The organism is Streptomyces albiaxialis (assembly GCF_039530985.1).
Lineage (GTDB): Bacteria > Actinomycetota > Actinomycetes > Streptomycetales > Streptomycetaceae > Streptomyces > Streptomyces albiaxialis.
Window position 1 is genome coordinate 1,016,686 of record NZ_BAAAPE010000013.1, and the last position, 52,775, is coordinate 1,069,460.

A 52,775-nucleotide genomic window follows, 5' to 3' on the forward strand; every position below is an offset into this window, starting at 1 on the left:
CGTCACGTTGCCGAGCTTGAGGGCGACGTGTGTGCCCCACGCCTTCTTCTCCAGGGAGACCGTGGCGCGGGCGTGCGTCGCCGGGTCGACGGCGCTGATCTTCTCGCCGTGCTCGTACATCTGGCGGGCGGCGCTGACCGGCCGGTCGTGGGCTTCGTCGCCGGTTCCGCCGGTGACCGCGACGGCGGCCAGCGGGCCGCCGACGATCAGCGCGAAGACGGCCGCGACGAGCCAGAGCCGCCGCGTACGGCGCGTACGCCGCTCCGCCGCCGTCTCCTCCAGCAGCCGGTCCAGCAGCCCGGCGGAGGGCTCGGGCGACGGTCCCTCGACCGCGTGCTCGGCGAGCAGCGGCGGGAGCGCTGTCAGGTCCTCCAGCTCGGCGGCGCACCGGTCGCACTCGGCGAGATGCGCCTCGAACCTCTCCGCGTCGGCGGCATCGAGGACCCCGAGCGCGTAGGCGCCGACATCGGTGTGCGCGGCGGCGGGCCGGTCGGGCGTGCTCATGACGTCACCCCCCTCTCCTCCAGCGAGAGCCTCAGCGAACGCAGTGCGTAGTACACGCGGGAACGGACCGTCCCCGGTGGTATACGCAGCACCTCCGCCGCCTCGTTCACCGTCCGGCCCTTGAAGTACGTCTCGATCAGCGCCTCGCGGTGGGGTGCCGTCAGATCCGCCAGCGCCTCGGAGATCGTCATCATGCGCAGCGCCCTGTCGATCTCGTCCGCCGCCGGCAGCGCCTCCAGCGGCGCGGGGTCCACCTCGCGCGGGCGCGCCTGACGGCTGCGGTGGCCGTCGATGACGATACGGCGCGCGACCGTCACGAGCCACGGCCGCACCGAACCGGTCGCCCGCTGCAACTGGTCGGCGTTGCGCCACGCCCGTAGCAGCGTCTCCTGCACGACGTCCTCGGCACGGTGCCGGTCGCCCGCGACCAGGCGCAGGACGAAGGCGAGGAGGGGCCCCGCGTGCTCGTCGTACAGCGCCCTCATGAGGGCGTCGTCCGGCGAGGTCCTGTCGGCGGCCACGACGGCATCGTTGCGCACGGTGCACCTCCGGTCGAGGGGCGCGGACGGCGGGCGTTTCCGTATTTCCCCTGCGCGATACGGACGCGTGCGCCCCCGCGTTCAACGGAGGCGAAGTGAGACAGCGCTCATTTCCGCGCTGAACGCCGGGTGGGTGCCGGGCCGTAACCCCTCGCACAGGCATTCGCCGACAGGCATTCGCCGACAGGTTTTCGCCAACAGGGGGAGAGATCATGAAGAACCGGACGCGTACGAAATCGCTCGTGCTCTCAGCGACGGCCGTGGCAGCGGCGGCGGGCATCGGAGCGGCGGTGCTGCCGACGGGCGACGGGGGCGGGGGGTCCCCTGAGCCGCGTACGGCCAAGGGGCATGCGGCACACGGCGGCTCGCCCGGTACGCACGGCACGCTCGGCGCGCTGAGCGGCGGCGACGTCAGCGGGCGGGGCGCGACCTTCTTCGCGGGGAGTCTCAACGGCGCGAACGAGGTGCCCACGCCCGGCGGTCCCGCCGTCGGCGACAAGGACGGCACGGCGCTCGCGCTGATGCGGCTCAAGGGCGACAAGGTCTCGTTCGCCTTCAGCTTCCGCGGCATCGCGGCGCCCACGGCGGCCCACGTCCACCAGGGCGTCAAGGGGAAGAACGGCGACATCAGGATCCCGTTCTTCGCGAAGAAGACCACCGACGGGAGGACCACCGTCACCGGCAAGGTCAGGGTCGAGGACAGGAAGCTCCTGGACGCGCTGCGCGCCGACCCGAACGGCTTCTACTTCAACCTGCACACCGGCGAATTCCCCGGCGGCGCCGTGCGCGGCCAGGTCCACAAGCTGTCCACGCGGGCCGACATGAACCGCATGCTGAGCAGCTCCCGGTCCGCCGTCGTCCGCGGCGCGCAGATCTACAAGTGCGTGAAGCAGGAGAACGGCACCTTCGCCTTCACGCAGGACAACGTGCGGGCGCGGCTGGAGGGCGGCATCTCCCACTTCTTCGCCAAGCCGGGCCCGGCCGGGCCGCCCGCCTGGGTCGCGCCCGACCGCTCGGCGGTGACCGGCAAGGCCCTGACGAAGATCCCGAACGGCGAGGGCAACATCCCCGAACTCGACCTGGCGGCCACCCAGGCGGGCAAGCGCGGCGGCAAGCTCTCCCGTACGGCCGAGATCCTCCGCCTCAACACCCGGGGCGGCGTGGCCCCCGCCGGGACGTGCGACCCGGAGAAGAAGCTCCGGACCGCCGTCCCGTACCGCGCGGACTACGTGTTCATCAACCGCTGACCGCGAGCGGCCCTATTTCGTGGGGAACAGGCGTGGCCGTCTCTTGGCGGCCACGTCCTCCGCCCAGCCGAACGCGGCGATGAGCAGCGCCAGCAGCGGCCAGACCAGGATGAACATGATCGTCGCGTCGCCCTTTTCGAGCACCTTCGACCAGGTGGGCGAGTCGCCGATCGCGTCGATGTTCCAGAGCCGGTCGATGAGCGGGACGGTCGCCATCAGCGCGATCTCGTGCCACAGGTAGATCGTCACGGCGCGGGCGTTGGCGAGGGTGATCACCTTGTCGAAGCGCCCGAGGGCCCCGGGCAGCTTCTCCCAGCTCGGGCTGAAGTGCAGGAGCAGCAGGCAGAAGCCGAAGGACCACAGGGCCTGGCCGAGCGGGATGTCGTTCAGGTCCCAGCCGTCCGGGCCCAGATGCCCGTGCGCCCACCACGCCCCGAGGCCCATCACGAACGGGGCCAGCGACGGGACGACGTACCCCGGAAGCCGCTTCAGCAGCCCCTCGCGGTGCGCGAAGCCCAGCACCCAGCACGAGCCGTAGACGGCGAAGTCCTTCACGGCCTCGCCGGTCTCGCCGGGGATGGTGAAGACTTTCGTGTCGATGAGCGCGGTGAGCACCAGCGGTGCGAAGAGCGTCAGCCACGGGACCCGGCGGAACGCCCACAGCAGCGCCGGCGAGAGCAGCACGAACCAGAGGTACGCGCGCAGGTACCAGAGCGGGCCCGCGGCCTGGAGCGCCCAGGTGTCCTCCAGCAGGCCGCCCTTCGAGCCGATCTCCCACGGGAACGGCGGCGCGCCGACCGGCACCAGCCACCGCACGACGTCGAGCCCGGGCCGCCAGCCCTGCACGACCATCACGGACAGCGCGAACGCGCCGAACACCCACAGCGGCGGCAGCAGCCGCCGCACCCTGCTCTTGATCACCTTGAGCGCGGGCCGGTTCAGCGAGCGCGCCATGAGCGAGCCCGCGAGCGCGAACATCACGCCCATGGACGGGAAGACGAGCGTCAGCCAGGCCCAGCCGAACGTGTGGTACACGACGACACGGAGCAGCGCGAGTGCACGCAGCAGGTCGAGGTACCGGTCGCGGCCGGAGACCTGCCGCTGCCGCTGCTCGGGGGGCGGCTCGCGGCGGGCGCGCGGGACGCCGCCGTTCGCCTGGATGTCGAGGTCGAGCGTCGAGGTGTTGGTGACGGGAGGATGCTGGGCGTACGGCTGCGTGACCTGCGGTTGCGAGGCCTGCTGCTGGGATTGCGGAGCCTGTTGCTGCGGGGCGGGCTTCTTCGTCCAGGGGTCCTGGCGGCCGCCCCGCTGCTGTGCGTGCCTGCTCACAGGGCGCCCGCCCGCTCACCGGGCGCGGAGGGCTGCGTGGGCGCGGAACCGACGGCTCCCGTTCTGCGGAGCTTCTGCCAGCGCAGCCGGCCGCCCGTGAGTGCTGTGATCCACGACTGGAGCAGCACCACGTACATCAACTGCCGGTACAGCACCTGCTGGAGCGGGAGCGAGATGAGCGGCGTCATCTTCTCCTTGTCCAGCCGGAACGCGTACGCCGCGCACACGGCCTGGATGCCCAGGACGGCGACCCACGCGGCCAGCGTCTTGCCGGTCGGCCCGAACACCAGCCCGTAGATGAGGAAGATGTCGATCAGCGGCGCCAGCAGCGGCGCGAAGACCATGAACAGCGAGACGAACGGCAGTCCGACCCGGCCGAACCGCCCCGACGGGCCGCTCTCGATGAGCGCCCTGCGGTGCTTCCAGATGGCCTGCATCGTCCCGTACGACCAGCGGTAGCGCTGCGACCAGAGCTGCTGGACGCTCTCGGGGGCCTCGGTCCAGGCGCGGGCGTTCTCCGCGTAGACGACCTTCCAGCCGCCGCGGTGCAGCGCCATCGTGACGTCGGTGTCCTCGGCGAGCGTGTCGTCGCTCATGCCGCCCGCCCGCCACAGCGCGGTGCGCCGGAAGGCGCCGACCGCGCCGGGGATGGTGGGCATGCAGCCGAGCAGGTCGTACATGCGGCGGTCGAGGTTGAAGCCCATGACGTACTCGATGTGCTGCCACGCGCCGATCAGCGAGTTGCGGTTGCCGACCTTGGCGTTGCCCGCGACGGCGCCGACGTACGGGTCGGCGAACGGCTGGACCAGCTCCCGCACCGTGGACGGCTCGAAGACGGTGTCGCCGTCCATCATCACGATCAGCTCGTACGAGGCGTGGCGCACGCCGTTGTTGAGCGCGGCGGGCTTGCCCGAGTTGAGCTGCCGCACGACGCGCACGCCGGGCAGCCGCAGCGACTCCACGATGTCGGCGGTGCCGTCGGTCGAGCCGTCGTCGATGACGATGACCTCGACCGGGTGATCGCTGGCGACCAGGGATCTGACGGTGTTCTCGATGCACTCGCGCTCGTTGTACGCGGGCACGAGCACGCTCACCGGTTCGGTGATCGGGATCCGGCCCCACTGGAAGGTCCGCTTCCGGACCTTGCGGGCGTGGAGCGCCGAGAGCAGCAGCATCAGCCCGAAGCGCGCGAAGACGAGGGTGCCGATGACCGCGAGGGCCACGACGAGGAAGCCCATCGCCTTCTCGGACAGGCTCACCGCGAAGACCCAGGCCTTGCCCTTCCACTGCTCGAAGCCGCCGACCGGGGTGTGGGCGCTGGGCGCCTTGAGGGCCTCGGTCAGGTTGTGGAACTTGTAACCCTTGTCGGCCATGTCCGGCAGGAACCGGTCGAGCGCCGCCACGGTCTGCGAACGGTCGCCGCCGGAGTCGTGCATGAGCACGACGGCGCCCTTGTCGTCCTTGGGCGTCGCGCGCCGGATGATCTCGTCGACGCCGGGCTTCTTCCAGTCCTCGCTGTCGGTGTCGATGAACGCGGTGATGTAGCCCCGCTTGCCGATGTACTGGGTGACGGGCCACGACTTGTTGTCGAGCGCGTCCGCCTTCGAGGAGTACGGCGGACGGAACAGCGACGTCCGTACGCCCGCCGCGCCCTCCAGCGCGAGCTGGTTCTGCGCCAGCTCCCAGTCGATGCGGTTCTTGGACTGGAAGGAGAGGTCCGGGTGGTTGAACGTGTGCAGGCCGACCTCGTGGCCCTCGTCCACCATCCGCTTGACCAGGTCCGGATAGCGCGAGGCCATGGTGCCGGTGACGAAGAAGACGCCGTGGGCCTTGTGTTCCTTGAGCTTGTCGAGGACCTTCGGCGTCCACTCCGGGTCGGGGCCGTCGTCGAACGTCAGCACCATCGTCTTGTCGGGCATCCGATGGCTGATCGACTTCTCGCCGCGCGCGTCGAGCACGGGGCCGCCCTTGAGGATCTTCTCGGGCACCTGGTCGACCGGGGCCGGCGGCCGGACCCGGTGGTCGGCGAGGAACTCGCTGTGCACGTAACCGCGCAGCAGCAGCATCGCCACGACGGCGACGAGCAGCAGCGTCGGCAGCAGATAGCGCAGCGGAAGCCGCGTACGCCGGGTGCGTGAGCTACGCGGGGTGCGCGAGGTACGTCCGGTGCGCTTCGGACGGTTGTTCTGTGGCGTACCGCCCGTACGACGCACGGGGGTACCCCGCCCACCGCGCTGTGCGTGCTGGGCGTGTTGGGCGCGTGCCATCAGCCTGCTGCTCCCCCTGCTAGACCGCCTGCTTGACCGGGCTTGTCGGGATCATCCGGCGAGGGGTCCGGGTCACCCGTGTCCGGCGGGTCCGGCTTGTCGGGGTCGCCGGTCTCCGTGTCGGTCGGGTCGGGCTTGCCGGTCGGCTTGCCGCCCGTACCGCCGTTGCCGCCGTTCCCGCCGCCGCTCGCGGTCGGCTTGGGCGACGTCGGCTTGACCGTGGGCTTGCCCGGATTCGTGGTCGGTGCGGTCGTGGTGGGGGTGTCGGCCGGTGCCGTGGGCGATGCCTCGGCGGGCGTGGTGGGGGTGGGGTCGTCGACGACCTCGGGCGACGGATCGACGGTCTTCGACGGCGAGGGGTCGACCTCGACCTTGTCCGACGCCTTCTTGTCCGGGCCGGGTATGAGCACGTCGGGCGCGCCCGCGTCCCCGCCGGCGAGGCTGATGCCCAGCACGACGGCGTACGCGAGGCTGGCGACCCCCAGCACCCAGCCCAGCTTGCGCAGCAGGCGACGGCGTCCCCCGCTGCTGTCGACGAACACCGGCTCCTCGACTGGTCCGTCGTCGGGTGCACCGGTGATGGCGGTCGGCAATTTGACCGTCATGTCGTGTTCGTTAGGTATGTGGCCCTTCGGGCCATGATCTCTACGCATCGCTCTGCGCGCCCCCCTCGTCTAGAACGCGCCCCCTCCTGCCGAACGGGCAATCTAGCGCATCAATCCACGCAAAGAGTCACAGCCCTGGTTCCCGTACTCGCGCTTTACCTGACCGGGGAGACGGAACTCACATTCCCACCCGCCCCCGCTCCACCTCCGAAGGCGGCACGCGGTCGAAGTGGAGGGACCGGCTCAGGGTGGTGCGCACCGGCGAACGCTCCACGCGGCGCTCGACCTCCTCCCGGTACCGCTCCAGCCCGGGCGGCAGCTCGACCGCGTACCGGAACCGGGTCTCCGCCTCACCCCGCTCCAGCCACACCCGCACCCGCACTCCGGCCCCGGTCTGCTGAGCCGCCCCCTCGCCCGCTCCTTCACCCGCCCCCTCACTCGCGGCGCACTCCGCGAGGGCCATCCGGGCGGTCATGGTGACGCATGTCGCAAAGGCGGCCTCCAGCAGCTCATGGGGGCGGAACCCCGCCGTCCCTCCGACCCCGTTCTTCACCGTGTCCGCGAGGGCCTCATTCCCCTCCGCACCGAACCCGACCTGCCAGGGCTCCTCCAGAGCACGCGCCTCGATCATGAATCGCACCCTACGCACGCCGCCCACATCATGGAACGCCGTGCCCGCATAACGAGACGCCACCTCAACTCCCCTCCTTTACCCGCGACTTACAAGCTCATGGAAACCTCAAGCAGCTTGAGTTCTCCCTGAGAGCGCTGTCACGCTTCATCGCGGACCGGCCGTCGCGACAGGCCTCCCCCGACTGTCGCGACGGCCTCCCCGTGCCTCCCGTTGTCACCGGCGGGAACGGGCCCGCTCCGCCCCCCACAGCAGCACCGCCCCCGCCCCGAGCCCGGCGCCCAGCAGGCAGACCCCGGACCAGCCGGCCATGCCCCAGACGACGGACGTGAGGGCCGAACCGACCGCGCCGCCGACGAAGAAGGTCGTCATGAAGGCCGAGTTGATCCGGTTCCGCGCCTCGGGGCGGAGCCCGTAGACCACCTTCTGGCTGCTGTTGAGCACGGCCTGCTGCGCGACGTTGAGCCCGATCACCCCGAGGACCAGCCACACCAACGACCGCTCCCCGGCGATGAGCACCAGCCACGACCCGGTGAGCAACAGCACCCCGCCCGCCGTGACGTGCTGCACGTACCCCCGGTCGTTGAGCCGCCCCGCGAACGTCATCGTCAGCACACCCACGACACCCACCAGCCCGAACAGCCCGATGGACGACTCCGACCACCCGAAGGGCTCCCGCGCGAGCAGGAACGTCAGCGCCGTGAGCTGCACGCTGTACGACGCGAGCGCGAACGCGGCGAGCGCGGCCCGCACCCGCAGCACGGGCTCCTCCCGCAACAGCGCGAGCGTGGAACGCAGCAGCGCCGGATACCCGATCCCCGCCTGCCCGCCCGACGACTCGCCCTCTTCCCTCACCCGGGGCAGAAAACGGGCCAGCAGCAGCGCCATCCCCGCCATCAGCACGGCGTTGACCACATAGATCGTGCGCCAGCCGCCCAGCGTGGACAGCAGCCCGGAGGCGGTACGCGCGAGCAGCCCGCCCAGCAGGATCCCGGACATCACGACACCCACGATCCGGCCCCGCTCGGCCTCGGGTGCCAACGTCGCCGCGTACGGCACGATCACCTGCGCGCCCACCGACGTCAACGCGACCAGCACCGTGCCCGCCAGCATCATCGCCCCGCCGGTCGAGGCCGCGGTGACCGCCAGGAGCGCCGCCGAGGCCAGGAACAGCCCCACCGCCAGCCGCCGCCGGTCCCTGACGTCCCCGAGCGGCACGAGCAGCATCAGCCCCAACGCGTAACCGGCCTGCGAAGCGGTCACGATGAGCCCCGCCAGCGTGGCGCTCAGATGCAGGTCGCGGCTGATCAGGTCGAGCAGCGGCTGCGCGAAGTAGTTGCTGGCGGCGGAGAGTCCCGTCGCGACGGTCATCAGCAGCAGCGGCCCACGGCCGATGCCGCTCCCCGGAAGCGCGCCCCGGGCTTCCCCCGCCGACGCCACAGAGTGCGTTGTCGTTGTCATGCTCCCTAGGCTCAGGCCCGGAGTATTGATGAGTCCAACACATAGTTGTCATCCCATCCATCTCGGAACACGATGGCTCCATGGAACTTCAGCAACTGCGCTACGTGATCGCCGTCGCGGACACCGGCGGCTTCACCCGCGCCGCCGAACGCTGCCTCGTCGTGCAGTCCGCCCTCAGCCACCAGATCGCCAAGCTGGAGAAGGAACTCGGCGCCCGCCTCTTCGAACGCACCAGCCGTCGAGTCCGCCTCACCCCCGCCGGCGAGGCCTTCCTCCCCGCCGCCCGCCAGGCCCTCGACGCCGCGGAACGCGCCAAGGCCGAAGTCGCCGCCACCACCGGCGAGATCCGTGGCCGCCTCTCCATCGGCACGATCTCCACCGTGACCACCGTCGATCTCCCCCGCGTGATGCGGGCCTACCACGACCGCTATCCCCAGGTCCGCGTCTCCCTCCAGGTGAACCGCAGCGAACGCATGGTCGTCGACGTCCGCGAAGGCACCCTCGACCTCGCCCTGATCGGCGCCCTCCGTTCCTTCGAGGCCAAGGGCGTCCGCGAACACGTCCTCATCCGCGACGAACACGTGGCGATCCTGGCGCCCGGCCATCCCCTGGCGGACGCCGAACAGGTCGACCTGCGCCGCCTCTCCGAAGAGGTCTTCGTCGACTTCGCCTCCGGCACCGCCGCCCGGGCCCAGACGGAAGAGGCGTTCAGTGCTGCCCGCCTCGAACGCGACGTCGCCTTCGAGGTCTCCGCGGTCGACCCCCTCGTCTCCTTCGTCCAGAACGGTCTCGGCATCGCCCTGCTCCCCAGCGCCTTCGTCCGCCAGCTCACGGGCGTACAGGTGGTTCCCGTACGCGACGCCCCCGCCCGCGAGGAACGCCTCATCTGGAGCCCCACCCGCCCCTCCCCCGCGGCAGCCGCCTTCCTGAGGGAACTGGGGGTGGGGGAGGCGGGCTTGACGGAAGCCGACGTGGGGGAATCCGGAGTGGGGGACGCGGGCTTGGCGGACCCGGGCTTGGGAGAAACCGGCGTGGGGGACGTGGGCTTGGCGGAAGCGGGCTTGGAGTTGGCGTCGAGGTCGAAGTCGAACGGCACGGGTTCGAAGGGGGCGAAGAGGGCGAAGGGGTAGGGCCTGTAGGGCCCACGGGGCTTCTAGGGGTCGGCCTCCTCGGGGCCGCTTCCTTGGGCTTGCGGTCTCTCCGCCGGGCTCGCCGGGTTCGCCGGGTTCGCCGGTCTCGTAGGGTTCGCCGGTCTCGTAGGGTTCGCCGGTCTCGTAGGGTTCGCCGGTCTCGTAGGGTTCGCCGGTCTCGCCGGGTTCGCCGGTCTCGTAGGGTTCGCTGTCTCGGAGGGCTCGCGGAGTCGGAGGGCTCGCGGAGTCGTAGGGCTCGCGGGGCCGTGGGGATCGCGGGGCCGGAGGGCTCGCCGGTCTTGGGGCTCACCGGGTTCGGTTTGATTCGTTTTGGTTCGGTTCGGTGGGTGGTCAGGGTCGGCCGGCGGGCTCTTGATTCGGCGCACCGGGTTGGTGTTCGGGGTGGGCCGTGCCGGGCTCGGAGGGTCGTCGAGTGGGTGTGGAATGCTCGGGCCTTCCGCCCCCTTTCGTGCTCGTGGATGGAGCTTCCTGTGCCGGTTCGCGGCGTACTTTTCGACGTCGACGACACACTGTTCGACTACGGCACCTCGGAGAGGGCCGGCCTGCTCACTCACCTCGGGGAGTTGGGGCTGATGGACCGGTTCGCCGGTCCCGATGAGGCGTTCGAGCTCTGGTCTCTGATCATGGAGGAGGAGTACACGCGCTTCCTCTCCGGTGAGCTCTCCTTCGAGGAGCAGCGGTGCAGCCGCACCCGACGGTTCCTGTCCCGTGCTGGTTGCCTTCCGGCCGAGGGGATGACTGACCAGGAGGCCGCCGCCTGGTTCGCCGGATACGCCGCGCACCGCGATGCGACCTGGTCCGCCTTTCCCGACGCGGGTCCGATGCTGGAATCGCTCACCTCCTCCTACCGGCTCGGTGTGGTCTCGAACTCCTCCCTGGAGCACCAGCGCCACAAGCTCGGGGCGATCGGTCTGCTGGCGTACTTCGGGGAGGCCCTGGTCTGCTCGGAGTCGCACGGGGCGGCCAAGCCCGAGCCGAGCATCTTCCACGCGGGGTGCACGCTTCTCGGCCTCCCGCCGCACGAGGTGGCGTACGTCGGCGACAAGCACACCGTCGACGCCGTGGGCGCCCGCGACGCCCGCCTTCGTGCCTACTGGCTGGACCGGACGGGTGCCGCGGCTCGGATGGAGGTCGAACCCGGCATCCGCGTGATCCGTTCCCTCGCCGAACTCCCGGCTTCGCTGGCCGACTGATCCAGCGGGGTGTCCGACCTGGCCCACCGATCCGGCGGGATGACCGACTTGGCCGCCTTGGCCGACCGGTCCGTCCCGCTGACCGGTCTACCGGCTTCCGGCTGGCCTGTCGCCGATCCGCCCCGTCGGCGGACGGGGGCACCGACGCTCAGGCCGTGCCTGTCGGTACCGCCTAGCGGGTCGCCGCGCGGGCGAAGTGGGTCGCCGCCGCGTGGAACGCCTCCTTCGGTTCCCAGTGCCAGCCGGCCGTGGGCTTGGTCGGTGTCTTCCATATCGGCTTCACCAGGGCGTAGCTCGCCATGTCCAAGTCGTAGCGCCGCACGGGGCGGTGCGGGGCGTCGGGGCTGACGAAGTTGAAGACCATGGCGGCGTGCAGCCCCATCTCCTCGAAGATGTCCAGCACATCGGAGAGATACGACGCCTGCTCACGCTCGCTGCGGACGAGGCCCTTCTTGATCTCCGGCGGATCCTTCTCGTAGTCCACAACGTCCCAGCCCATGCCGCCCTGCTGCGGGGCGCCCTTGAAGGTGCAGGTGCCGCACTCGGCTATCGCGACCGGCTTGCCCCAGCGGAGATATGTCTTCAGCTCCTTCACGTAGTCGGCGCGGCGGCGGTGATACGCGTAATAGTCCACGCTGACCACGTCGAACTGGTCCCAGTCCACCGTGTCGTCCTGCGCCGCCCCGTAGGTCAGCGGACCTCGGAAGACGGACCTGCCGGTCCTGGCCGCTCGCTCGATGAACGAGTCCAGTCGGCGCTGCATCTTCTCGGGGTCGAAATTCCCCTCCTGGAGATTCCGCACCCGCTCCACGGCGTCGGCGCCCGGGACGATGCCCGGCACGAAGAGATAGAACTCGCAGCCGACGCTGAGGTGCACATCGACGCCCTGGCGGCGGAGCCGCTCGGCGTGCTCGCCCGTCTCCGCGAGGTGGTCGAGGATCTCCTTGTGCGGGCGGTCCGCCAGTCGGGGCTGCAGCCAGACCTTCAGTCCGCGCTCGGCCGCCTCGGACGCGGTGGCCTTGAGGCGGTCCACACCGTCCCCGTACACCGACACCGCGTTCGCGTGCAGCTTCTCCTTGATCGCTTTCATGTCCGCGCGCATCCGCGTCGCGCTCCAGCCGGTGTGCGGCGTCTCCCCGTCCGTGAGTTCGTAACACACACCCCGGTGGGTCAGGCCGCGCCGCTCTCCGGTGGCGGGCGACGCGCCGGCGGCGGTCTCCCCCGCCGCGGCCCGGTCCGGCCTCAGGGCTGGGCCGGCCGCCACCGCGAGTCCCGCGGCTGCCACGCCCGCTCCCGCCAGGAACCGCTTCCTGCTGATGTCCCCGCCTCGTCCGCTCGGCATCACAAGCCCCCTCGACACGTATCCGTTCGCGTTCGCTCACGTTCGTTTCCGACGTGACAAGTCTTCCGGCCCGCCCCCGGCCGCGTCTTCTGCCAACTGGCCAGAACCGCCGTCCGATCGGCCAGGAACCGTGAGCCATTCGGCCGACGTCTTCGCGAGCCGAAGTGGGAGGATGCAGTCATGGACATGATGTTCGTGGTCGTACCAGCGGTCTTCATGGCCATTTCCGGCTACCTGATCTGCAGGCGGCTGGTCGAGCTGCGGCGGCTGATCGTGATCTGGCGCCGGGGTGACCATGCCGAGGGCCGCTGCCTGCACACGTACACGACACGTCGCAGCAAGAGCGACGGCCGTACCTTTACGACACGCCACCACGCCTTCGAATTCACGACCAGGAACGGTGAACGCGTCCGCTTCGAGGAGACCGACGGCCCGCGGACCGTCGGCCAGGGCGACTTCGTCCCCGTCACCTACCTCACGAACCGGCCCGATCGCGCGACGGCCCGGCCGCGCAAGGAGGTCCGCGAGTACCTGCTGGCGGCCGGGGAAATCGCCTTCCTGATGCTCTTCTTCGCCTTCGCCGTCTCTTTCCTCTGGTCGGCGCAGGAATTCGTCCCGCTCTGACGGGCACCGGGGAGGGACGGTCTACGCGAACACGCGCTCCACCAGGAGGAACACACCGATCGCGATCATCATGACGCCGGAGATCCGGGTGACGACCTGAGCGGCCTTCGGGCGGGATGCCAGCAGCGTGCGTGCCAGGAGGCCGACAGCGAGGTAGACGACCGCGCAGCACACCATGTGGAGCACGCCCAGCAGGCCGGTCTGTGCGGCCACGGGGAAGGCGGCGTCGGGGTGTATGAACTGCGGCAGCACCGCGAGGAAGAGCAGCATCCCCTTGGGGTTCAGGCCGCTGATTCCCACGCCCTTCAGGGCGGCCCGCCGAGGGGACACGCCCATGGCGTCCCGCGCGGCCGCCGTCCCACCGGCATCCACCGTCCCGCCGGGGTCCGCCGTACCGTCGGTATCCGCCGTACCGGCGGACGTACCGGCCGTCTCCGCAGTCGCGAGCGAGGTGGCGGGCTGCGACAGGACACCCCAGCCGAGCCAGACCAGGTAGGCGGCGCCCGCGACGGTCAGCGCGGTGAGCAGGCCCGCGGAGTGGGCGACGAGGACGACCAGTCCGGCTACGGCGAGCAGGGTGTGCCCCGCGTATCCGGCCACCAGGCCCGTGACCGCGGGAACCACCGATCTGCCGCGGACCCCGGCCGCGATCGCGTACGCCCAGTCCGCGCCCGGCGTGCACACCAGCAGTAGATCCACCGCCAGAAAAGCCGCCACCGTACCGACGTCCATACGGCGCTTCTCCTCGTTCTCCCCCGACTCACGTGCTTACCGAGAGGGAGAATATGCGCACTCTGCGCGAAAGTGTTCCCTTGTTTTGGCTGCTCAGAGGGCACGTGAGGGAGAATTTTCCTCATGGATCCCATGGACAGGAAAATTCTTGCCGAGCTCCAGAAGGACGGCCGTCTGACGGTCACCGAGCTGGCCGCGCGGGTGCGGCTCAGCGTCTCCCCATGCCATCGCCGGCTGCGCGAGCTGGAGCGCTCCGGCGCCATCCGCGGCTACCGCGCCGTGGTGGATCCGGCGGCACTGGGTCTGCACTTCGAGGCACTGGTCTTCATCTCACTGCACCAGGAGGACCGCGACACCGTGGCCGACTTCGAACGAGCGCTGGCCGCGGTACCGGAGGTGCTCCAGGCCCAGCGGCTGTTCGGCGACCCCGACTACCTCCTGCGCGTCGCGACGGCCGACCTGACGGCCTTCCAGGAGCTCTACGACCAGGAGTTGGCGACGCTTCCCGGGGTGCAGCGGCTGACGTCCACGCTCGTCATGAAGCACGTGGTGGTCGAGCGCCCGCTCGCGTGAGGCCGTCCCACGCCGCCATCGCGGAGTCGACGACGCCCATCAGCTCGTCGCACGAGGCGCCGTCCCGCGACTGGACGGAGAGGCCGAACAGCACTGTCGAGTAAAAGTCGGCCAGGCGTTCCGCGTCCGCGCCGGGGGCGACGTCCCCCTCCGCCACGCCCCGCTCCACGCGCTCGCGCAGGGCCCCGACGACGTGCCGCCGGTCGTCCGCGAGGAACTCCTGAATGCCCTCGTTCCCCGGCGCGCAGTTCGTCCCGGCGAGCACCACCATGCAGCCGGGCGGGGTGGCCGGGTCGGCGTACACCGCAGCGTTGTCCCGCAGCACCCGCTCTATGGCCTGGCACGCCGTCGTGCCCTCCTCGGCGAGCACGCGGTCGGTGACCGCGCCCTCCTCTTTGCCGTAGAGCGCGACGGCCTCCTTGAACAGCTCCTCCTTGGAGCCGAACGCGGCATACAGGCTCGGGGGCTTGATCCCCATCGCCGCGGTGAGGTCGGCCGTCGACGTCGCCTCGTACCCCCGCTCCCAGAACATCCGCATCGCCTGTCGCAGCACCGTCTCGCGGTCGAAGCTGCGCGGGCGGCCTCTGCCTGCCATCGGACCCGCCTCCCTCCGTGGCGAAATTTTTTAGCGATCGGTCATCAAAGCTCTTGACGTTCGAGGATACGCCGTGAGGAAATACATAGCGATCGATAAAGAAATCCTCGGCATCCGCGCCGGGGCAAGCGACGCATGAGGAGCACGGCATGAAGCTCAACGGCAAGGTGGCTCTCGTTACGGGTGGCAGCCGCGGCATCGGCGCTGCCACGGCGCTGCGCCTGGCGCGCGAGGGCGCCGACGTCGCGGTGACGTACGTCAGCGCCGAGGCCCAGGCCAAGAGCGTGGTCGCCGAGATCGAGGCGACCGGGCGGCGGGCTCTCGCGATCCGCGCCGACAGCGCCGACGCGGCGGAGGTCACCGACGCGGTGGAGCGTACGGCGCAGGAGTTCGGCCGCCTCGACATCCTCGTGAACAATGCGGGGATCTGGCACGACGCCCCTCTCGATTCCCTCACCGTCGAGGACATCGACCGCGTCTTCGCCGTCCATGTCCGGGGCTCCCTGCTCGCCACGCAGGCGGCCGCGCGCCATATGACCGCCGGAGGCCGCGTCATCAGCATCGGCAGCAACCTCGCGGAGCGCGTCCCGTTCGACGGCATCACGCTCTATTCGGCGAGCAAGTCCGCACTCATCGGCATGACGAAGGGCCTGGCCCGGGACCTCGGCCCCCGCGAGATCACGGCGAACCTGGTGAACCCGGGCCCGACCGACACGGACATGAACCCGGCGGACGGCGAGGGCGCCGACGTGCAGCGCGCCCAGATGGCGCTGGGGCGCTACGGCAAGCCCGAGGGCATAGCCGACACGGTGGCCTTCCTGGCGAGCCCCGAGGCCGACAGCATCACCGGCGCCTCCTTCCTGGTGGACGCGGGCGCCAACGCGTAGGGGCAGCGGGACCACACACCTCTACGGGGGCCGGGGGCCCACACACCCCGCGCCCGGAACGGACAAGCCTCACCCGGCACCCCCGCATCCCCGCACCTCCGAGCCCCCGCACCCCCGAGCCCAGAAGACACCAACTCACCCGGCACCCAGCAGCGTCGCGTCGGCCTCCGGTAGCCAGCCTGCCGGAGGCCGGGCCAGCCAGCCCCCGGCGGTGCCGAGCCGTCGGCCGGCGTCGCGCAGGGCATCCAGTCCGGCGTGCCGCAGGCCCTTCCGCCACACAAGGGAGACGGGCGCGAGTGGCACGGGCTCGCTCAGGGGACGCAGCACCATGCCCTCCACACCTACGAACACCTCGCTGGCCAGCACGGACCATCCCCTCTTCCGCACCACCCGGGCGAACTCCGCCTCGCCCTCGATCTTCGGGAAAGGAGGTTCCAACTCGACGCCGCACCCGGCGAAAAGGGCACGCGCGTAGGAGGTCCACTCGGTGGTGCCCTCGTTCCCCGCCCCCGCGTACAGGGTGTCGCCCTTCAGCGCTCCCACCGGCACCACAGGAAGGTCCGCCAGCCGATGCCCGGACGGCAGCAGCACCGCCACGCGCTCGTACCGCACGAGACAGTGCTCCAGACCGGCGAGCGCCTCGCCCGACAGCCCTGCCACCCGCCCGAAGGAGACGTCCAGCCGTCCCGCCAGGATCTCCGCCGCTGCCCCGGCGAGTCCGCTGTGGTAGCGCGCGACGAACTCGACGCCCGGGGCCGCTTCGCGGGCCGCGTCCAGCACGAGCTGCCCGGTGCTCACCGGTGCCGCCACGTCGACGAGCAGGGGCCGCGCCGCGGGGGCAAAGGCGGCGGCCAGTTCGTCGTGTGCGGTGAGGACGCGCCGGGCGTAGGGCAGCAGCCGTTCACCCTCCGCCGTCAACGCGACCTGGCGCGTGGTGCGTACGAAGAGGGCGGTGCCCATCTCGCGCTCCAGCGCGCGGATGTCGCGGCTGAGGGCCTGCTGGGCGATGTACAGGCGAGCGGCGGCCCGGGTGAAGTGCAGTTCGTCGGCGACGGCGACGAAGGCACGGAGCAGACGGGGCGAGATCTCGTTCGGGGCGCTCGGCATGCCGCGAGATTAACAACACGACTGCGTGAATGGCGGCTCAAGAGGTGTTGGACCCCGCCCGCCGCCCCCGACGAGGCTGAACGCATGCCCTACGCCCGCCTCTTCGCCCCGTCCGGCACGCTCGCGTTCACGCTCGGCAATCTGCTGGCCCGTCTGCCGATGGGCATGTTCACCGTCAGCGCGGTCATCATGATCGCGGGTGCGCGCGACTCGTACGCGCTCGCGGGCGCGGTCACCGCGACCGGGCTCGCGGCCACCGCGCTCGTCGCGCCGCTCACCGCCCGGCTGGTCGACCGGTACGGCCAGGCCCGTATCGCCCTGCCCGCCACCCTGATCGCCCTGTGCGGCTCGCTCGCACTCGTGCTGTGTGTGACGGCGGAAGCGCCGAACTGGACGCTGTTCGCGTCCTACGCGCTCACCGCGACGACGCCCAACACGGGCGGGATGTCCCGTGCGCGTTGGGCGTACCTCTTCCAGGACGACGCGGCCGCGCGCCACACCGCCAACTCGCTCGAACAGGCCCTGGACGAGCTGTGCTTCATGCTCGGCCCCGTGCTCGCCGCAGCCCTCTGCACGACCTTCTCCCCCGCCGCGGGGACGCTGACGGGGTGTGCGCTGCTGCTGACCGGAATGGTGCTGTTCACCGCGCAGCGCGGCACCGAACCGCCCCCGGCGGGCCGCCAGGCCACCGGCGGGCGGGCACCGCTGCGCCTGCCCGGCATGCCGCCGCTGCTGCTCACCTTCCTCGCCACCGGCGCCGTCTTCGGCTCCCTGGAGGTGGTGACCCTCGCGTACGCGGAGGGGCAGGGCCACCAGTCGGCGGGCGGCGCCGTGCTGGCGTGCCAGGCGGCAGGGTCGGCGACCGCGGGACTCGCGTTCGGCGCGTTGAGTCCGCGCGGTACGGCGGCCCGTCGTCTGCTGATATGCGTGGGCGCGATGGCCGCGTTGATGACGCTGCCGCTCCTCGCCTCCGCCAGCGACAGCCTGCTGGTGCTCGCGGGGGCGCTGCTGATCGCCGGTATGGCCACCGCGCCCACGATGGTGACGGGCATGACGCTCGTCCAGCACGTCACCCCGAGGGAGCGGCTCAACGAGGGGATGACGCTGGCCGTCACCGCGATCCTGGGCGGCATAGCCACCGGCTCGGCCCTGGGGGGCTGGGCGGTGGAGCATGCCGGCGCGGACGGCTGGGCGTACACGGTCCCGGCCTCCGCCGCGCTCCTGGCCGCCCTCGTCACGGCCGCGACCTCGGCCACGGCGTCGCGCGCCCGAACCGGTCGCGCCCCGCACGGATCCCCGGAGCCGGAGCCTGCCCGGCCCCGGGAGACCTCCGGGTCTTCCCCGATGTCCGAACCCGCCCGCACGCCCGAACCTGAAGGGAGCCCCTCACCGACCTCATCGGCCTCACCCCGGTCGCGATAAGAGCAGAGGTGGACCGGCCCCATGACCGACGCACGCGCCGCACACCCCGCACGCGCAGCACACCCCGCACGCGCCGTACACCCGGCGCGCCCCGCACACCCCTCACACCCCCGGCGTCTCCACGCGCCCGGCGCCGCCGCGCACCTGCGGCTGTTCGCGTGGAGCGGCATCGTCACCGTGCTGCTCACCCGGGCGTATCTGGACCTGGCCGGGTATCCCAAGGTCGGCGGTGGGGGCCGGGGCGGGCTCCATATCGCGCACATGTTGTGGGGCGGGCTGCTGATGGCGGTCGGGCTGCTCGTGCTGTGCGCCCTGCTGGGCAGCCGGGCGCGCCGTGCGGGGGCGCTGACCGGCGGGGTGGGCTTCGGCCTGTTCATCGACGAGATCGGCAAGCTGGTGACGGACGAGCCGGGCTACTTCTACCGGCCCGCCGCCGCGCTGATCTACACCTGCTTCGCCGCGTTGCTCGCCCTGGCCTGGTGGGTGGGCAGGCGTACCTCGCCCGGCCGGCTCCCGGCCGCCAACCGGGCGGCGCAGGCCGTGGATACGGCAGTCGACGGCCTGGTGCGAGGCGGCCTCACCTCTGCCGAACGGGAGCGAGCGCTGGGCCAGTTGGCCGACCCCAGTGCCGAACTGGACAGGGCCCTGGCCCGTCTCCTCGTCGCGCTCCCCGAGCGATCGGGCACCCCTGAGTCCTCCGGCCGTCCGAAACGATCGGTGGCCGCCCGCATCACAGTCCTCAGCTCACGCGTCCGCGTCGCGGTCGCCCGGGTCGCCGCGCACCGCTCGACCGTCACGCTCGCCCTCGTCTACGCCGTGCTCCAGGGGTATCTGCTGCTCGCGGGCATCACCGCCGACGTCGTGACCGGCACCGTAGAGCCGCCCCTGGCCCGCACCGACATGGTCCCGGTCGCCTCAAGCACCGTCTGCGCGGCGGTGACGCTGGGGCTGGCCGTGCGAGGTGCGGTGCTGCTGCGGCGCGGAGACCGGCTCACCGGGCTGCGGCTGATACGTGCGTCGGTGCTCACCGATCTGTTCCTCGGGCAGATCTTCAACTTCGCGCTGAACCAGTTCGCGGCCGTGACCGACTGGCTGGTGGGCCTCTTCCTGCTCTGGGTGCTCACCCACGAGCTCACCCGTGAACGCGAGCGCGGGCGCGGGCGCGGGCAGAAGCACGAGCACGAGCCGAGCCCCGAAGTCAGGACCCAGGCGAATAGTGCTGCGGCAGCCCCCGTCGCCCCGGCAGCGGAAGATTCCGGGACGGCGTCTCCACGGCCGGTGCGGTGAGGGGACGCCGCCCGGCCTCGCGTTGCCAGCCGGCGCGTGCCCGAGGGTGGTAGCGGCGCGAGGGCGGTACGAGCTTCCAGCCCCAGTGCACGGCCCGGCCCAGCCGACGCAGCCGGCGTTCGTCGCGGACGGTCCACATGTAGCCGAGGCGCCGCCGCACGGCGGGCGGGAAGAGGCCGACCGTGAGCCATACGGTGAGCCGTGCCTGAGGGCCGCGCAGGGCGCGCCAGAGCGGGTCGGGCAGCAGCCGCAGTGCGGGCGGTCTGGCGATATGGCGGATGTCGAGGACGTCCCGCGTCGGCTGGTTGTCCTCCAGGACCTCCTCGGCCATGCGGTCCCAGTACGCCTGGAAGTCCTCCCAACTCGCCGGAACGGGCCGCATGCTCATCCCGTACAGCCGCCACCAGCGCACGTGTTCGTCGAAGAGCCGCCGCTTGTCGTCCTCGTCGAGGCCGGGTCCTAGCCGGTCGGCGACCAGGACGGTGAGCATGAAGAACGTGGCGTGGGCCCAGTAGAAGACGTCCGGGTTCAGCGCGTGGTACGGGCGGCCCTGGGCGTCCACGCCCTTGATGCCCTCGTGGTAGCCGCGTACCTGGTGCGCGGTCTCGACGGCGCGCGGGCCGTCGTAGACCACGCCCCCGATCGGGTAGAGCGAGCGCAGCAGCCGCTGCCAGCGTTCCTCGAAGAAGCGGGAGTGCTCGGCGACCCCGGCGCCGAGCTGCGGATGCATGTTCTGCATCGCGCCTGCCCACGGGGCGAGCAGTACGCCGCGCCAGTCGCCGAAGTACTTCCAGGTCAGCGACTCGGGCCCGAGAGGCTCCGGTGATTCGTCCCGCATGGCACGCTCCCCTCCGTCCCCTCGCAGGGTAGATGCCCGGGTCAACGAAAACAGCCCCGCGCCGGGCCCTCAGCCGCCGCCACAGTCGCCGCAGTCCCCGCGGATCAATCTCAGCCGCCTCCGCCGATCAGCCTCCGCCGCCTCTGCCGATCAGCCGCCCCCGCCGCCGCTCGACATGGCCGCCTTGCGCGAGTCGAGGGCCTTCTTGAGCGCGATGCCCGTGACGCCGGTGTGCTGGATCAGTTCCTTCAGCCGCTTCCGGTTCTTGGCCGTCACCCAGCGTGATAGTCCGGGCGAGAGATGCGCCAGTGCCGCCATCGTCGTCAGGGCGGCGCGCGGCCGGGGAACAGCCTTGACCGGGCCCCCGTCGAGCAGCGCGGTCTCGGCGTCGGCTCGCAGCCGCTCGGTGAGCGCCGGGTCGGCCACCTGGAACCGCTTCCGGCCGAACGTTCCTCGCCCGATCTTGATCATTCCGGCGGACTCCAACTGCTGCTCCAGCGCCAGGCAGGTGTCCCGGCGCTTGCGGTGCACCAGCCAGTGCCACTTCCTCAGCCGCCCGTACCCGGCGATCTCGCGCAGGACCCCGTCGAGCACGGGATCGCCCGTGCGCCGGTCGCCCGCGGGACGCGCCCGTCCGCCCTCGTCCCGGAGGCAGCCCCGCTCCTCCAGCTCCGAGAGCACGGCGGCACGCACCGCGTACCCGAATTCCGCTCCCCCCGTCAGGCGGCCCTTCTGTGCGTCGCAGGCGAGCAGAAAGAGCCGCGCGGGCAGGGTGTCCGTCACACGCGTGTCCATGCCGTTCATGACACCACGGCCACCGGACCGGACGGCAGCGCTCCGCGTGCGGAGCCCGTGCGGAGCCCGTGCGGAGACGACAAAGGCGACGTGACCGCGCATTCCGCGCGGCTCACGTCGCCTGTCGTCTTTCGTGGAGATGGCGGGAATCGAACCCGCGTCCAACGAAGTGGAAGGAGGGCTTCTCCGAGCGCAGTCTGCTGCGATTTTCTCGGCCCCGGAGATCACGCAGACAAGTCTCCGACGGGCCCAGTCACTGTGTGATGTCCCGGCAGGCCCCGTGACCGGGCCTACGCGGTGAGTTCCCTAGCTGATGCCAGGAACCGGGATGGGAACAACCCCGGGCTGACACTTCGCAAGTCGCTGCTTAGGCAGCGAGGGCGAAGGAATCGCGCTTGGTGTTGGCGATTATTTTTTTGCGACACATGGTTAACGAGATCATTGCCGCGTTCCTCGGCTCGCTTCACCTGCTTCGACGTTCGCTGTCGAAACCGATCATCCCCGTGTTGAGTTAACAATCTGCAACGCCCTCTCGGGCGGCGCTGCGACCATGGTACGGGACCGGGCCGCATCGGTGCCAACCCTTTACGGGCCGGTCGTATTCCCGATCCCGGACCGTCACCCCTCGGCGGCCCGCTGCCGTCGCCGGACAGACGAGATCGCACGGTCCGCCTCGCGGCGGTCCTGCTTCTCGCGCAGCGTCTGCCGCTTGTCGTACTCCTTCTTGCCCTTGGCGAGCGCGATCTCGACCTTCGCGCGGCCCCGGTAGAAGTAGAGCTGGAGGGGCACCAGCGTGTGGCCCGTCTCCTGGGTCTTGCCGATCAGCTTGTCGATCTCGGCACGGTGCAGCAGCAGCTTCCGCTTGCGCCGGGCCGCGTGGTTGGTCCAGGTCCCCTGCGCGTACTCGGGAATGTGCACGTTGTGCAGCCAGACCTCGTTGCCGTCGATCTGCGCGAAGCCGTCCACCAGGGAAGCACGGCCCTGGCGCAGCGACTTGACCTCGGTACCGGTCAGCACGATCCCGCACTCGAAGGTGTCCAGGATGACGTAGTCGTGCCGGGCCTTCTTGTTCTGCGCGATGAGCTTCCGGACATCCTTGGCGTCCTTGGCGTTGGCCTTCGCCTTGCTCCGTTGCGTCTTCATCTTCGCCATAGCCAGGCCATTCTTCCACTACGACCGGGCTTCGAGGCCACTCAATACTGTGCGCGCACGCTCCGTGGACTCCTTCGCGGAGTCGACCGGGAGGTCCGGGGTGATGCCCTCGCCCTCCACATCGCGCCCCGCCGGAGTCGTGTAGTGACCGACGGTCAGCTCGGCGACCGAGCCGTCCGGCATCGTGTTCGGCACCTGGACCGAGCCCTTGCCGAACGTGCGCGAGCCGACGACCACCGCCCGGCCCCGGTCCTGGAGCGCGCCGGTCAGCAGCTCGGCGGCGCTCATCGTGCCGCCGTCGACCAGCACGACCACGGGCCGCTCCGCGTCGCCCACGCCCCGCTTCGCGTACAGGGCGCGCTGGGTGCCGTTGTCGTCGTACGTCGCGACCAGGCCGCCGTCCAGGAAGGCGGAGGCGGCGGTGACGGCCTCGTCGACCAGGCCGCCGGAGTTGCCGCGCAGGTCGAGGAGTATGCCCGCGTCGCGCGGGACGCGGTTCCGGACGGCGTCCCTGACCCGGTCACCCGAGCCCTTGGTGAAGGAGCTGACCTTGATCCTCGTCGCGCCGGGACCCAGCTCGTCCACGGTGACCGGGTCGGTGGCCAGGCGCTCGCGGACCAGTGTGCGCCGCCATTCGCGCCCGTCACGACCATCACGCCCGTCGCGTCCGTCGCCTCCGCCGCGCTCCTTCCGCCCGTCGCGGCGCAGGACGACCGTGACCTCGCTCCCGGGCTCGGCGGCCGCGCCCCTCCCGGAACCGGCGCCGGAACCGGAACCGGCCCCCCGGTCCGAGCCGCGCAGCCGTGCGACGACGTCGGTCACAGGCATGCCGGTCACGGTCTGACCGTCGACCGAGCGGAGCTTGTCGCCGCTGCGGATGCCCGCGCGGTCCGCGGGGCTGTCCGGCTCGACCCGGTCGACCTCGACCTCGGGCCCGTCGGGCGCCTCGCGTCCACCGCCGCCCGACTGCTTCTGATGCACCTGGCGCACGGAGATCCCGACGCCGACGTACGAACCGTCGAGGGCCTGGCGCAGTCCCTCGTACTCCCGCGCCGAGTACGCCGCGGACCACCGGTCGCCGCTGCGGCTGACCAGCTCGTCGGCGGTGTCGGAGCCCGTGCCCGGGGAGCCGGGGCGCCGGTCGCGGCGGAAGTCCTCGGGGCCGCCGCCCTTGCCGTCGTCACCCCCGCCCGCCCGGGGGCCGCTCTCGGGACCGGCGCCCAGGGCGACGCGGCCCGTCGAACGCGTGGCGGACCCGGGCGCGTTGGTACCGAGGTCGCGCACCTCGTCGCCCCAGGATCCGGTCGCCGCGCCCGTCGCCAGGACGCTCGCGAAAACCAAGGTCAGGGCTGCCCCGCGGCGGATGCGGCGGGGCGGAGCGGAGAACCACGAGCCCTGCATGGACCGGAGTCTAGGCCAGACGCGGTCGGCGCACGGGACGTTGGGCGTACGGCCGTCGCGGCATGCGTCACACCTTCAAGTACTTGCGAAGCGTGAAGAACGCGGCAACGGCGGGCATCAGCACACCCACGGCGATGATGAACGGCAGCACCCTGATCACCGCGTCCCAGCCGATGAAGTTGATCAGAACGATCTTCTCCTGCAGCCAGTTGTTGATCAGGAAGTACTTGCCCCCGACCAGCAGGACGCACGCCACCCCTGCCCCGAGCAGGCCCGCGATGGCGGCCTCCAGGATGAACGGCATCTGGATGTAGAAGCTGGAGGCGCCCACCAGCCGCATGATCCCGGTCTCCCTGCGCCTGCTGAACGCCGACACCCGCACGGTGTTGACGATCAGCAGCAGGGCGACCACCAGCATCAGCGCCATCACGCAGAGTGCCGCGATGTTCATGCCGTTGAGGAGGTTGAAGAGGTTCTCCAGCAGGCTCCGCTGGTCCTGGACCTCCTGCACGCCCTGTCTGCCGGAGAAGGCCGTCTGGAGCACCTGGTACTTCGTCGGGTCCTTCAGCTTGACCCGGTACGACTCCTGCATCTGGTCCGGCGTGAGGGAGTCGGCGAGGGGCGAGTCCTTGAACTGCTCCTTGTAGTGCTTGTACGCCTCGTCCGCCGACTCGTAGTAGACCTTCTCGACCACGTCGAGCTTGTCGAGGTCGGTCTTGATCTCCTGCTTCTGCTGCTCGGTGACGGCACCCTTGGCGCAGGTCGGGTCGTTCGAGGCGTCGTTCTTGTTGCAGAGGTAGATCGAGACCTGGACCTTGTCGTACCAGTACCCCTTCATCGTGCTGACCTGCTCGCGCGCGAGCAGGGAGCCGCCGGCGAGGGCGAGCGAGAGGGCGACCGACACGATCACCGCGAAGGTCATCGTGAGATTGCGGCGGAGACCGACGCCGATCTCCGACAGTACGAACTGGGCGCGCATGGCGTCCTTTCTGTGCGGGAGCCTGGGGGCCTTGGTGCCTGTGCGGCCTGCGGCGCCTAGTGCGAGTAGCCGTAGACGCCGCGCGTCTGGTCGCGTACGAGGCGGCCCATCTCAAGCTCGACCACGCGCTTGCGCATCTGGTCGACGATCTGCTGGTCGTGGGTGGCCATCACGACGGTGGTTCCGGTGCGGTTGATGCGGTCGAGCAGCTTCATGATGCCGACGGAGGTCTGCGGGTCCAGGTTGCCCGTCGGCTCGTCGGCGATCAGCAGCATCGGACGGTTGGCGAACGCGCGCGCGATGGCCACGCGCTGCTGCTCACCGCCCGACAGCTCGCCGGGCATCCGGTCCTCCTTGCCGCCCAGGCCCACCAGGTCCAGCACCTCGGGGACGGTCTTGCGAATCTGGCCGCGCGACTTGCCGATGACCTCCAGCGCGAAGGCGACGTTCTCACCGACCGTCTTGTTGCCCAGCAGGCGGAAGTCCTGGAAGACCGTGCCGAGCTGGCGCCGCATGTGCGGCACCTTCCAGTTGGAGAGCCGGGCGAGGTCCTTGCCGAGGACGTGCACCTGTCCGTGCGAGGCGCGCTCCTCGCGGAGGATCAGCCGCAGGAAGGTGGACTTGCCGGAGCCGGAGGAGCCCACCAGGAAGACGAACTCGCCGCGCTCGATCTCCAGCGACACATCGCGGAGGGCGGGGCGGTTCTGCTTCGGGTAGGACTTGGAGACGCTGCTGAATCGGATCACGGATACACCACGTCGGCCTGGGTAGGGGCAAGCGGAAGCCGCGGTGCGGCCCCCTGGGGAGACCCCCGGCGCGGGCCGGAGGTCGGTGTGGGCGACCATACGCGAATCGACGCGCGCCGCGCAGTCGGGCGCTGCCCTTGGTCCGGTGTTGCGTGGTTTCTCCCCGCGCCACCTGGCCTTTTCTGCGGTACGCGCCGACACCTGGCAGAGTGGACGTATGAACCCCTGGGGAACGAATCACTCCCGGGTGGCGTTGGCGCGGCAGAGGAGGAGTTCGCATGACATGCGATCGACTGGTGTGTGCCAACTGCGCGGGCCCCGTCAGCGAGGGCCGCTGTTCGGTCTGCCGGGCCTACCGTGAGCGCCTGCACCGCGAGACGCCCTTCGCCGGACTCTCGCCCGCCGCGCTCATCGGGCTGCTGCTGACGCTGATCGCCGTGGCGCTGGTGGCCCAGCGTGTCGCGACCGCCTAGCGCGGCCTAGCGCGATTCCGCCCGAAAGGCTCACGAGCGACGGAGAGGGCCGGGAACGCTGAGCGTTCCCGGCCCTCTCGTATGCGCTGAGTGATCAGGCCGCCGTACGGCGGTTGATGACGCGCGGCATCAGGCGGAAGCCGATGCCACCCGCGATCATGGTCGCGGCGCCGACCAGCAGGAAGGTCGTCTCGCCGGAACCGGTCTCGGCCAGCTCGTCCTGCGGCTTCTCCGGCGTGGTGGTGTCCTTCACCGGCTGGCTGCCGGCGCTGTCGGGGTTGGTGTTGCCCCCCTCGCAGTTGACCTCGTCGCCCTCCAGCTCGCAGGTGTCGTCCCCGCCGCCGGAGCCGCCGATGGTCGCGGGCTCCTCGCCGCCACCGGTGCCGCCGTTTCCGCCGGAGCCGCCGGTGTCGCCGCCGTTCCCGCCGTTGCCACCGGAACCGCCGGTGTTGCCACCGTTGCCGCCGTTCCCGTTGCCGCCGTTCCCGCCGTTGCCGGAACCGCCGTCGCCGCCGTTACCGCCGTCGCCGCCGTTGTTCCCGCCGTTCGTCGGGTCGCCGGTGGTGGGGTCGCCCGTGGTCGGGTCGCCGGTCGTCGGGTCACCCGTGGTGGGGTCACCCGTCGTCGGGTCGCCGGTCACGGTGCCCTCGGTGTCACCGCCGGTGTCGTCACCACCGGTGTCGTCACCGCCGGAGTCCTCGCCACCGATCGTGACGGTGCCGCCGGTGTCGTCGCCACCGGTGTCGTCGCCACCGCCGATGATGCCGCCGAGCGGATCGTCCTCGTCGGCCATGGCCTTCTTGGTCGAAACCTCGGTCTTGACGTCGCTGTCACCCAGACCGGCGGCCTGGGCGGCGCCGGCTGCGGTGAGCGATGCGCCGGCGGCGAACACCGCGCCGGCGGCTATGCGCGCAACCCGCAGCCGCGTCTTCGAATTGGTCATCTGCCAACTACCCCCAGTAGCTGTCTCGTCGATAGGGCAGCTATGTGCCGGGCTCGTTGACCGCGCCGGGCTTCCCTCCGCCGCTCCTCCCGCCTCTGACACAGGCATGCCGAGCGAACAGCTTTCCCAGTTTTCACATCTTCGTCAAGCGAGTGCAGGGTGAAATGTCCACTCATCAGGGGGAGTTCACGTGCCTCACGGGGTGATATACGCCTCGTGAACCGCGGCAGGGGTCAGTCCTGCGCCTGCTCCTGCTGCTTGCGCCAGCGGATGCCGGACTCCAGGAAACCGTCGATGTCGCCGTCCAGAACGGACTGCGGATTGCCGACCTCGTGCTCGGTACGCAGGTCCTTCACCATCTGGTAGGGGTGCAGAACGTACGAACGCATCTGGCTGCCCCACGAGTTGCCGCCGTCGCCCTTGAGCGCGTCCATCTTGGCCTGCTCCTCCTGCCGGCGGTGGGCGAGGAGGCGGGACTGCATGACCCGCATGGCGGCGGCGCGGTTCTGGATCTGGGACTTCTCGTTCTGACAGGAGACGACGATGCCGGTCGGCAGGTGCGTCATACGGACGGCGGAGTCCGTCGTGTTCACGGACTGGCCGCCGGGACCGGAGGAGCGGAAGACGTCGATCCGCAGTTCGTTCTCGGGAATGTCGATATGGTCGACCTGCTCCACGACGGGCAGCACCTCGACCCCGGCGAACGAGGTCTGGCGGCGGCCCTGGTTGTCGAACGGCGAGATGCGGACCATACGGTGCGTGCCCTGCTCGACGGAGAGCGTCCCGTACGCGTACGGCGCCTTCACGGTGAAGGTCGCGGACTTGATGCCCGCCTCCTCCGCGTAGGAGATGTCGAAGACCTCTGTCGGGTAGTTCCTCCGCTCGGCCCAGCGCAGGTACATCCGCATGAGCTGCTCGGCGAAGTCCGCGGCGTCCACACCGCCCGCCTCGGCCCGGACGCTGACGACCGCCTCCCGCGGGTCGTACTCGCCGGAGAGGAGGGTGCGGACCTCCATCTCGTCCACCGTCTTGCGGACGGACTCCAGCTCGCTCTCGGCCTCGGACCGCGCGTCCGCGTCGTCCTCGCTCTCGGCCAGCTCGAACAGCACCCCGACGTCGTCGATGCGCGACCGCAGCTCCTCGACCCTGCGGAGCTGGCCCTGGAGGTAGGACAGCTTGCTGGTCACCTTCTGCGCGTTCTCCACGTCGTCCCAGAGATCGGGGGCCGCCGCCTGGTCCTCCAGCGCGGCGATGTCCGACCGCATCTTGTCCAGGTCAAGGACGGCCTCGATCGACTCCATGGTGGAGGAGAGGGACTTCAGCTCTTCGGATACATCGACGACTGCCACGCCCTCCAGCCTAACGGCACACCGGCCGGGTCCCTCCGCCCCGAAGGGGCCCGGGGGCACACGCCCCGTACGCCCCCTCCGCACCCGCCACCGGGGGTGAGCGCCTGGTCACGGACCGGTCGTGTACCGCGCCCCGGGTGCGGGCAGGGAGCCCGTCTCGCTGTCGGAGGTGGCGAGCCAGCCGCCGACGGCGACCACCACGCCCACGCCCACGGCCGCGGCACCGAGCTTGAGCCGCCGCCTGCGCGCCGCCTCCTGGTGCCCCCGCTGGTTCCGCGCCGACCCGGCGCGCGGCTCGCCCGTGGCCCGGGGCGTACGGGCGGTGCCGTGCGCGCCGCCCGCCAGCTCGTCCGCGCCGGGCACGCGCATGCTCGTGTGCGTGTCCCTGTTCGAGTCGGGCCCCGCCCCGCTGTGCACCAGCGGCACGGCACCCACGCCCTCCTGGAGCGGCGCGGGGGTGGTCGCGGCGGGCTCGGCCTCGGCCTCCTCCGCGTACGCCGCCTCCGAGTGCTCGTCGATGTCGAGCGGGGGCAGACCCGAGAGCGAGGGCAGCAGCTCCTGCAGCCGCGCGGCCATCTCGGCGGCCCGCAGCCGGGACGCGGGGGCCTTGGCGAGGCACTGGTGGATGAGCTGCCACAGCTCGTCGGGGATGCCGGGCAGCGGCGCGACCGTCTCGGTGACGTGCCGCCGCAGGACGGCGCCGGGGTGGCCGCCGCCGAACGGGGTGAATCCGGCCAGGAGTTCGTAGAGCACCGTGGCCAGGGCGTAGATGTCCACGGAGGCGCGGGGCGGCAGGCCCTCGACGATCTCGGGCGCGAGGTAGTCGGGGGTGCCGATGATCGACGTGGCACGGGTGCGGCGCGGCGAGTCGATGAGCTTGGCGACGCCGAAGTCCGTGAGGAGCGCGGGCGGCGCGCCCCCGGGGCCGGTCGGCGCGAGCGCGTCCAGCAGGACGTTCTCGGGCTTCACGTCGCGGTGCACGATGCCCGCCGCGTGCGCGGCGGCGAGCGCCTCGGCGACGTCGGCGGCGATGGCGACCGCCGCCTCGGGCGCGAGGCGGCGCTCGTGCTCCAGGCGCGTGCGCAGGTCCGTCCCGCGCACGAGGTCCATCACGAGCGCCAGGTCGTTCCCGTCCACCACCAGGTCGCGGACGCCGACGACCCGGGGGTGGTCGAGGCACAGGAGCGCGCTGCGCTCCTGCACGAAGCGCTCGACCAGGTCCTGGTCGGAGGCGAGGTCCTCGCGCAGCAGCTTGACGGCGACGTCCCCCTCGGGGCCCGTGCCGAGCCACACCGTGCCGGCGCTGCCGCGTCCCAGGATCTGGTGAGCGGTGTAGCGACTGCCGATCTTCCGTGCCATGGCGACAAAACTACGCGGCGCGGGCGGGGTTGGGAGCCCCGGATGCCGTTAACCGTCACTTCTGTGGGGGAAATCCCCCGCTGGAAGTCGACAAATCACCAGACCGGCCTTCACTCCGGCCGTCATCCCGGTTCCCACCCCGGCCGCGTCTCCGCCCCGGCCGCGCCTTCGGCGCACGCGTGGTCAGCCGTTGAGCTTCCCGGCGAGGTCGCCGATCTTCCCGAAGAAGTCCTGGGTCTTGTCCCAGAAGCTCTGGCCCTCGGCCCACCACTTGGGCGCGTCCGTGAAGTTCCAGATCAGCACGCCCGCCACGACGATGAGCACGATCATGAAGAGGCAGCCCTTGAGGCAGCCGAGCCCCGGAATGCGCATGGGGTTCGCGCTGCGCTGACGCGGCTCGCGACGGGGCCTCGGCTCGCGGGGCTCGCGGGGCGGACGCTCCTGACGGCGCTGCGGGGGCTCCTGACGGCGCTGCGGCGGCTGCTGCGGCGGGCGCTGCTGCGGCTGCCCGTACTGCTGGCCGTACTGCTGCGGCGGCTGCTGCTGGGGCGGCTGCTGCGGCGGGGCCGCGCGGCGCTGGGGACGGCGGCGCAGCGGGTCGAGGTTGGGGTCGACGGGCTGGACCTGCGTCTGCTCGTTCCGGTCGCGGGCCGCGCGGAGCTGGCTCTCCCAAGGGTGCGGCCCCTCGGGCTGCGGGGGCTGCTGCGGCTGCGGAGGCGTCTGCGGCGGGCTGCCGGGCACAGGCGGCATGACCTGGGTCGGATCGGCGTCGGGGTTGCCCTGCGGGCCCCCCGGGCCCCCCGGGGTCTGCGGGAGGACGTTGGTGGGCGCCGCCGGGTCGTATCCGCCGGGCCCGGGGGTCTGGGGCAGCACGTTCGTCGGCGCCGCCGGGTCGTAGCCGCCCTGCTGGGGGCCCTGGCCGTGCGGCAGCACCTGCGTCGGGTCGGCGTCTCCGCCGCCCGGGCCGGGCTCGGGCACGTGTGCGGGCGTCGGGTCGGGCGCGAGCATCGCGGCGACGCCCATCGCCGCGGCGGCCGCCTGGGGCGTGGCGCCGGCGCCGATACCGGCGGCGACCGTGCGCAGGGCGCGGCCGAGGTTCACGGCGCTGGGCCGCTCCTCGGGCTGCTTGCGCAGACAGCGCTCCAGGACGGTCCACAGCGGATCCGGCACGTTCGGCGGGCGCTCGGCCTCCTGGCCGAGGTGCTGGTGGATCACGGCGAGCGCGTTCTCGCCGCTGAAGGGCGGACGGCCGGTGACCAGCTCGTAGAGCAGGATGCCCGCGCCGTAGATGTCCACGGCGGAGGTCTGCGGGCGGCCCTCGGCCGACTCGGGCGCGACGTAGGCAGGGGTGCCGACGAACTCCTGGGTCCTGGTCAGGCCCGGGGAGTCGGCGAGGCGCGCGATGCCGAAGTCGGTGAGCATCGGCCGCATCCCGTTCTCGTCCTCGGTGAGGAGGACGTTCGCGGGCTTGAGGTCGCGGTGCACGATCCCGTCGGCGTGACTGACGGCGAGCGCGTCGGCGACCTGAGCGGTGACCAGGGACGCGCCGACCGCCGAGAACGGGCCGTTCTCGCGCAGGTAGCGGTGCAGGTCCGGGCCCTCGATCAGGTCCATGACGAGCGCGAGCAGATCGCCCTCGACGACGAGGTCGCGGGTCCGCACGATGTTGTGATGCTGGAGCCTGAGCAGGACAGAGCGCTCCCGGAGGAACCGCATCACCACATCGGGATCGTTGGCCAGCTCCTCCTTGAGGACCTTGATCGCCACGGTCTCGCCGGGCTGTCCGGCCACTGCCGCCTCGGAGCCCGCTGTCTCGCGCTGGCGGGCCCGCCAGACGGTGCCCGTAGCGCCGCGTCCGAGCGGCTCTTCGAGCAGGTACTTGCTGCCTACCGGCCGCACGTCATGAGCTCCCTGGTCTCGTACTGCTATCCCGCCCACAATATGCCGTCCCACGAGGACGGTGACCGGCCGCGCGCGTGCTCCTCGGCACGCGGAGAGCCGGGACGGCTCCCCGGAAAGACGCGCGGCGCGGACGGATGGTTGCGGTTCCTTTCCCGTGGCCGCTCCGGCCACCGGAAGAGACCGTTCCGAAGTGGACAAGGGGTGGTCAATGATGTGGTCCACGGACGCCTTCCCCCGTCCCCCTCCGGTCACTCCCCGCCTTCTTGCAGAGATTTCCCCCGCCGTAACGGACAGAGAGGATCTCCTTGCAGCGCAGGCACGACAGGCGCGACGGACGCGGCCGACGCGGGGGGAATCCGCAGGTTCCGACCTGGCCCCCTTGCGGATGGACCAGTCCAATCAAGATCATTGGGGAGCCGGGACGGGGAGACTTCGAGCGGCGGTGTCAGTGGCGGGTGCGAGTATGCATCCAGCATCACGAGCAGTGGACTCAGTGGACGAGAGAGTGTGCCGGCGCGCGTGCGCTGCGGCGGGGTGGGCGGCCCGCCGTGCGCGCCGCGCGCACGGGACCTGGAGGGGCCGATGCAGATCCGGCTGACTGTCGCCCTGGCGCCGCGCGGCGGCGGACGGGGCGCGGGGGGCGCGGCAGCGCTGTCGGGACCGGGTGCCGCCGGGAGCGGGGACGCCCCCGGCGGAGCGACCGTGGAGCGCGCGCACGTCCAGGTGACGGCCCCCGCGGGCACGGTCCTCGCGGCGATCACGGGCTCCCTCGCGACCACGGCCGCCTCGGCCCTCGCGTCGGCCTCGTCCGGCGGCGCGGCGGGCCCCTCGGGGGCGTCCGCCGAGGAGGGCGGACGAGCCGCCTCCGGTGAGCCCCAGGCGGCGCCCGTCTCCCCCGCCTCCCCCGCGGTCCCGCCGCAGGAGCCCGTGGTGGTCTACGCGGGCACGGAGCGGCTCGACCCGCACCGCCAGATCATCGGCGAGCCCCCGCTGCTCGACGGCGCGATGGTCTCCCTGCACGGCCCGGTGATGCCCGCCGCCCTGCCCGCGCACGGCGCGGCCGTCTCGGCGTACGGGTCGGCGAAGGCCCGCCTCCATGTCGTCGCGGGCCCCGACGCGGGCGGCATCCATCTGCTCCAGGGCGGCAAGGTCCATCTGGGGCGCTCGGCCGAGGCCGATGTGCCCCTGGACGACCCGGACGTCTCCCGGCTGCACTGCGCGGTGACGGTCACCGACGGCGGCGCCGTCACCGTCACCGACCTCGGCTCGACCAACGGGACCTCGGTCGACGGCTCGCCCGTCGGCCCCCAGCCGGTGCTCTTCCGGCCCGGTTCGACGCTCCGTATCGGCGAGACGGCGATCCGGCTGGAGGGCGCGGGCGACTCGGCCCAGGCCCTGCGGACCGTTCCGGACGGGGAGGGGCGGCTGCGCGTGGTGCGCGAGGAGCCCGTTCCGGCCGCCGCTTCCGCTCCCCCGGCGGCTCCGTCGTCTCCGTCGTCCGCGCCCGCCTCCACGCCCGCCTCCGGGGACCCGATCCCCGCCGTGCCGCCCGCCGCGCCGCCCGCGCCGGGCCAGGGCGGGCACGCGTACGCACCGGGGGGACCGTTCCCCGGCACCCCCGGCGAAGGCGTCACCCACGGCTCGGGCTTCGCACAGCCGCCGTCGCCGGGCCGCGAGCCCGCCGCCGAGCAGGAGCGGCGGCGCGGCCGTGCGCGGGGCGGCTGGAAGCGGCGCTTCGCGGGCGGCGGCCGCGGGGACCTCGCTCCGGACGAGGGCGCGGGGCCTCATGGCGGGCAGGGCGGCCCCGGAGGCCCGTTCGCGCCCGGCGGCCCCGGCGGACCCGGCAGTCCGGGCGGCTACGGGGCGTCCGGCGGACCCGGCCGTTCCGACGGCTACGGCGGCCCCGGCGCGCCCGACGTCCATGGGAGCCCCGGACGGGCCGCGCACCCCGGTGGCCCGCTCACGTCCGGTACGGGCTCGTCCGCCTTCCTCTCGCCGGGCGCGCCCTCGTCCGGCGCGCCCTCCGCACACCCCGTGCCGTCCGCGCCGCCCGGGCCCGGTGCGGCCGGGGTCGCCGCGCGCACGTGGGACGAGCGCTGGCCCGATCCCGCGGCGGCGCTGCTCACCGCGCTCGGCCCCGGCCCCCGGCTCTGGGAGCGCGGCCCCGCGCATCCCGACGCGATGACCGTGCGGCTCGGCAGCGCGCACCGGGGCGGCGGGCACGGCGAGCCGGTCACCGTCGATCTGCGGCGGGAGGGCGCGCTCGGGCTGGCCGGGCCGCGCTCGCGGCTGGCGGGGCTGGCGCGTTCGGTGCTGGCCCAGCTCACCGCGCTGCACGGGCCGAGTGCCCTGGAAGTGGTGCTGCTCTCGACCGACCGGGCGCGCGGCACCGGGCTGCGCGCCGAGGAGTGGTCGTGGCTCGGCTGGCTCCCCCATGTCCGCCCCCAGCACGGACAGGACTGCGGCCTCCTCGTCGCGTACGACCGCGAGCAGGCGGCGGCACGCACGGCAGAGCTGCTCCGCCGCCTGGACGCGGCGACGCAGGCACGCGCACAGGCCCTGACGGCCCCCGCCCCCGGCGGGCAGGGCGTGGCCCCCGGCGGACAGGGAGCGCCTCCCGGTCCCGGTCCCGGTCCCGCCACGCTGCTCGTCATGGACGGCGATCCCGGTTCGGCCTCGCTGCGCGAGAGCGTGGCCCGGCTCGCCCGCGAGGGCGCGGCGGCGGGCGTCTATCTGCTGTGCCTCGCCGAGACGCCGCCCGCGAGCCCCGCCTCTCCGGTGGCGGCGACGATCGACGCGGCGAACGCGGCGTGTGCGGCGTTCCCCGAGTGCGGCACCCTCGCCCTGCTCAGCGGCGACGTGGCGACGGCGGTGCGGATAGTGCGCCGCGACGCGCCCTCCACGGCGGGGCCGGTCGCGACCATAGACGCGGTGTCCGCCGCGTGGGCCGAGCGGTTCGCGCGCGCCCTCGCGCCGCTGCGCGAGCCGGAGGGCGCCGCCGAGCGCGCGGGCGCGCGGCCCGCCGTGACGCTCCCGCAGAGCTGCCGTCTGCTCGACGAGCTGGGGCTCGCGCGGGCGACGCCCGCCGCGCTCCTCGCCCGCTGGTCCGACCGCGGCGCGGACACCGCGGGCCGCGCGCCCCTGGTCTTCGGCGCGGGCCCGCACGGCACGCTGGAGGCGGACCTCGCGCGGCTGCCCGGCCATGTGCTGATCAGCGGCGGCCCCGGCGCGGGCAAGACCGAGCTGGTCCACTCGCTGGCCGCCTCGCTCGCCGCGGGCGAGCGCCCCGACCGGCTGGCCCTGCTGCTGGTGGACGGCGCGGGCGCCGAGGCGGGCGACGGGCTGCGGGCCTGCGCCGACCTGCCGCACGTCACGGGCCATCTGACGGCGGGCGACCCCGTCCGGATGCGGGACTTCGCGCAGGCGCTCACGGCGGAGCTGAAGCGCCGCGCCGAGCTGATCGGCGCCGAGCGGACGTACGAGGAGTACGCACGGGTGAGTTCGCGTCCGGCGGACCGCGTGATCTCCCCGCGCCGCTCCCCCGACCGCGAGCGCGAACGAGAACTGGACAGGGAACGGGACAGGGGCCGGGAACGCGACAGGGAACGGGACCGCGACAGGGGCCGCGACCGTGCCCCCGCGCGTGCCGCGCAGCCCGCCCTCCAGACCGGCGGCGCAGGCCGGAGCGGCAGCGGCGCGCAAGAGGGCGCGGGAGGAGCGGGCACCGCACAGGGCCCCGCCCCTGGCGCCCCCGCGAGCCCCGCCAACCCCGGCGCGCTCGACGCACTCGGAAGCGCCGCCGCGCGCCCGCCCGCCCCGTCCGGGCCCGAAGGCACCGACTCCCCCTCCGGCTCCTCCGGCCCCTCCGGCAGGGGCGGTACGAGCGCGGCGGACGTCGAGCCCGACACCACCCGCCGCACCCTCCGCCTCCGCCCCCGCGGCACCGGCACCGGCACCGGCACGGACGGCGGGGACGCCGGTGAAGGCGCCGGGGCCACCGGCGCGTTGGGGCGTACGGACGTTCCCTCGCCCGCGCCCGCCACCATGCCGACCGCGACGGCGGCCGGGGGCGACGGCGCGGTGCTGCCCCGTCTGGCCGTCCTCGTCGACGACTTCGACACCCTGGTGGACCCCGCCCTGGGCAACCCTGGGCGTCCCGCCGCCGGTTCGGTCGTCCGCGCGCTGGAGGCCGTGGCCCGGGAGGGCACGCGGCTGGGCGTCCATCTGGTCGCCGCGACGGGCCGTGCGGACCGTACGGCGGGCACGGCGGTCGCACGGGCGGCAGCACTGCACGCCCGCTTGACGGGCGGCGGCGGTCAGGCAGCGGCCGCAGCCGGCACGGCCGCGGCCCCGGGCGGCGAGGCGGGCCAGGACGGTGTGCCGCCCGGGCGCGGCTCCCTGGAGGCGGCGGGTCCGGGCGTCCAGGGCCCGTCGGCCACCCCGTTCCAGGCGGGACGTGTCACGGGGCGCATCCCGCGCACCGCGACGCTCAGGCCCACCGTCGTCCCGCTGGACTGGGCACGCACCGGTGACCCGCCCGCGCGCCGCCCCGTCAGGGAGCTGGGCAACGGCCCCACGGACCTCGCGCTGCTCGCCAGTGCCATAGGCCGCGCGGCGCAGCAGTCCGGACGTCCCGGCTGATTACGGAACGTCCCGGGACCACCCGCGACCTGGAGTGCCGTCAAGGTCACGGAGTGGTCAAGAAGCTGCCCCCGACGGCTGACACGGCCTTGCGGGGTCTCCTGATCCGGGCGTACAACCTTCCGCACGGGACGGACGGCGCTGTGGCCGCTCTGACGGGGTGTGCCCTGCCGCTGACCTCCCATGCCACAAATCGACGGGGGAGGGACGGCGGGAGATCATGCGTATCTCGCACGGCGCGCGCACGGCCCTGGCACTCGGTTCGGCGGCGGTCCTCGCCCTGGCCACGGCGGGCTGCGCCGCCGAGGACGAGGGCAGCGAGTGGGCCAAGTCCCACAAGCCGACGGTCGAACTCCCGAAGCTGAAAGGCGAGAAGCTCCAGGTCGCCGCCGTATGGACGGGCGGCGAGGAGGAGAACTTCCGCAAGGTCCTGGACGAGTTCGAGCGGCGCACGGGCGCCAAGGTCGAGTTCGTGCCCACGGGGGACAACGTCGCGACGTACGTCGGCTCCAAGGTCGAGGGCGGTTCTCCGCCGGATGTCGTGATGGTGCCGCAAGTGGGCGTCTTACGGCAGTTCGCCGAGGAGGGCTGGGTCAAACCGCTCGGCCCGGAGGCGAAGGCGGAGCTCAGGAAGAACTTCAGCAAGGGCTGGCGGGACCTGGGTTCGTACGAGGGCGAGCAGTACGGCATCTACTACAAGGTCGCCAACAAGTCCCTCATCTGGTACAACACGCAGGCGTTCCGGGACGCGGGCGTGGGCGAGGCGAAGACCTGGAAGGACTTCCTGGCCGACGCGCAGGCCCTGTCCGACTCGGGCGTGGACCCGGTGTCGGTCGGCGGCGCCGACGGCTGGGTGCTCACCGACTGGTTCGAGAACATCTACCTCTCCCAGGCGGGCCCCGAGAAGTACGACCAGCTCGCGCAGCACAAGATCAAGTGGACCGATCCGACGGTCAAGCGGGCTCTGACGACCCTCGGCGAGCTGTTCCAGCAGCGCCATCTGATCGCGGGCGGCAACAAGGGCGCACTCCAGACCGACTTCCCCAAGTCGGTCACCCAGATCTTCGGCCAGCTCGCCGACCCCGAGGCGGCCCTCGTCTTCGAGGCCGACTTCGTCGGGGTGAACATCGAGGGCGACACCAAGGCCCGTATCGGCAAGGACGCGCAGGTCTATCCCTTCCCGACGGTCGACGGGCAGCCGCCGGTGGTGACGGGCGGGGACGCGGCGGCGATCCTCAAGCAGGGCAAGGGCGCGCAGGCCCTCGCGACCTTCCTCGCCTCGCGCGACGCCGCGGGGATCTGGGCGGCGGAGGGGGGCTACGTCTCCCCGAACCGCAAGCTCGAACTCTCGGCCTATCCCAACGCCCCGCAGCGCGAGATCGCCAAGGCGCTGGTCGGCGCGGGCGACGACTTCCGCTTCGACATGTCCGATCAGGCCCCGGCCGCCTTCGGCGGCACCAAGGGCGAGGGCGAGTGGAAGGCGCTCCAGGACTTCCTGAAGAACCCGAACGACGTGGAGGGCGCCCAGCGCGCGCTGGAGGCCGCGGCGTCGAAGGCGTACGAGAAGTGAGCGGTATGCCCGCGCCGGGGCCGCCGCACAGGAGCGCGCCGCACCGCGCCAACCGCCCGAACTGACGGATCCGGACAGGGAGATCACCGTCATGTCGACCCCGACGACGCCGCCCGAGCCGGGCGGAGAACCGCCCCGCGATGTGAGCGAGGCACAGCCGGGACCCGCGCCGGTCGCCCCGGCGAAGCGCGGGCGCCCCGACCGGGTCTCGGCGATGCGCCGCCGCCCGTGGCTCGCGGCCGCGTTCCTGCTGCCCGCGCTGGTGCTGCTGGGCGCGCTGGTGGTCTATCCCATCGGCTACTCGGCCGTCCGCGCCTTCCTGGACAAGGACGGCAGCGGCTTCGCGGGCTTCGACAACTTCAGCGAGGTCTTCACCGACGACACCACGCTGACCGCGTTCAAGAACAACCTGATCTGGGTCATCGTCGCCCCCGCGGTCTGCACGGCGCTCGGTCTGATCTTCGCGGTGCTGACCGAACGGGTGCGCTGGGGAACGGCGTTCAAGCTCCTCGTGTTCATGCCGATGGCGATCTCGATGCTCGCCGCGGGCATCATCTTCCGCCTGGTGTACGAGCAGGACCCGGACCGCGGCGTGGCCAACGCCATGTGGACGACAGTGCACGACACGTTCGTGGACACCGCCCCCTGGCCCGACGCGCGCCCGCGGCCCGACGCGCCGCTGGAGGCCTCGGGCGGCGGCGCGTACACCACGCGCGGGACGGTCTCCGCCGCCGACCCGGCGAACCTCCCGCTCGTCGGCATCCCGCCCCGGGAGACCGCCGACGCGACGCCCGCCGAGAAGGCGGAGCGCGGCGGTGACGGCGAGATCACCGGCACCGTCTGGCAGGACTTCGTCAAGGGCGGGCGCAGCGAGGACGGCGTCATCGACCAGGGCGAGAAGGCCCTGAAGGACGTCAAGGTCGAGGCGGTGAAGGACGGCCGGGTGGTCGCCACGGCCACGAGCGGCGCGGACGGCACGTTCACGCTGCCCGCCGAGGCCGACGGGGCCCATCTGCGGCTGCCGTCCTCGAACTTCGCCGCGCCCTACGGGGGCGTCGACTGGCTCGGCCCGACGCTCGTGACGCCCGCCATCATCGGCTCGTACGTGTGGATGTGGGCGGGCTTCGCGATGGTGCTGATCGCGGCCGGGCTCGCGGGTGTCCCCCGCGAACTGCTGGAACAGGCGCGGGTGGACGGCGCCAACGAGTGGAAGGTCTTCCGCAAGATCACGGTGCCGCTGCTGGCGCCGGTCCTCGCGGTCGTGACCGTCACCCTGATGATCAACGTCCTCAAGATCTTCGACCTCGTCTACATCATCGCGCCGGGGGCCACCCAGAAGGACGCCAACGTCCTCGCGCTCCAGCTCTATCTGGAGTCCTTCGGCGGCGGCGCGAACCAGGGCGTGGGCAGCGCCATCGCGGTGATCCTGCTGCTGCTCGTGGTTCCGGTGATGGTCATCAATGTCCGCCGGCTGCGGAGGGAGTCCCGCCGATGACTACGGTGCCCGAGAGTGTGCGCGGCAAGCGCTCCACCGGCTCGCGGCTGGCCTCCGTCACGGGGCACTGGGCCGTGCGGTTCGCGCTGATCGTGATCGCCCTGTTCTGGCTGACGCCGACCGCCGGTCTGCTCGTCTCCTCGCTGCGCGATCCGGCCGACATCTCCATCTCCGGCTGGTGGAAGGTCTTCGACTTCAACGGCAGCTTCCCGTGGATCATCGACCGGGAGCAGATCACCTGGTCGAACTACGACGCGCTGTTCCAGAACGACCAGGTCATGGACTCGCTGCTCACCACGGTCCTGATCACCGTCCCGGCGACGGCGCTCGTGGTCGTCATCGGCGCCCTGGCGGGCTACGCCTTCGCGTGGATGGACTTCCCCGGCCGCGACTGGTGGTTCATGGTGGTCGTGGGGCTGCTGGTGGTGCCGGTGCAGGTGGCGCTGATCCCGGTCGCGAAGCTCTTCGGCTGGCTGGGCATCTTCGAGACGACGACGGGCGTGATCCTCTTCCACGCGGCCTTCGGACTGCCGTTCGCCGTCTTCCTGCTGCGGAACTTCTTCGCCGAGATCCCCCGCGAACTGCTGGAGGCCGCGCGGCTGGACGGCGCCGGGGAGCTGCGGCTCTTCACCCGCGTCGTGATGCCGCTGGGCGGCCCGGCCATCGCCTCGCTGGGCATCTTCCAGTTCCTGTGGGTGTGGAACGACATGCTGGTCGCGCTGATCTTCGCGGACTCCACCAATCCGCCGGTCACGGTCGCCCTCCAGCAGCAGGTCCGGCAGTTCGGCAACAACATCGACGTGCTGGCGCCGGGCGCGTTCATCTCGATGCTGGTGCCGCTGGCGGTCTTCTTCGCCTTCCAGAAGCAGTTCGTCTCCGGAGTGATGGCCGGGGCCGTGAAGTAGCCCCCGGCCCGGACGCGGATCCGAACACCAGGGTCCGCGTCCCCCAGAAGCGCAGCACGGTGGCGAGCGCCATCCCGACCCCGGAGCCCGCCACCACGTCGGCCCGCGCCGAGGTGAGGCCGAGCCCGTAGTGGGACACGCCCAGGCAGGCCAACTGCACGGCGGCGCCCGCCACGTTCACCAGGAAGAAGACACAGAAGCGCCGCCATCCGCCGCCCGTGCGGCCGTCGCCCGTACGACAGGCACCCGTACGGCCGTCGCCCGTACGGCCCGTCCGGTAGGGGCCGAGCGCGTTCCCCGTGTACGCCACCACGCAACCGGCGACGAAGGAGAGCGCCTTCGCGGCCAGCGGGTCCATGCCCTGAGGGCCGCGCAGCCAGACGAAGAGGCCCACGTCGGCCCCGTACGCGCAGATCCCGGCCAGCGCGAAACCGGCCAGCTCGCCCCGGAGGGTGCGCGGGGCACGCGCGGGGCGTGCGGTCACAGCCCGGCCACCGACAGCCCGTACAGCAGTCCCCAGCACAGGCCGATCACGGCGAGCGGCCGGTCGCGCAGGATCACGTCCTCCGGCGCTCCGGCGCCGCCCCGGTCGGCGAAGACCGCGTACCGCAGCACGGCCAGGATGAGCGGCACCATCGAGAGCTGCCGCCACAGCGAGGTGCCGTCGCCGGTGCCGCCCTCCAGCGCCCAGAGGCAGTATCCGAGGACGGCGACCCCGGCGGCGAGCTGCCAGACGAAGCGCAGATAGCCCACGGTGTACTCGCGCAGCAGCGCCCGCGTCTCCCCCTCGCCCTCGCCCATGAGCAGCGCCTCGGAGTAGCGCTTGGCGGCGACGATGAACAGCGCGCCGAACCCGGCCGTGATCAGGAACCAGCGCGACAGCCGGATGTCGAGCGCCAGCCCGCCGCTCATCGCCCGCACCACGAACCCGGCCGTCACCACGGCCAGATCGACGACGAGGACGTGCTTGAGCAGCAGGCAGTAGGCGATCTGCATGACGACGTACGAGGCCAGCAGCGCCGCCGTCGCCCTGTTGCAGAACAGCGCGGCGAGCCCGGTGGAGGCCAGCGCGAGCAGCGCGCCCATGGCGTACGCGAGGGGCACGGGCACGAGGCCCGCGGCCACCGGGCGGCGGCACTTCTCCGGGTGCGCCCGGTCGGCGGCTGCGTCGCGGGCGTCGTTGAGGAAGTAGACGGCGGAGGCGGCGGCCGTGAACAGCACGAATACCAGGAACAGTTGGCGCAGCGTGTGCGGCGAGGCCAGCTCCCCGGCCGCCGCGGGCGCGGCGACGACCAGCACGTTCTTCACCCACTGCCGGGGCCGCGCGGTGCGCAGCAGCCCGCCCGCGAGGGAGCCGCCGCCTCCGTCCCCGCCGTCCGGCCGTACGGGCGCGGGAGCGGCGCCCGCCCGCGCCTCCTGCCGTACGAGCGCCCCCGTCCGCTCAGCAGCCATGGCCCCGCTCCCTCCGTACGCCGCGCCGTCCGCTCTGCCGTACGCCGCGTCGTACGCCCTGCCCCGCACCCGGCCGTACGCCCTGCCGTGCGCCGAGGCGGACGGTCAGCGCGCCCAGCGCCGCGCCCGCGACGACGTCCGAGGGGTAGTGCACCCCGGCCACCAGCCGCGACACGCAGACCAGCGCGGCGAGGGGCGCCACGCCCAGCCCCGGCCTGACCGCGCCGAACGCGACGGCGGCGGCGCCCGCCGAGGCCGCGTGCGAGCTGGGGAACGAGTGCCGCCCCGCGGTCCGTACGAGCGGGGCACGCCCCTCCACGCGGGGGCGCGGGCGGCGCACGACGCGCTTGACGCCCATGCTCGCGAGGTGCGCGGCGGCCACCAGGGCCGTGCCGCGCAGCCATCCCTCGCGGCGCGCCGGGTCTGCCGCCGCGCCGGTGAGGCCGGTGGCGAGCCAGACGGCGGCGTGCTCTCCGCACCAGGAGAGGGCGCGCGCCGAGGCGGCCACGCGCCGGTCGGCGGCACAGTCGCCGAGCACGCGCAGGGCGCGCCGCTCCCGGGCGTGCAGCCAGGTGTGCAGCGTTTCCACGGTCGTCGTCCTCGCAGCCACGTACCGAGCGTCGCCGTGGCGGGACCTCCGGGCCGTGACCCGACGGTCCGACACTCATATTTTCACCCTTTCAGCCAGAATTGGCCTGGATAATCCGGCTGATGGCGATCAGGGGCGATACGGTCGCCGTCATGCCTGTTCAGCAGACGACGTCCCCGGCCCCGCGGCTCCTCACCGGCTGGGGCCGGACAGCGCCCTCCCGTTCCACGGTGCTGAGGCCGGAGTCGCCCGGGGAGGCAGTGACCGCCGTCGCCGCCCTTCGCGCACGTGGCGGGTGCGGAGGGCGCGGCGGCACCTCCCGCGGGCTCGCCCCCCGCGGGCTCATCCCCCGCGGCCTGGGCCGCGCGTACGGCGACGCGGCGCAGAACGCGGGCGGCACCGTGCTCGACGCCACCGGGCTCGACCGCGTCCGGTCGATCGACGCCGAGCGCGGTCTCGTCGAGTGCGAGGCCGGGGTCAGCCTGCACCGCCTGATGGAGGTGCTGCTGCCGCTCGGCTGGTTCGTGCCGGTCACGCCCGGGACCCGCTATGTGACGGTGGGCGGCGCGATCGGCGCCGACATCCACGGCAAGAACCACCACGTCTCCGGCGGCTTCACCCGGCACGTGGCCTCGATGGAGCTGCTCACCGCCGACGGCGAGGTCCGCACCGTCACGCCCGGCACAGACCTGTTCGACGCGACGGCGGGCGGTATGGGCCTGACCGGTCTCGTGCTGAGCGCCACAGTCCGGCTGCTGCCGGTCGAGACCTCGCTGATGTCGGTCGACACCGAACGCCTGCCCGACCTCGACGCGCTGCTCGCCCGGCTGGCCTCGACCGACCACCGCTACCGCTACTCGGTCGCCTGGATCGACCTCCTGGCGCGCGGCACGGCCGCCGGGCGCGCGGTGCTCACCCGGGGCGACCACGCGCCCCTGGAGGCGCTCCCGAAGCGGCTGCGCGCCGCGCCGCTCGCGTTCCGGCCCGGGCGGCTCCCGCCCGCGCCCCGCGCCCTGCCGAACGGGCTGCTGCGCTCCAGCACGGTCGGCGCCTTCAACAAGCTCTGGTACCACAAGGCGCCCCGCCGCAGGACGGGCGAGCTGCAGAAGCTCGCCGCGTTCTTCCACCCCCTGGACGGCCTGCCGCACTGGAACCGCGTCTACGGCAGCGCCGGGTTCGTCCAGTGGCAGTGCGTCGTCGGATACGAGCACGACGACGCGCTGCGCCGCATCGTGCGGCTCATCTCGCGCCGCTCGTGCCCCTCGTTCCTCGCCGTGCTCAAGCGCTTCGGCGAGGGGGACCCCGGCTGGCTCTCGTTCCCGAAGGCGGGGTGGACGCTCGCGCTGGACATCCCGGCCGGGCTACCGGGGCTCGCGGGCTTCCTGGACGAGCTGGACGAGGAGGTCGCCGGGGCCGGCGGGCGGCTGTACCTCGCGAAGGACGCCCGTATGCGGCCCGAGCTGCTGGCCGCGATGTACCCCCGGCTCGACGACTTCCGCGCGCTGCGTGCCCGCCTGGACCCGGAGGGGGTCTTCACCTCCGACCTGGCCCGCCGCCTGGCCCTGTGATTCCTTCCCCCCTCCTGAGGAGCCCTCCATGAAGGACGCCTTCGGCGCCCCGCAGTCCCTGCTCGTCCTCGGCGGCACGTCCGAGATCGCGCTGGCCACCGCCCGCCGCTGCCTGGCGGGCCGCACCCGTACGGTCTGGCTCGCCGGACGTCCCTCGCCCGCGCTCGACCAGGCGGCGGCGCGGCTGCGCGAGGACGCCGCCTCCCTCGCGCCCGCGGGCGCCGAGGTCACCGTCCGTACGGTCGCCTTCGACGCGCTCGCGCCGGAGACGCACGAGGAGGTGCTCGGCAAGGTCTTCGCCGAGGGCGACCTCGACATGGCGCTGCTCGCCTTCGGGGTCCTCGGCGACCAGCGGCGCGACGAGCACGACCCGGCGGCGGCCGTCCGCGTCGCCCAGACGAACTACACGGGCGCCGTCTCCGCCGGGCTCGTCTGCGCCCAGGCGATGCGCGTCCAGGGGCACGGCTCGCTCGTCGTGCTCTCCTCCGTGGCGGCCGAGCGCCCGCGCCGGGCGAACTTCCTGTACGGCTCCAGCAAGGCCGGGCTCGACGCGTTCGCGCAGGGCCTGGGCGACGCGCTGCACGGCTCGGGCGTCCACGTGATGGTCGTACGGCCCGGCTTCGTACGGACGCGGATGACGGAGGGGCTGGAGCCCGCGCCGTTCGCGACGACGGCCGAGGCGGTCGCCGAGGCGATCGAGGGCGGGATGCGGCGCCGGGCCCACACGGTGTGGGCGCCCCCGGCGCTGCGGCCGGTGATGAGCGTGCTGCGGCACCTGCCGCGCGGGCTCTTCCGCCGCATCCCCTCCTAGCGCCTTTAGAGCGGGAGGGGCGGGTCGGGCAAGGGCCCGATCGGGGCATCTTCGGGGCGGGAGCGGACGGCACTGCTCGCTTTGGGGCATTAATACGACATTTAGGTCAGAAAGCCCAACGCCGACTGGACTCGCCGTGCCCCGTTTCAGCGTGATCGTCCCCGTCCACAAGGTGCAGGCGTATCTGCACGAGTGCCTCGACTCCGTCCTCCTCCAGTCCTTCACCGACTTCGAGCTGATCGCCGTCGACGACCACTCCCCCGACGGCTGCGGCCCGATCCTGGACGCCTACGCGGCCGACGACCCCCGCGTCACCGTGCTGCACCTGCCGGAGAACGTCGGCCTGGGCCGGGCCCGCAACCGGGGCACCGCGCGCGCCAGGGGCGACTACCTGCTCTATCTCGACAGCGACGACACCCTCACGCCCGGCGCCCTCCAGGCCGTCGCCGACCGGCTCGACGCGACCGGCGACCCCGAACTGCTGGTCTACGACTACGCCCGTACGTACTGGGACGGCACCGTCGCCCGCAACGCCCGGGCCGACCTGGTGACCGAGCGCGTCGAGGGCTCCCCCGAGGTCTTCCGGCTCGTGGACCGGCCGGAGCTGCTGCGGCTGCTGGCGGTCGCGTGGAACAAGGTCTACCGCCGCGACTTCGTCGCCCGCCAGGGGCTGTCCTTCCCGCCGGGCTACTACGAGGACACGCCCTGGACGTTCCCCGCGCTGCTGACCGCCTCCTCGATCGCCACGCTCGACCGCGTCTGCGTGCACTACCGGCAGCGCCGCAGGGGCAACATCCTGTCCACGACGAGCCGCCGCCACTTCGACGTGTTCGCGCAGTACGACCGGGTGTTCGCGTTCCTGGACTCGCGTCCCGGGCTGGAGCGGTGGCGCCCCGTGCTCTACCGCAGGATGACCGACCATTTCGCCGCCATCCACAACAGCCCGGAACGGCTGCCCCGTCCGGCGCGGGCCGAGTTCTTCCGGATCAGCCGCGCCTACTGCCGCCGCTACCGCGCCGCTCCCGCCGCGACCTGCCCCCCGCAGCCCGCGCGGCTGCGGCTGCGCCGCCTGCTGGTGCGGCTCGGCACACACCGCACGTTCCGGCTGCTGTCCCGCGCCAGCAGGCTGCGCGCGTTCCTGATGGCCCGTGCCCGCGCGGTCCACGCGTTCGCCCGCAGGGCGGCCCTGCGCGTCCACTACGCCCTCCAGCGCAGCCGTCCCCTCGATGACTCGCTGGCCGTCTTCTCGGCCTACTGGAACCGTGGTTACGCGTGTAACCCCGCCGCCATCGAGGCCAAGGTGCGCGAACTGGCCCCGCACATCCGTACCGCCTGGATCACCACCCCCGAGCACGCCCATACGCTCCCGCCGGGCGTACAGCGGCTCAACCCGGGCTCCCCCGCCTTCTGGTCGGCGCTCGCCCGCGCCCGCTACCTGGTGAGCAACACCAACCTGACGCAGGCCTACGTCAAGCGCCCGGGCCAGCTCCACCTCCAGACCCACCACGGCACGCCCCTCAAGTCGATGGGCCTCGACCTGCGCCACTACCCTGCGGGCGCCGACGGCATGGACTTCGCCAAGCTCCTGCAACGCGCGGACCGCTGGGACTACAGCCTCTCCTCCAACCCGCACTCCACGCTCGTGTGGGAGCGGGCGTACCCGGCGGCGTACACCACGCTGGAGTTCGGCTATCCCCGCAACGACGTGTTCCACACGGCGACCGCCGAGGACGTCGCGCGACTCCGTGCCGAGCTGGGCATCCCCGCCGGCGCGACGGCCGTCCTGTACGCGCCGACCCACCGGGACTACCGGCGCGGCTGGCGGCCCCATCTGGACCTGGCCCGCGTCGCGCGCCTGCTGGGGCCCGGCTTCGTGCTGCTCGTACGGCCGCACTACTTCTACGACGGCGAGCCGGAGGGCGAGCTGCCGGACGGGGTGCTGGACGTCTCGCGGCACCCCTCCGTCGAGGACCTGTGCCTCGCCTCGGACGCGCTGGTCACGGACTACTCCTCCCTGATGTTCGACTACGCCAACCTGGACCGCCCCCTCGTACTGCACGCCCCGGACTGGGAGACCTACCGGGCGGCGCGCGGCACGTACTTCGACGTCACCGGGACCCCGCCGGGCCCCGTCGCGCGCACCGAGGACGAGCTGGTCGACCTGTTCGCCACCGGCGCCTGGAGGGGCCCGCACGCGCGGGAGCTGCGGACCGCGTTCCGGGAGCGGTTCTGCCCGTACGACGACGGCCGCGCCGCCGAACGCGTCGTGCGCCATCTCTTCCTCGGCGAGCCCCTCGCGGCCCTGCCGATGCCCGTGCCGCCCGCCGAGCGGAGCCCCGCGCCCGCGTTCGTGCCGCCCGTTCCCGGCGTCCCCCCGGCCGAAGGAGGATCATGCCCCGCTTCAGCGTCGTCGTCCCCGCTTTCCAGGTCCAGGGCTATGTGAGGGAGTGTCTGGACTCGGTGCTCTCGCAGCCGTTCGGCGACCTCGAGGTGATCGGCGTCGACGACTGCTCGCCGGACGGCAGCGGGCGGATCCTCGACGAGTACGCGGCGCGCGACCCGCGCGTGCGGGTACTGCACCTGCCGCAGAACGCGGGCCTGGGGCGGGCCCGCAACACCGGGGTGGCGCACGCGACGGGCGAGTACCTGCTCTTCCTGGACAGCGACGACACCCTGCTGCCCGGCTCGCTGGCCGCGATCGACCGCCATCTGCGCGCCTGCGGCGATCCGGACGTGCTGGTCTTCGACCACCAGCGCTCGTACTGGTGGGGCGAGATCCGGCCCAGCATGTTCGCCGAGCAGCTCGCCGCGACGGGCACCCAGACGTACACGGTCGCCGAACGGCCCGACCTGCTCACCCTCTTCCACGTCGCCTGGAACAAGGCGTACCGGCGGGACTTCTACCTGCGCGAGGGCCTCGCCTTCGAGCCGGGCCTGTACGAGGACGCGCCGCTGGCCAACGAGGCGATGATCTGCGCTCGTTCCATCGGCTGCCTCGCGCGCGTCTGTGTCGACTACCGCCAGCGCTACCAGGGGGCCATCACGCGCTCGCCGGGCAGGCGGCACTTCGACATCTTCCCGCAGTACGCCTCGCTCTTCGCGTTCCTGGACCGGCGTCCCGGGCTGGAGGCGCACCGGCCGCTGCTGTTCGAGCGGATGATCTCGCACTACCTGTTCTGCCTGCGCCGCACCGAACGCGTGCGCCCCGCGGACCGGCGCGCGTACTTCCGGCGGGCGGTGGCCGACTACCGGCGGCACGTTCCGCCGGGCTTCCGCCCGCCCTCGGGCGCGGCGCGGGACTTCCGGCTGCTGGCCCGGGGGTCGTACGCCCTGTTCGCCGCGCGCGAGGGGGCGCGCCGGGCCGCGGGGAGGGCGCGGCGGCGGTACGGGCGGCTGCGGAGCGTCCTGGGCCGGCACGTCCACCGCGCGTACTACGCCTTCCAGCGGCGGCTGCCGCTCCGGCCCGACCTCGCCGTCTACTCCGCGTACTGGGACCGGGGCGTGGCCTGCAACCCCGCCGCCGTCCACGCCAAGGCGCGCGAACTCGCCCCGCACATCAAGGGCGTGTGGGTCGTACGCCCCGGGGCCGCCGCCTCCCTGCCGCCCGGGACCGACCACGTACGGCCCCGGTCGCGCCGCTACTGGCAGCTCCTTGCACGCGCGACGTACTTCGTCAACAACGTCAACTTCCCCGACCACTTGGTCAAGCGCCCCGGACAGCGCCATGTGATGACCCACCACGGCACGCCCCTGAAGTCGATGGGCCTCGACCAGCAGCCCTACCCGGCCGCCGCCGCGCGGACGGACTTCGCCGGGATGCTGCGCCGCGCGGACCGCTGGGACTTCAGCGTCACCTCCAACCCGCACTCCGCCGAGGTGTGGGACCGCGTCTTCCCCTGCCGTTACGAGGACCTCCCGGCGGGCTATCCGCGCAACGACCGTCTCGCGACGGCCACTCCGGAGGAGACGGCCCGCATGCGCGCCCGTCTGGGCATCCCGGAGGGCCGTACGGCACTGCTGTACGCGCCGACCATGCGGGACTACCGCAGGGGCTATGTGCCCCGCCTCGACCTGGAACGGCTGTGCGCGGCGCTGGGCGAGGAATGGACGGTCCTGGTGCGCACCCACTACTACTACGGGCGCGACCGGACGCTGCGCGAGCTGCACGACCGGGGCCTGGTCACCGACGTCTCGCGGCACCCGTCCGTCGAGGACCTGTGCCTCGCCTCGGACGCGCTGGTCACCGACTACTCCTCCCTGATGTTCGACTACGCCGTCCTGGACCGCCCCGTGGTGATCCACGCCCCCGACTGGGAGACGTACCGCGACAGCAGGGGCGTCACCTTCGACCTGCTCTCCGGCCGGCCCGGGGAGACGCCGGGAGCCACGGCCCGTACGGAGGACGAGCTGGCCGGGGTGTTCCTCTCGGGCGCCTGGCGCGGCCCGGAGGCGGAGGAGCTGCGGTCCGCGTTCCGGGCACGGTTCTGCCCGTACGACGACGGACGTGCCGCCGAACGCGTCGTACGGCGCGTCCTGCTGGGCGAGGCACCGGAGACGCTGCCCCGGCCGGAGCCGGGACCGACCCGGCCGGAACCCGGATCGACCCGATCGGGTGAACGGAAGGACGATCCGGACGACGACGGTCAACTGGTCCCCTCCGCCCCCTAGTTGTCTTGTCAGTAGCGGAACGGTCAGGGATGATCGCTCCTCGTGACGGACGGGGCACGGTCGGGGGATCTGGTGGCGGGCCGCTACCGGCTGCTCGAACCTCTGGGGTCCGGCGGCATGGGGCGCGTCTGGAAGGCGCACGACCAGCGGCTCGACACCCATGTGGCGGTCAAGGAGCTGTGGCTGCATCTGGGCATGCCGCCCGAGGAGCGGGCCGACCGGCTGCGGCGCGCCGAGTTCGAGGCGCTCAGCGCGGTCAAACTGCGCGACCATCCGCACGTCGTCACCGTCCATGACGTCGTCGTCGAGGACGAGCGCCCCTGGATCGTGATGCAGCTCGTCGACGGCGGCACCCTCCACGAACGGCTGGCCAAGGGCCCGCTCTCGACGGCCGCGGGGCGGCGGCTGGCCGCCGCGCTGCTCGACGCGCTCGACGGCGCGCACCAGCAGGGCATCGTGCACCGCGACGTGAAGCCCGCCAACGTGATGGTCACCAAGGACCGGCAGATCCTCCTCACCGACTTCGGGATCGCCGCCCCCGAAGCCGGTCCGAGCCTGACCACCACCGGCGCCGTCATCGGCTCCGCGCCGTATCTCGCGCCCGAACGGGCCCAGGGCCGCAAGGCCCGCCCGGCGAGCGACCTCTTCTCGCTCGGGGTGACCCTGTTCGAGGCGCTGGAGGGCGTCTCGCCCTTCGAGCGCGACTCGCCCGCGGCGTCCCTGCACGCCGTCGCCTACGACGAGGCGCCGCCGATGCGGCGCGCGGGCATCCTCGAACCCCTCGTCACGGAGCTGCTGGACAAGGACCCGGACACCCGCGCCACCGTCGCCAGGGCCCGCGAACTGCTCCCGTCGAAGCGTGCCGCCAACGGCAAGGAGACCACGGGGCCTCCGCCGGGGGGCGGGGGCGGGCAGCAGCCCCCGAAGAAGACCCGCAAGCAGACCTCGGTGCACTCCCCGCCCAAGACGACGCGCCTGTCCGCCGTCGTCAAGGTCAGGAACGAGGGCACCGTCCCCGTCGACGTCCTCATCAGCGGACGGGACCTCGGCGAGGTCCGCCCGGGCACGACCGGCACCTTCAAGGCCGAACCCGGCGTCCGTACGGTGCAGGTGCGGAGCCGGGGGATCAAGACGGATCCCTGGGCACTGCGGCTGAAGGACGGCGGAACGGTCCTCCTCCGGGCGCGGGAGGACGGCAAGAGGCCGCAGCTCGGCCACGCGAACGGCTCGGCGCAGGCACCGAAGGGGAAGGCGAACGCCCAGGCCAAGCCGAAACCGAAGCCCAACGCGAAGCCCAACGCGAAGCCGAGCCCTCAGCCGAAGCCGAAGCCGAAACAGCAGGCCGCGAAAGCCGCACCGGCGAAGAGCGGCGCCTCGTCCGGCAACGACGCGGCCGTGGGCTGGGGCATCGTCGTCGCCGCACTGGTCCTCGGACTCGTCCTCTACGGCGAGAACGCGTCCTTCTCCGGATGGGTCAGCCACTTCCTGAACGGCTCCGTCACGAAGGCCGAGAGCGGAGACTGCGTCTACTTCGACGACTACCAGGAGGGCGAGGGCGACGACGTGAAGTACACCCGCGAATGGGTCGAGGTCCCCTGCTGGTCCGCCGCCGCCCAGTACGAGGTGAACAACGTCGTGTCCGCCGCCTCACGGATCGGCTCCACCACCGGCACAGCCCCGCGCTCGCCCTGTCTCGGCATGCGGGAGATAGCGGCCGGCGGCCTCACTCTCTGCGCGACGCCCAAGTAGCCGCGCGGCCCGGTGCACCCTCCTCGGTCCGCTCCGCCCGGCCCGAGGAGCGCGCGAAGGCGTTCGGGATCTGGGGCGCCATCACCGCCGCGGGAGGCGCGCTCGGGCTGCTGGCGGGCGGGGCGCTGACCGACTACCTGGACTGGCGCTGGTGCCTGTACATCAGCGTCCCGCTGGCCCTGGTGTCCGTGCTCGGCGGGTCCGCGCTGCTGACCGAGTCGCGGCGCGAGGACAAGGCCCGGTTCGACATCCCCGGCGTGCTGCTGGTGACCACCGGGCTGGTGGCGATCGTCTACGGCACCACACAGGCGGAGTCCGACGGCGGATGGGGCTCGGCAACGGTGATCGGCCCGCTGGCCCTCGGCGCAGCGCTGCTCGTCGCGTTCGCCGTCGTCGAACGGCGGGTGCCGCAGCCGCTGCTCCCGCCGCGCGTGATGGCGAACCGTACGCGCGGGGCGCCTACCTGGGCGTGGGGCTGGCCTTCGTGGCGATGCTCGGGACGTTCCTCTTCATGACGTACTCCTGCTCGCCTCCGGCCTGCCGTGGGTCCTCACGGCCGCCTCCTGGGCCGCGGGGATCCTCCTGGCGGGGGCGCTGCTCGTCGCCGTCCTGATGAACACCCCGCGTCCCCGGCCGTCCAAGGACGCTTCCACAGCCGCGTCCACGCCCACGGAGAACCCCGTGAAGGACTCCGTGGAGGGCTCCGCGGCCGGCACGCGCTAGACCGGCTGCCGGTCGCCCTTACGTCCGCCCCGGGCGCCCCGTACGGGTGCGAGGAGCCACCGCACCAGCGAGAAGCCCTCCTCCGCCACGGCGGCGCGCGGGGTGCGCTCGGGGTCGCTGAGGATCTCCTCGCACAGCGCTTCCGTCGCGCCCCGCCAGGCCAGCTCCAGGGTGCGTCTGCGGCGCTCGTCCAGCCGTTCCAGCACGCCGTCCCCGTACGTCCCGATCAGCCGCGCCGCGCCCGTGACGACACGTTCCCGTACATCCGGGCCGAGCGCGGGAAAGCCGGCGCCGAAGAGCTGGAACAGCTCCACATGGAAGTGGCGCCGGTGGAAGCCCGTGCGCAGCGGGCCCGGCTCCAGGAAGCGGGTCGTCGTCTCCAGGAGCTTCGCCGCGCAGCGCAGCCGGGTCTCGGGGCCCGCGCGGAAGGTGATGTTGCTGGAGTCGGCGCGGCGTACGGCGAAGTAGTAGTCCTGGTCGGCCAGTACGGAGATACGGCGGGCCCGGAAGCACGCCTCCATGACGAAGGGCTGGTCGCTGAAGGCGGGCATGTCCTCATCGTAGCGGATGCGGTTCCGTTCGACCATTTCGCGGCGGAACAGCTTGGTGTTGGACAGCGCCCAGGGCAGCCCGTCGCCCACCAGACGGATGGCGGGAGAGGTCTGCTTGAAGACGCCCGTAGGGACGGTCCGTTCGCCGATGGCGGCCATCTTGCACAGGAGCACGTCGGAGCCGTACCGGTCGGCCATGGCGACCATCCGTTCCAGCGCGTCCGGTGCCAGATGGTCATCGGCCCCGAGGAAGAAGACGTACCGTCCGCAGGCCAGTTCGAGCCCTCTGTTGCTGGGGGAGGCGGGACCGCCGGAGTTGGGCTGGCGCACCACGGTGAACAGCCCGGGGTGGAGCTGCGCGAAGCGCTCGATCTCGGCCGTGCTCCCGTCGGTCGAGCCGTCGTCGACGACCACGACCTCCATCCGGCGCTCCCCGAGCGTCTGGGCGGTGAGCGAGGCGAGGCAGCGGGTGAGGTACGGCATCGTGTTGTAGACGGCGACGACGACGCTGACGTCGGGAGTGGTCACGGCGTGCTCTTCTCTCTGGTCCGATGACGTTTCACAGGGTCGGCACCGCAGGAGAGGAAGCGTCGTCGGAGCGTGCGCCCGTACCGCCGTCC

43 protein-coding genes, 1 other RNA gene and 1 pseudogene (1 of these 45 running past the window's edge) are annotated in these 52,775 nt (G+C 72.4%); 19 read left to right on the forward strand and 26 right to left on the reverse strand.

The annotated features are described in order from the left end of the window. Window positions 1–504, reverse strand: the 5' portion of a protein-coding gene (locus ABD343_RS28220; RefSeq protein ID WP_344532146.1) for an anti-sigma factor family protein. The gene continues 210 nt to the left of window position 1, outside the view; only the first 504 of its 714 coding nucleotides appear in the window; its start codon is at window positions 502–504; its stop codon lies beyond the left edge, outside the window. Next, on the reverse strand, window positions 501–989 hold the full coding sequence (locus ABD343_RS28225) for a sigma-70 family RNA polymerase sigma factor (RefSeq protein WP_425578301.1): 489 nt from the start codon (window positions 987–989) through the stop codon (window positions 501–503). Before ABD343_RS28225 ends, ABD343_RS28220 begins: the two co-directional genes overlap by 4 nt. Before the next feature lie 266 nt (window positions 990–1,255). On the opposite strand from ABD343_RS28225, the gene ABD343_RS28230 reads away from it, so the two are divergent. Further along, window positions 1,256–2,290 (forward strand): CHRD domain-containing protein, encoded by a 1,035-nt coding sequence (locus tag ABD343_RS28230; protein WP_344532148.1) that lies wholly within the window; start codon window positions 1,256–1,258, stop codon window positions 2,288–2,290. A gap of 12 nt (window positions 2,291–2,302) precedes the next feature. Here ABD343_RS28230 and ABD343_RS28235 read toward each other — a convergent pair whose 3' ends face one another. The 5 genes from ABD343_RS28235 to ABD343_RS28255 form a co-directional block, all read right to left on the reverse strand. Beyond that, window positions 2,303–3,619, reverse strand: coding sequence for an acyltransferase family protein (locus ABD343_RS28235; RefSeq protein ID WP_344532149.1), 1,317 nt, complete (start codon window positions 3,617–3,619; stop codon window positions 2,303–2,305). Next, window positions 3,616–5,886 (reverse strand): bifunctional polysaccharide deacetylase/glycosyltransferase family 2 protein, encoded by a 2,271-nt coding sequence (locus tag ABD343_RS28240; protein WP_344532150.1) that lies wholly within the window; start codon window positions 5,884–5,886, stop codon window positions 3,616–3,618. The genes ABD343_RS28235 and ABD343_RS28240 overlap by 4 nt, the downstream gene beginning before the upstream one ends. Beyond that, on the reverse strand, window positions 5,886–6,491 hold the full coding sequence (locus ABD343_RS28245) for a hypothetical protein (RefSeq protein ID WP_344532151.1): 606 nt from the start codon (window positions 6,489–6,491) through the stop codon (window positions 5,886–5,888). The genes ABD343_RS28240 and ABD343_RS28245 overlap by 1 nt, the downstream gene beginning before the upstream one ends. A gap of 178 nt (window positions 6,492–6,669) precedes the next feature. Further along, entirely contained in the window at window positions 6,670–7,122 is a 453-nt protein-coding gene (locus ABD343_RS28250) for an OsmC family protein (RefSeq protein WP_344532152.1), read from the reverse strand. A 216-nt stretch (window positions 7,123–7,338) separates the two neighbouring features. Continuing rightward, entirely contained in the window at window positions 7,339–8,583 is a 1,245-nt protein-coding gene (locus ABD343_RS28255) for an MFS transporter (RefSeq protein WP_344532153.1), read from the reverse strand. A gap of 80 nt (window positions 8,584–8,663) precedes the next feature. Between ABD343_RS28255 and ABD343_RS28260 the strand changes: the two are divergent. Both ABD343_RS28260 and ABD343_RS28265 read left to right on the forward strand, forming a co-directional pair. Beyond that, window positions 8,664–9,527: pseudogene (locus ABD343_RS28260) on the forward strand (LysR family transcriptional regulator); the annotation flags it as partial. A gap of 677 nt (window positions 9,528–10,204) precedes the next feature. Next, the gene (locus tag ABD343_RS28265; protein WP_344532154.1) at window positions 10,205–10,927 is read left to right on the forward strand and encodes an HAD family hydrolase; all 723 of its coding nucleotides are present in this window, start codon (window positions 10,205–10,207) and stop codon (window positions 10,925–10,927) included. Window positions 10,928–11,099: 172 nt separating this feature from the next. Here the strand turns inward: ABD343_RS28265 and ABD343_RS28270 are convergent, their stop codons facing one another. After that, window positions 11,100–12,269, reverse strand: a complete 1,170-nt coding sequence (locus ABD343_RS28270) for a glycoside hydrolase family 113 protein (RefSeq protein WP_344532155.1) — start codon at window positions 12,267–12,269, stop codon at window positions 11,100–11,102. Window positions 12,270–12,455: 186 nt separating this feature from the next. Here ABD343_RS28270 and ABD343_RS28275 point away from each other — a divergent pair, with 186 nt between their 5' ends. Next, a complete protein-coding gene (locus ABD343_RS28275; protein WP_344532156.1) occupies window positions 12,456–12,893 on the forward strand; it encodes a DUF3592 domain-containing protein in 438 nt (145 codons plus the stop codon). Window positions 12,894–12,914: 21 nt separating this feature from the next. Here ABD343_RS28275 and ABD343_RS28280 read toward each other — a convergent pair whose 3' ends face one another. After that, window positions 12,915–13,625, reverse strand: coding sequence for a LysE family translocator (locus ABD343_RS28280; RefSeq protein ID WP_344532157.1), 711 nt, complete (start codon window positions 13,623–13,625; stop codon window positions 12,915–12,917). Between the two features lie 123 nt (window positions 13,626–13,748). Here ABD343_RS28280 and ABD343_RS28285 point away from each other — a divergent pair, with 123 nt between their 5' ends. After that, the gene (locus tag ABD343_RS28285) at window positions 13,749–14,198 is read left to right on the forward strand and encodes an Lrp/AsnC family transcriptional regulator (RefSeq protein WP_344532158.1); all 450 of its coding nucleotides are present in this window, start codon (window positions 13,749–13,751) and stop codon (window positions 14,196–14,198) included. On the opposite strand, the gene ABD343_RS28290 is transcribed toward ABD343_RS28285, so the two are convergent. After that, window positions 14,161–14,793: a TetR/AcrR family transcriptional regulator gene (locus tag ABD343_RS28290; RefSeq protein ID WP_344532159.1), complete on the reverse strand. Its 633-nt coding sequence runs from the start codon at window positions 14,791–14,793 to the stop codon at window positions 14,161–14,163. The two genes, ABD343_RS28285 and ABD343_RS28290, sit on opposite strands and share 38 nt — an antisense overlap. A 149-nt stretch (window positions 14,794–14,942) precedes the next feature. On the opposite strand from ABD343_RS28290, the gene ABD343_RS28295 reads away from it, so the two are divergent. Next, window positions 14,943–15,680, forward strand: a complete 738-nt coding sequence (locus ABD343_RS28295) for a 3-oxoacyl-ACP reductase family protein (RefSeq protein WP_344532160.1) — start codon at window positions 14,943–14,945, stop codon at window positions 15,678–15,680. Window positions 15,681–15,815: 135 nt separating this feature from the next. Here ABD343_RS28295 and ABD343_RS28300 read toward each other — a convergent pair whose 3' ends face one another. Continuing rightward, a complete protein-coding gene (locus ABD343_RS28300; protein WP_344532161.1) occupies window positions 15,816–16,787 on the reverse strand; it encodes a LysR family transcriptional regulator in 972 nt (323 codons plus the stop codon). An 84-nt stretch (window positions 16,788–16,871) separates the two neighbouring features. On the opposite strand from ABD343_RS28300, the gene ABD343_RS28305 reads away from it, so the two are divergent. Both ABD343_RS28305 and ABD343_RS28310 read left to right on the forward strand, forming a co-directional pair. Next, window positions 16,872–18,209, forward strand: a complete 1,338-nt coding sequence (locus ABD343_RS28305; RefSeq protein WP_344532162.1) for an MFS transporter — start codon at window positions 16,872–16,874, stop codon at window positions 18,207–18,209. Window positions 18,210–18,230: 21 nt separating this feature from the next. Further along, window positions 18,231–19,496, forward strand: a complete 1,266-nt coding sequence (locus ABD343_RS28310; protein ID WP_344532163.1) for a hypothetical protein — start codon at window positions 18,231–18,233, stop codon at window positions 19,494–19,496. On the opposite strand, the gene ABD343_RS28315 is transcribed toward ABD343_RS28310, so the two are convergent. The 7 genes from ABD343_RS28315 to ftsE all read right to left on the reverse strand — a co-directional run bounded on the left by ABD343_RS28315 (window position 19,408) and on the right by ftsE (window position 25,407). Then, a complete protein-coding gene (locus tag ABD343_RS28315) occupies window positions 19,408–20,334 on the reverse strand; it encodes an oxygenase MpaB family protein (RefSeq protein WP_344532164.1) in 927 nt (308 codons plus the stop codon). The genes ABD343_RS28310 and ABD343_RS28315 overlap by 89 nt on opposite strands. A 150-nt stretch (window positions 20,335–20,484) precedes the next feature. After that, complete coding sequence (locus ABD343_RS28320; RefSeq protein ID WP_344532165.1) at window positions 20,485–21,129, reverse strand: GOLPH3/VPS74 family protein; 645 nt, start codon at window positions 21,127–21,129, stop codon at window positions 20,485–20,487. A 131-nt stretch (window positions 21,130–21,260) separates the two neighbouring features. Then, window positions 21,261–21,632: a transfer-messenger RNA gene (gene ssrA, locus ABD343_RS28325) on the reverse strand. 115 nt (window positions 21,633–21,747) lie between these two features. Continuing rightward, window positions 21,748–22,272, reverse strand: a complete 525-nt coding sequence (gene smpB, locus ABD343_RS28330) for an SsrA-binding protein SmpB (protein ID WP_344532276.1) — start codon at window positions 22,270–22,272, stop codon at window positions 21,748–21,750. 27 nt (window positions 22,273–22,299) lie between these two features. Beyond that, window positions 22,300–23,682, reverse strand: a complete 1,383-nt coding sequence (locus ABD343_RS28335) for a S41 family peptidase (protein ID WP_344532166.1) — start codon at window positions 23,680–23,682, stop codon at window positions 22,300–22,302. Window positions 23,683–23,749: 67 nt separating this feature from the next. Beyond that, the gene (ftsX, locus tag ABD343_RS28340) at window positions 23,750–24,661 is read right to left on the reverse strand and encodes a permease-like cell division protein FtsX (protein ID WP_344532167.1); all 912 of its coding nucleotides are present in this window, start codon (window positions 24,659–24,661) and stop codon (window positions 23,750–23,752) included. Between the two features lie 56 nt (window positions 24,662–24,717). Next, window positions 24,718–25,407 carry a cell division ATP-binding protein FtsE gene (ftsE, locus tag ABD343_RS28345; protein WP_344532168.1) on the reverse strand — a complete coding sequence of 230 codons (690 nt, stop codon included), beginning with the start codon at window positions 25,405–25,407 and terminating at the stop codon, window positions 24,718–24,720. Between the two features lie 278 nt (window positions 25,408–25,685). Here ftsE and ABD343_RS28350 point away from each other — a divergent pair, with 278 nt between their 5' ends. After that, a complete protein-coding gene (locus ABD343_RS28350; RefSeq protein WP_344532169.1) occupies window positions 25,686–25,880 on the forward strand; it encodes a hypothetical protein in 195 nt (64 codons plus the stop codon). 94 nt (window positions 25,881–25,974) lie between these two features. Here the strand turns inward: ABD343_RS28350 and ABD343_RS28355 are convergent, their stop codons facing one another. The 4 genes from ABD343_RS28355 to ABD343_RS28370 all read right to left on the reverse strand — a co-directional run bounded on the left by ABD343_RS28355 (window position 25,975) and on the right by ABD343_RS28370 (window position 31,430). Continuing rightward, window positions 25,975–26,823, reverse strand: coding sequence for a collagen-like protein (locus tag ABD343_RS28355; protein ID WP_344532170.1), 849 nt, complete (start codon window positions 26,821–26,823; stop codon window positions 25,975–25,977). 233 nt (window positions 26,824–27,056) lie between these two features. Next, window positions 27,057–28,172: a peptide chain release factor 2 gene (gene prfB, locus ABD343_RS28360; RefSeq protein ID WP_344532171.1), complete on the reverse strand. Its 1,116-nt coding sequence runs from the start codon at window positions 28,170–28,172 to the stop codon at window positions 27,057–27,059. A gap of 108 nt (window positions 28,173–28,280) precedes the next feature. Then, window positions 28,281–29,531 carry a serine/threonine-protein kinase gene (locus tag ABD343_RS28365; protein ID WP_344532172.1) on the reverse strand — a complete coding sequence of 417 codons (1,251 nt, stop codon included), beginning with the start codon at window positions 29,529–29,531 and terminating at the stop codon, window positions 28,281–28,283. A 183-nt stretch (window positions 29,532–29,714) separates the two neighbouring features. Next, window positions 29,715–31,430 carry a serine/threonine-protein kinase gene (locus ABD343_RS28370; protein WP_344532173.1) on the reverse strand — a complete coding sequence of 572 codons (1,716 nt, stop codon included), beginning with the start codon at window positions 31,428–31,430 and terminating at the stop codon, window positions 29,715–29,717. Window positions 31,431–32,015: 585 nt separating this feature from the next. Between ABD343_RS28370 and ABD343_RS28375 the strand changes: the two genes are divergently transcribed. From ABD343_RS28375 to ABD343_RS28390, 4 genes are all read left to right on the forward strand, one after another. Continuing rightward, window positions 32,016–36,074 carry an FtsK/SpoIIIE domain-containing protein gene (locus ABD343_RS28375; protein WP_344532174.1) on the forward strand — a complete coding sequence of 1,353 codons (4,059 nt, stop codon included), beginning with the start codon at window positions 32,016–32,018 and terminating at the stop codon, window positions 36,072–36,074. 220 nt (window positions 36,075–36,294) lie between these two features. Then, window positions 36,295–37,644, forward strand: coding sequence for an ABC transporter substrate-binding protein (locus ABD343_RS28380; RefSeq protein ID WP_344532175.1), 1,350 nt, complete (start codon window positions 36,295–36,297; stop codon window positions 37,642–37,644). Between the two features lie 91 nt (window positions 37,645–37,735). Next, on the forward strand, window positions 37,736–39,139 hold the full coding sequence (locus ABD343_RS28385) for a carbohydrate ABC transporter permease (RefSeq protein WP_425578284.1): 1,404 nt from the start codon (window positions 37,736–37,738) through the stop codon (window positions 39,137–39,139). Beyond that, window positions 39,136–40,044, forward strand: a complete 909-nt coding sequence (locus ABD343_RS28390; protein WP_344532176.1) for a carbohydrate ABC transporter permease — start codon at window positions 39,136–39,138, stop codon at window positions 40,042–40,044. Before ABD343_RS28385 ends, ABD343_RS28390 begins: the two co-directional genes overlap by 4 nt. Here the strand turns inward: ABD343_RS28390 and ABD343_RS28395 are convergent. Genes ABD343_RS28395 through ABD343_RS28405 form a run of 3 tightly spaced genes read right to left on the reverse strand, consistent with a single transcriptional unit; the run spans window position 39,959 to window position 42,040 of the window. Next, window positions 39,959–40,528, reverse strand: coding sequence for a GtrA family protein (locus tag ABD343_RS28395; RefSeq protein WP_344532177.1), 570 nt, complete (start codon window positions 40,526–40,528; stop codon window positions 39,959–39,961). The genes ABD343_RS28390 and ABD343_RS28395 overlap by 86 nt on opposite strands. After that, on the reverse strand, window positions 40,525–41,496 hold the full coding sequence (locus tag ABD343_RS28400) for a decaprenyl-phosphate phosphoribosyltransferase (protein WP_344532178.1): 972 nt from the start codon (window positions 41,494–41,496) through the stop codon (window positions 40,525–40,527). Before ABD343_RS28400 ends, ABD343_RS28395 begins: the two co-directional genes overlap by 4 nt. Further along, entirely contained in the window at window positions 41,486–42,040 is a 555-nt protein-coding gene (locus ABD343_RS28405) for a phosphatase PAP2 family protein (protein WP_425578302.1), read from the reverse strand. Before ABD343_RS28405 ends, ABD343_RS28400 begins: the two co-directional genes overlap by 11 nt. A 197-nt stretch (window positions 42,041–42,237) precedes the next feature. On the opposite strand from ABD343_RS28405, the gene dprE1 reads away from it, so the two are divergent. The 6 genes from dprE1 to ABD343_RS28435 all read left to right on the forward strand — a co-directional run bounded on the left by dprE1 (window position 42,238) and on the right by ABD343_RS28435 (window position 51,396). Next, complete coding sequence (dprE1, locus tag ABD343_RS28410) at window positions 42,238–43,653, forward strand: decaprenylphosphoryl-beta-D-ribose oxidase (RefSeq protein WP_344532179.1); 1,416 nt, start codon at window positions 42,238–42,240, stop codon at window positions 43,651–43,653. Between the two features lie 28 nt (window positions 43,654–43,681). Then, window positions 43,682–44,464 carry a decaprenylphospho-beta-D-erythro-pentofuranosid-2-ulose 2-reductase gene (dprE2, locus tag ABD343_RS28415; RefSeq protein WP_344532180.1) on the forward strand — a complete coding sequence of 261 codons (783 nt, stop codon included), beginning with the start codon at window positions 43,682–43,684 and terminating at the stop codon, window positions 44,462–44,464. Window positions 44,465–44,600: 136 nt separating this feature from the next. Then, window positions 44,601–46,907 (forward strand): bifunctional glycosyltransferase/CDP-glycerol:glycerophosphate glycerophosphotransferase, encoded by a 2,307-nt coding sequence (locus ABD343_RS28420; protein WP_344532181.1) that lies wholly within the window; start codon window positions 44,601–44,603, stop codon window positions 46,905–46,907. Further along, a complete protein-coding gene (locus ABD343_RS28425; protein WP_344532182.1) occupies window positions 46,856–49,132 on the forward strand; it encodes a bifunctional glycosyltransferase/CDP-glycerol:glycerophosphate glycerophosphotransferase in 2,277 nt (758 codons plus the stop codon). Before ABD343_RS28420 ends, ABD343_RS28425 begins: the two co-directional genes overlap by 52 nt. A 42-nt stretch (window positions 49,133–49,174) precedes the next feature. Continuing rightward, window positions 49,175–50,881 (forward strand): serine/threonine-protein kinase, encoded by a 1,707-nt coding sequence (locus ABD343_RS28430; protein ID WP_344532183.1) that lies wholly within the window; start codon window positions 49,175–49,177, stop codon window positions 50,879–50,881. 80 nt (window positions 50,882–50,961) lie between these two features. Next, window positions 50,962–51,396 (forward strand): hypothetical protein, encoded by a 435-nt coding sequence (locus tag ABD343_RS28435; RefSeq protein ID WP_344532279.1) that lies wholly within the window; start codon window positions 50,962–50,964, stop codon window positions 51,394–51,396. Between the two features lie 204 nt (window positions 51,397–51,600). Here ABD343_RS28435 and ABD343_RS28440 read toward each other — a convergent pair whose 3' ends face one another. Next, window positions 51,601–52,683 (reverse strand): glycosyltransferase family 2 protein, encoded by a 1,083-nt coding sequence (locus ABD343_RS28440; protein WP_344532184.1) that lies wholly within the window; start codon window positions 52,681–52,683, stop codon window positions 51,601–51,603. Window positions 52,684–52,775: the final 92 nt, after the last annotated feature.

What these genes read in the sequence shown, in the direction of transcription:
- ABD343_RS28250 (WP_344532152.1), bottom strand. Translation starts at nt 7,122, where the DNA reads ATGATCGAGGCGCGTGCTCTGGAGGAGCCCTGGCAGGTCGGGTTCGGT.
- ABD343_RS28355 (WP_344532170.1), bottom strand. Translation starts at nt 26,823, where the DNA reads ATGACCAATTCGAAGACGCGGCTGCGGGTTGCGCGCATAGCCGCCGGC.
- smpB (WP_344532276.1), bottom strand. Translation starts at nt 22,272, where the DNA reads ATGAAGACGCAACGGAGCAAGGCGAAGGCCAACGCCAAGGACGCCAAG.
- ABD343_RS28365 (WP_344532172.1), bottom strand. Translation starts at nt 29,531, where the DNA reads ATGGCACGGAAGATCGGCAGTCGCTACACCGCTCACCAGATCCTGGGA.
- ABD343_RS28245 (WP_344532151.1), bottom strand. Translation starts at nt 6,491, where the DNA reads ATGACGGTCAAATTGCCGACCGCCATCACCGGTGCACCCGACGACGGA.
- ftsX (WP_344532167.1), bottom strand. Translation starts at nt 24,661, where the DNA reads ATGCGCGCCCAGTTCGTACTGTCGGAGATCGGCGTCGGTCTCCGCCGC.
- ABD343_RS28280 (WP_344532157.1), bottom strand. Translation starts at nt 13,625, where the DNA reads ATGGACGTCGGTACGGTGGCGGCTTTTCTGGCGGTGGATCTACTGCTG.
- ABD343_RS28380 (WP_344532175.1), top strand. Translation starts at nt 36,295, where the DNA reads ATGCGTATCTCGCACGGCGCGCGCACGGCCCTGGCACTCGGTTCGGCG.
- ABD343_RS28275 (WP_344532156.1), top strand. Translation starts at nt 12,456, where the DNA reads ATGATGTTCGTGGTCGTACCAGCGGTCTTCATGGCCATTTCCGGCTAC.
- ABD343_RS28240 (WP_344532150.1), bottom strand. Translation starts at nt 5,886, where the DNA reads ATGGCACGCGCCCAACACGCCCAGCACGCACAGCGCGGTGGGCGGGGT.
- ABD343_RS28230 (WP_344532148.1), top strand. Translation starts at nt 1,256, where the DNA reads ATGAAGAACCGGACGCGTACGAAATCGCTCGTGCTCTCAGCGACGGCC.
- ABD343_RS28335 (WP_344532166.1), bottom strand. Translation starts at nt 23,682, where the DNA reads ATGCAGGGCTCGTGGTTCTCCGCTCCGCCCCGCCGCATCCGCCGCGGG.
- ABD343_RS28290 (WP_344532159.1), bottom strand. Translation starts at nt 14,793, where the DNA reads ATGGCAGGCAGAGGCCGCCCGCGCAGCTTCGACCGCGAGACGGTGCTG.
- ABD343_RS28320 (WP_344532165.1), bottom strand. Translation starts at nt 21,129, where the DNA reads ATGGACACGCGTGTGACGGACACCCTGCCCGCGCGGCTCTTTCTGCTC.
- ABD343_RS28255 (WP_344532153.1), bottom strand. Translation starts at nt 8,583, where the DNA reads ATGACAACGACAACGCACTCTGTGGCGTCGGCGGGGGAAGCCCGGGGC.
- ABD343_RS28390 (WP_344532176.1), top strand. Translation starts at nt 39,136, where the DNA reads ATGACTACGGTGCCCGAGAGTGTGCGCGGCAAGCGCTCCACCGGCTCG.
- ABD343_RS28400 (WP_344532178.1), bottom strand. Translation starts at nt 41,496, where the DNA reads ATGGCTGCTGAGCGGACGGGGGCGCTCGTACGGCAGGAGGCGCGGGCG.
- ABD343_RS28315 (WP_344532164.1), bottom strand. Translation starts at nt 20,334, where the DNA reads ATGCGGGACGAATCACCGGAGCCTCTCGGGCCCGAGTCGCTGACCTGG.
- ABD343_RS28285 (WP_344532158.1), top strand. Translation starts at nt 13,749, where the DNA reads ATGGATCCCATGGACAGGAAAATTCTTGCCGAGCTCCAGAAGGACGGC.
- ABD343_RS28305 (WP_344532162.1), top strand. Translation starts at nt 16,872, where the DNA reads ATGCCCTACGCCCGCCTCTTCGCCCCGTCCGGCACGCTCGCGTTCACG.
- ABD343_RS28310 (WP_344532163.1), top strand. Translation starts at nt 18,231, where the DNA reads ATGACCGACGCACGCGCCGCACACCCCGCACGCGCAGCACACCCCGCA.
- ABD343_RS28350 (WP_344532169.1), top strand. Translation starts at nt 25,686, where the DNA reads ATGACATGCGATCGACTGGTGTGTGCCAACTGCGCGGGCCCCGTCAGC.
- dprE2 (WP_344532180.1), top strand. Translation starts at nt 43,682, where the DNA reads ATGAAGGACGCCTTCGGCGCCCCGCAGTCCCTGCTCGTCCTCGGCGGC.
- ABD343_RS28300 (WP_344532161.1), bottom strand. Translation starts at nt 16,787, where the DNA reads ATGCCGAGCGCCCCGAACGAGATCTCGCCCCGTCTGCTCCGTGCCTTC.
- dprE1 (WP_344532179.1), top strand. Translation starts at nt 42,238, where the DNA reads ATGCCTGTTCAGCAGACGACGTCCCCGGCCCCGCGGCTCCTCACCGGC.
- ABD343_RS28270 (WP_344532155.1), bottom strand. Translation starts at nt 12,269, where the DNA reads ATGCCGAGCGGACGAGGCGGGGACATCAGCAGGAAGCGGTTCCTGGCG.
- ABD343_RS28425 (WP_344532182.1), top strand. Translation starts at nt 46,856, where the DNA reads ATGCCCCGCTTCAGCGTCGTCGTCCCCGCTTTCCAGGTCCAGGGCTAT.
- ABD343_RS28225 (WP_425578301.1), bottom strand. Translation starts at nt 989, where the DNA reads ATGAGGGCGCTGTACGACGAGCACGCGGGGCCCCTCCTCGCCTTCGTC.
- ABD343_RS28385 (WP_425578284.1), top strand. Translation starts at nt 37,736, where the DNA reads ATGTCGACCCCGACGACGCCGCCCGAGCCGGGCGGAGAACCGCCCCGC.
- ABD343_RS28295 (WP_344532160.1), top strand. Translation starts at nt 14,943, where the DNA reads ATGAAGCTCAACGGCAAGGTGGCTCTCGTTACGGGTGGCAGCCGCGGC.
- ABD343_RS28375 (WP_344532174.1), top strand. Translation starts at nt 32,016, where the DNA reads ATGCAGATCCGGCTGACTGTCGCCCTGGCGCCGCGCGGCGGCGGACGG.